56 protein-coding genes and 2 pseudogenes (2 of these 58 only partly in view) are annotated in these 56,263 nt (G+C 66.1%); 29 read left to right on the top strand and 29 right to left on the bottom strand.

What is annotated here, in order from left to right:
• Positions 1–84, top strand: partial view of a LysR family transcriptional regulator gene (locus IU452_RS31285; RefSeq protein ID WP_324192931.1) — the end only. It extends 810 nt beyond the left edge of the window; 84 of the gene's 894 nt are visible here — the last part of the coding sequence; its start codon lies beyond the left edge, outside the window; its stop codon occupies positions 82–84.
• 39 nt (positions 85–123) lie between these two features.
• On the opposite strand, the gene IU452_RS31280 is transcribed toward IU452_RS31285, so the two are convergent.
• Positions 124–564 carry a MarR family winged helix-turn-helix transcriptional regulator gene (locus IU452_RS31280; protein WP_195112795.1) on the bottom strand — a complete coding sequence of 147 codons (441 nt, stop codon included), beginning with the start codon at positions 562–564 and terminating at the stop codon, positions 124–126.
• Between the two features lie 167 nt (positions 565–731).
• On the opposite strand from IU452_RS31280, the gene IU452_RS39690 reads away from it, so the two are divergent.
• Positions 732–1,328 carry a maleylpyruvate isomerase family mycothiol-dependent enzyme gene (locus IU452_RS39690; protein WP_195112794.1) on the top strand — a complete coding sequence of 199 codons (597 nt, stop codon included), beginning with the start codon at positions 732–734 and terminating at the stop codon, positions 1,326–1,328.
• 102 nt (positions 1,329–1,430) lie between these two features.
• On the opposite strand, the pseudogene IU452_RS39685 reads toward IU452_RS39690, so the two are convergent.
• Together IU452_RS39685 and IU452_RS39680 are read right to left on the bottom strand one after the other, a co-directional pair.
• Positions 1,431–1,895 (bottom strand): annotated as a pseudogene (locus IU452_RS39685) (carotenoid oxygenase family protein); the annotation flags it as partial.
• Positions 1,784–2,128: a carotenoid oxygenase family protein gene (locus IU452_RS39680; RefSeq protein WP_416382392.1), complete on the bottom strand. Its 345-nt coding sequence runs from the start codon at positions 2,126–2,128 to the stop codon at positions 1,784–1,786. The gene IU452_RS39680 and the pseudogene IU452_RS39685, both read right to left, overlap by 112 nt.
• Positions 2,129–2,423: 295 nt before the next feature.
• Between IU452_RS39680 and IU452_RS31265 the strand changes: the two genes are divergently transcribed.
• A complete protein-coding gene (locus IU452_RS31265; protein WP_195112793.1) occupies positions 2,424–2,843 on the top strand; it encodes a VOC family protein in 420 nt (139 codons plus the stop codon).
• Between the two features lie 352 nt (positions 2,844–3,195).
• On the top strand, positions 3,196–4,608 hold the full coding sequence (locus IU452_RS31260) for a threonine/serine ThrE exporter family protein (protein ID WP_195112792.1): 1,413 nt from the start codon (positions 3,196–3,198) through the stop codon (positions 4,606–4,608).
• Positions 4,609–4,979: 371 nt separating this feature from the next.
• On the opposite strand, the gene IU452_RS31255 is transcribed toward IU452_RS31260, so the two are convergent.
• Positions 4,980–6,176 carry a glycosyltransferase family 4 protein gene (locus IU452_RS31255; protein ID WP_324192930.1) on the bottom strand — a complete coding sequence of 399 codons (1,197 nt, stop codon included), beginning with the start codon at positions 6,174–6,176 and terminating at the stop codon, positions 4,980–4,982.
• A 23-nt stretch (positions 6,177–6,199) separates the two neighbouring features.
• Between IU452_RS31255 and IU452_RS31250 the strand changes: the two genes are divergently transcribed.
• The 4 genes from IU452_RS31250 to IU452_RS31235 all read left to right on the top strand — a co-directional run bounded on the left by IU452_RS31250 (position 6,200) and on the right by IU452_RS31235 (position 11,434).
• On the top strand, positions 6,200–7,699 hold the full coding sequence (locus tag IU452_RS31250) for a redoxin family protein (RefSeq protein ID WP_324192940.1): 1,500 nt from the start codon (positions 6,200–6,202) through the stop codon (positions 7,697–7,699).
• Between the two features lie 301 nt (positions 7,700–8,000).
• On the top strand, positions 8,001–8,621 hold the full coding sequence (locus IU452_RS31245; RefSeq protein ID WP_195112791.1) for a hypothetical protein: 621 nt from the start codon (positions 8,001–8,003) through the stop codon (positions 8,619–8,621).
• 146 nt (positions 8,622–8,767) lie between these two features.
• Positions 8,768–9,910, top strand: a complete 1,143-nt coding sequence (locus IU452_RS31240; protein ID WP_324192929.1) for a low temperature requirement protein A — start codon at positions 8,768–8,770, stop codon at positions 9,908–9,910.
• A 468-nt stretch (positions 9,911–10,378) separates the two neighbouring features.
• On the top strand, positions 10,379–11,434 hold the full coding sequence (locus tag IU452_RS31235) for an MvdC/MvdD family ATP grasp protein (RefSeq protein WP_195112790.1): 1,056 nt from the start codon (positions 10,379–10,381) through the stop codon (positions 11,432–11,434).
• Positions 11,435–11,455: 21 nt separating this feature from the next.
• Here IU452_RS31235 and IU452_RS31230 read toward each other — a convergent pair whose 3' ends face one another.
• Positions 11,456–14,431: a tetratricopeptide repeat protein gene (locus tag IU452_RS31230; RefSeq protein WP_195112789.1), complete on the bottom strand. Its 2,976-nt coding sequence runs from the start codon at positions 14,429–14,431 to the stop codon at positions 11,456–11,458.
• 169 nt (positions 14,432–14,600) lie between these two features.
• On the opposite strand from IU452_RS31230, the gene IU452_RS31225 reads away from it, so the two are divergent.
• Entirely contained in the window at positions 14,601–17,540 is a 2,940-nt protein-coding gene (locus tag IU452_RS31225; RefSeq protein WP_195112788.1) for an ATP-binding protein, read from the top strand.
• Between the two features lie 9 nt (positions 17,541–17,549).
• On the opposite strand, the gene IU452_RS31220 is transcribed toward IU452_RS31225, so the two are convergent.
• Both IU452_RS31220 and IU452_RS39340 read right to left on the bottom strand, forming a co-directional pair.
• Positions 17,550–17,711: a hypothetical protein gene (locus IU452_RS31220; protein ID WP_195112787.1), complete on the bottom strand. Its 162-nt coding sequence runs from the start codon at positions 17,709–17,711 to the stop codon at positions 17,550–17,552.
• Between the two features lie 274 nt (positions 17,712–17,985).
• Positions 17,986–18,081 (bottom strand): annotated as a pseudogene (locus IU452_RS39340) (oxidoreductase); the annotation flags it as partial.
• Between the two features lie 137 nt (positions 18,082–18,218).
• Between IU452_RS39340 and IU452_RS31215 the strand changes: the two are divergent.
• Positions 18,219–19,124 carry an aminoglycoside phosphotransferase family protein gene (locus tag IU452_RS31215; protein ID WP_195112786.1) on the top strand — a complete coding sequence of 302 codons (906 nt, stop codon included), beginning with the start codon at positions 18,219–18,221 and terminating at the stop codon, positions 19,122–19,124.
• Positions 19,125–19,198: 74 nt separating this feature from the next.
• Here IU452_RS31215 and IU452_RS31210 read toward each other — a convergent pair whose 3' ends face one another.
• The 4 genes from IU452_RS31210 to IU452_RS31195 all read right to left on the bottom strand — a co-directional run bounded on the left by IU452_RS31210 (position 19,199) and on the right by IU452_RS31195 (position 22,379).
• Positions 19,199–19,354: a hypothetical protein gene (locus IU452_RS31210; protein ID WP_195112861.1), complete on the bottom strand. Its 156-nt coding sequence runs from the start codon at positions 19,352–19,354 to the stop codon at positions 19,199–19,201.
• 523 nt (positions 19,355–19,877) lie between these two features.
• The gene (locus IU452_RS31205) at positions 19,878–20,438 is read right to left on the bottom strand and encodes a class I SAM-dependent methyltransferase (RefSeq protein ID WP_195112785.1); all 561 of its coding nucleotides are present in this window, start codon (positions 20,436–20,438) and stop codon (positions 19,878–19,880) included.
• 560 nt (positions 20,439–20,998) lie between these two features.
• On the bottom strand, positions 20,999–21,562 hold the full coding sequence (locus tag IU452_RS31200; protein WP_195112784.1) for a hypothetical protein: 564 nt from the start codon (positions 21,560–21,562) through the stop codon (positions 20,999–21,001).
• Positions 21,563–21,857: 295 nt separating this feature from the next.
• Positions 21,858–22,379, bottom strand: a complete 522-nt coding sequence (locus IU452_RS31195; RefSeq protein ID WP_195112783.1) for a DinB family protein — start codon at positions 22,377–22,379, stop codon at positions 21,858–21,860.
• Positions 22,380–22,539: 160 nt separating this feature from the next.
• On the opposite strand from IU452_RS31195, the gene IU452_RS31190 reads away from it, so the two are divergent.
• On the top strand, positions 22,540–23,112 hold the full coding sequence (locus IU452_RS31190; RefSeq protein WP_324192928.1) for a class I SAM-dependent methyltransferase: 573 nt from the start codon (positions 22,540–22,542) through the stop codon (positions 23,110–23,112).
• A gap of 712 nt (positions 23,113–23,824) precedes the next feature.
• Here the strand turns inward: IU452_RS31190 and IU452_RS31185 are convergent.
• Together IU452_RS31185 and IU452_RS31180 are read right to left on the bottom strand one after the other, a co-directional pair.
• On the bottom strand, positions 23,825–24,172 hold the full coding sequence (locus IU452_RS31185) for a hypothetical protein (protein ID WP_195112781.1): 348 nt from the start codon (positions 24,170–24,172) through the stop codon (positions 23,825–23,827).
• Between the two features lie 122 nt (positions 24,173–24,294).
• Positions 24,295–24,777, bottom strand: coding sequence for a VOC family protein (locus tag IU452_RS31180; RefSeq protein ID WP_195112780.1), 483 nt, complete (start codon positions 24,775–24,777; stop codon positions 24,295–24,297).
• A 91-nt stretch (positions 24,778–24,868) separates the two neighbouring features.
• Here IU452_RS31180 and IU452_RS38640 point away from each other — a divergent pair, with 91 nt between their 5' ends.
• Entirely contained in the window at positions 24,869–25,354 is a 486-nt protein-coding gene (locus IU452_RS38640; protein WP_228819055.1) for a hypothetical protein, read from the top strand.
• A 121-nt stretch (positions 25,355–25,475) separates the two neighbouring features.
• The gene (locus tag IU452_RS31170) at positions 25,476–25,895 is read left to right on the top strand and encodes a DUF3291 domain-containing protein (protein ID WP_195112779.1); all 420 of its coding nucleotides are present in this window, start codon (positions 25,476–25,478) and stop codon (positions 25,893–25,895) included.
• Between the two features lie 5 nt (positions 25,896–25,900).
• Here the strand turns inward: IU452_RS31170 and IU452_RS31165 are convergent, their stop codons facing one another.
• The 3 genes from IU452_RS31165 to IU452_RS31155 all read right to left on the bottom strand — a co-directional run bounded on the left by IU452_RS31165 (position 25,901) and on the right by IU452_RS31155 (position 28,085).
• Positions 25,901–26,470, bottom strand: coding sequence for a hemerythrin domain-containing protein (locus tag IU452_RS31165; protein ID WP_195112778.1), 570 nt, complete (start codon positions 26,468–26,470; stop codon positions 25,901–25,903).
• A gap of 161 nt (positions 26,471–26,631) precedes the next feature.
• Positions 26,632–27,423 (bottom strand): SDR family oxidoreductase, encoded by a 792-nt coding sequence (locus IU452_RS31160; RefSeq protein ID WP_195112777.1) that lies wholly within the window; start codon positions 27,421–27,423, stop codon positions 26,632–26,634.
• A gap of 83 nt (positions 27,424–27,506) precedes the next feature.
• Positions 27,507–28,085, bottom strand: coding sequence for a TetR/AcrR family transcriptional regulator (locus IU452_RS31155; protein WP_195112776.1), 579 nt, complete (start codon positions 28,083–28,085; stop codon positions 27,507–27,509).
• Positions 28,086–28,225: 140 nt separating this feature from the next.
• Here IU452_RS31155 and IU452_RS31150 point away from each other — a divergent pair, with 140 nt between their 5' ends.
• Positions 28,226–28,702 carry a GNAT family N-acetyltransferase gene (locus IU452_RS31150; RefSeq protein WP_195112775.1) on the top strand — a complete coding sequence of 159 codons (477 nt, stop codon included), beginning with the start codon at positions 28,226–28,228 and terminating at the stop codon, positions 28,700–28,702.
• Positions 28,703–28,770: 68 nt separating this feature from the next.
• On the opposite strand, the gene IU452_RS31145 is transcribed toward IU452_RS31150, so the two are convergent.
• The 3 genes from IU452_RS31145 to IU452_RS31135 all read right to left on the bottom strand — a co-directional run bounded on the left by IU452_RS31145 (position 28,771) and on the right by IU452_RS31135 (position 31,204).
• Complete coding sequence (locus IU452_RS31145) at positions 28,771–29,736, bottom strand: lysophospholipid acyltransferase family protein (RefSeq protein WP_228819053.1); 966 nt, start codon at positions 29,734–29,736, stop codon at positions 28,771–28,773.
• A gap of 5 nt (positions 29,737–29,741) precedes the next feature.
• Positions 29,742–30,563, bottom strand: a complete 822-nt coding sequence (locus IU452_RS31140) for a GNAT family N-acetyltransferase (protein ID WP_195112774.1) — start codon at positions 30,561–30,563, stop codon at positions 29,742–29,744.
• A gap of 152 nt (positions 30,564–30,715) precedes the next feature.
• A complete protein-coding gene (locus IU452_RS31135; RefSeq protein WP_195112773.1) occupies positions 30,716–31,204 on the bottom strand; it encodes a MarR family winged helix-turn-helix transcriptional regulator in 489 nt (162 codons plus the stop codon).
• Positions 31,205–31,281: 77 nt separating this feature from the next.
• Between IU452_RS31135 and IU452_RS31130 the strand changes: the two genes are divergently transcribed.
• Complete coding sequence (locus IU452_RS31130; RefSeq protein ID WP_195112772.1) at positions 31,282–32,151, top strand: VC0807 family protein; 870 nt, start codon at positions 31,282–31,284, stop codon at positions 32,149–32,151.
• Positions 32,152–32,168: 17 nt separating this feature from the next.
• Here IU452_RS31130 and IU452_RS31125 read toward each other — a convergent pair whose 3' ends face one another.
• The 6 genes from IU452_RS31125 to IU452_RS31100 all read right to left on the bottom strand — a co-directional run bounded on the left by IU452_RS31125 (position 32,169) and on the right by IU452_RS31100 (position 38,389).
• Entirely contained in the window at positions 32,169–32,930 is a 762-nt protein-coding gene (locus IU452_RS31125; RefSeq protein WP_195112771.1) for an ABC transporter permease, read from the bottom strand.
• Positions 32,927–33,814, bottom strand: coding sequence for an ATP-binding cassette domain-containing protein (locus IU452_RS31120; protein ID WP_324192927.1), 888 nt, complete (start codon positions 33,812–33,814; stop codon positions 32,927–32,929). Before IU452_RS31120 ends, IU452_RS31125 begins: the two co-directional genes overlap by 4 nt.
• Positions 33,815–33,978: 164 nt before the next feature.
• Complete coding sequence (locus IU452_RS31115; RefSeq protein WP_228819052.1) at positions 33,979–34,656, bottom strand: PadR family transcriptional regulator; 678 nt, start codon at positions 34,654–34,656, stop codon at positions 33,979–33,981.
• 51 nt (positions 34,657–34,707) lie between these two features.
• The gene (locus IU452_RS31110; protein ID WP_195112769.1) at positions 34,708–35,970 is read right to left on the bottom strand and encodes a glycosyltransferase family 4 protein; all 1,263 of its coding nucleotides are present in this window, start codon (positions 35,968–35,970) and stop codon (positions 34,708–34,710) included.
• A gap of 9 nt (positions 35,971–35,979) precedes the next feature.
• On the bottom strand, positions 35,980–37,590 hold the full coding sequence (locus IU452_RS31105; RefSeq protein WP_195112768.1) for a glycoside hydrolase family 57 protein: 1,611 nt from the start codon (positions 37,588–37,590) through the stop codon (positions 35,980–35,982).
• 4 nt (positions 37,591–37,594) lie between these two features.
• On the bottom strand, positions 37,595–38,389 hold the full coding sequence (locus IU452_RS31100) for a class I SAM-dependent methyltransferase (RefSeq protein WP_195112767.1): 795 nt from the start codon (positions 38,387–38,389) through the stop codon (positions 37,595–37,597).
• Between the two features lie 187 nt (positions 38,390–38,576).
• Here IU452_RS31100 and IU452_RS31095 point away from each other — a divergent pair, with 187 nt between their 5' ends.
• The 3 genes from IU452_RS31095 to IU452_RS31085 all read left to right on the top strand — a co-directional run bounded on the left by IU452_RS31095 (position 38,577) and on the right by IU452_RS31085 (position 41,976).
• Entirely contained in the window at positions 38,577–39,362 is a 786-nt protein-coding gene (locus IU452_RS31095) for an electron transfer flavoprotein subunit beta/FixA family protein (protein WP_195112766.1), read from the top strand.
• Positions 39,363–39,401: 39 nt separating this feature from the next.
• Positions 39,402–40,361, top strand: coding sequence for an electron transfer flavoprotein subunit alpha/FixB family protein (locus tag IU452_RS31090; RefSeq protein ID WP_195112765.1), 960 nt, complete (start codon positions 39,402–39,404; stop codon positions 40,359–40,361).
• A gap of 172 nt (positions 40,362–40,533) precedes the next feature.
• Positions 40,534–41,976, top strand: a complete 1,443-nt coding sequence (locus IU452_RS31085) for a M1 family metallopeptidase (RefSeq protein WP_195112764.1) — start codon at positions 40,534–40,536, stop codon at positions 41,974–41,976.
• A gap of 1 nt (position 41,977) precedes the next feature.
• Here IU452_RS31085 and IU452_RS31080 read toward each other — a convergent pair whose 3' ends face one another.
• A complete protein-coding gene (locus IU452_RS31080) occupies positions 41,978–42,364 on the bottom strand; it encodes a DUF1707 domain-containing protein (protein WP_195112763.1) in 387 nt (128 codons plus the stop codon).
• 83 nt (positions 42,365–42,447) lie between these two features.
• Between IU452_RS31080 and IU452_RS31075 the strand changes: the two genes are divergently transcribed.
• The 7 genes from IU452_RS31075 to IU452_RS31045 all read left to right on the top strand — a co-directional run bounded on the left by IU452_RS31075 (position 42,448) and on the right by IU452_RS31045 (position 49,243).
• Positions 42,448–43,395 (top strand): aminoglycoside phosphotransferase family protein, encoded by a 948-nt coding sequence (locus tag IU452_RS31075; RefSeq protein WP_195112762.1) that lies wholly within the window; start codon positions 42,448–42,450, stop codon positions 43,393–43,395.
• 350 nt (positions 43,396–43,745) lie between these two features.
• On the top strand, positions 43,746–45,401 hold the full coding sequence (locus tag IU452_RS31070) for a sensor histidine kinase (RefSeq protein ID WP_416382391.1): 1,656 nt from the start codon (positions 43,746–43,748) through the stop codon (positions 45,399–45,401).
• Positions 45,401–45,811 carry a roadblock/LC7 domain-containing protein gene (locus tag IU452_RS31065; RefSeq protein ID WP_195112760.1) on the top strand — a complete coding sequence of 137 codons (411 nt, stop codon included), beginning with the start codon at positions 45,401–45,403 and terminating at the stop codon, positions 45,809–45,811. The genes IU452_RS31070 and IU452_RS31065 overlap by 1 nt, the downstream gene beginning before the upstream one ends.
• Positions 45,812–45,818: 7 nt before the next feature.
• Entirely contained in the window at positions 45,819–46,166 is a 348-nt protein-coding gene (locus tag IU452_RS31060; RefSeq protein WP_195112759.1) for a DUF742 domain-containing protein, read from the top strand.
• Positions 46,141–46,767, top strand: coding sequence for a GTP-binding protein (locus IU452_RS31055; RefSeq protein WP_195112758.1), 627 nt, complete (start codon positions 46,141–46,143; stop codon positions 46,765–46,767). Before IU452_RS31060 ends, IU452_RS31055 begins: the two co-directional genes overlap by 26 nt.
• A gap of 2 nt (positions 46,768–46,769) precedes the next feature.
• Complete coding sequence (locus IU452_RS31050; RefSeq protein ID WP_195112757.1) at positions 46,770–48,011, top strand: cytochrome P450; 1,242 nt, start codon at positions 46,770–46,772, stop codon at positions 48,009–48,011.
• 8 nt (positions 48,012–48,019) lie between these two features.
• Positions 48,020–49,243, top strand: a complete 1,224-nt coding sequence (locus tag IU452_RS31045; protein WP_195112756.1) for a cytochrome P450 family protein — start codon at positions 48,020–48,022, stop codon at positions 49,241–49,243.
• Between the two features lie 71 nt (positions 49,244–49,314).
• Here IU452_RS31045 and IU452_RS31040 read toward each other — a convergent pair whose 3' ends face one another.
• On the bottom strand, positions 49,315–50,172 hold the full coding sequence (locus IU452_RS31040; protein WP_195112849.1) for a LysR family transcriptional regulator: 858 nt from the start codon (positions 50,170–50,172) through the stop codon (positions 49,315–49,317).
• A gap of 112 nt (positions 50,173–50,284) precedes the next feature.
• Between IU452_RS31040 and IU452_RS31035 the strand changes: the two genes are divergently transcribed.
• The 4 genes from IU452_RS31035 (at position 50,285) to IU452_RS31020 (ending at position 55,177) form a co-directional block, all read left to right on the top strand.
• Positions 50,285–51,580, top strand: a complete 1,296-nt coding sequence (locus tag IU452_RS31035; protein WP_195112755.1) for an NAD(P)/FAD-dependent oxidoreductase — start codon at positions 50,285–50,287, stop codon at positions 51,578–51,580.
• A gap of 154 nt (positions 51,581–51,734) precedes the next feature.
• The gene (locus tag IU452_RS31030) at positions 51,735–52,385 is read left to right on the top strand and encodes a TetR/AcrR family transcriptional regulator (RefSeq protein ID WP_195112754.1); all 651 of its coding nucleotides are present in this window, start codon (positions 51,735–51,737) and stop codon (positions 52,383–52,385) included.
• A 280-nt stretch (positions 52,386–52,665) separates the two neighbouring features.
• On the top strand, positions 52,666–53,934 hold the full coding sequence (locus IU452_RS31025; protein WP_195112753.1) for a cytochrome P450: 1,269 nt from the start codon (positions 52,666–52,668) through the stop codon (positions 53,932–53,934).
• Positions 53,935–53,944: 10 nt separating this feature from the next.
• A complete protein-coding gene (locus IU452_RS31020) occupies positions 53,945–55,177 on the top strand; it encodes a cytochrome P450 family protein (RefSeq protein WP_195112752.1) in 1,233 nt (410 codons plus the stop codon).
• A gap of 51 nt (positions 55,178–55,228) precedes the next feature.
• On the opposite strand, the gene IU452_RS31015 is transcribed toward IU452_RS31020, so the two are convergent.
• Both IU452_RS31015 and IU452_RS31010 read right to left on the bottom strand, forming a co-directional pair.
• Positions 55,229–55,660, bottom strand: coding sequence for a pyridoxamine 5'-phosphate oxidase family protein (locus IU452_RS31015; RefSeq protein WP_195112751.1), 432 nt, complete (start codon positions 55,658–55,660; stop codon positions 55,229–55,231).
• Positions 55,661–55,767: 107 nt separating this feature from the next.
• Positions 55,768–56,263 carry the 3' portion of a DUF1697 domain-containing protein gene (locus IU452_RS31010; protein ID WP_195112750.1) on the bottom strand. The gene runs 47 nt beyond the window's last position, so only the last 496 of its 543 coding nucleotides appear in the window; its start codon lies off the right edge, out of view — the gene reads right to left on this strand; its stop codon occupies positions 55,768–55,770.

Genomic DNA, 56,263 nt, shown 5'->3' with positions numbered 1-56,263 from the left:
GCCGCCTGCGACCGTCCGCTCGGTCCGGTCGCGCGCGCCTTCCATGCCTGCGTCCTCGACGCCTACCCGCCCGAGGCCGGATAGACAAAGGCAATACCGGCATCGAGTCGATCAGAAAAATGTTCAGGGCACACCGAGCGCCGCGAGCCGAGCGAGCAGGCGTCTGAGGCTGGCGGCTTCTCCCGTGGACAGGGTCGAGTGGAGGAACTCGTCCTCCACCACCCTGATGCGCTTCTTGACCTTCACGTACAGAACGCGCCCGCTATCGGTCAGACGGACGGTGCGCTGACGTTGATCACTCGCACGTGCACGAGCGACGAGTCCGCGCGCGGTCAGATCGTTCAGATGCTTGCCCAATCGGGTGGGGTCGCGACGCGTGCGGCGCGACAGCTCGACCTGGGAAACACCCTCCGCCGACGCCAACTCGGTCATAATCGCGTACTCCCACATCGACAGCCCCGCCTCCCGCAGGATCGGTTCCTCCAGCGCCGCCAGCTGCGGAAACACGCTGGCCATCAGCGCAGCCAGATCCGGCTCGTCCCCCGCCTCGTCCTTCTCAGACATGGACACCCTTCCCAATATCGTCTACCGTGGTAGAGGATCTAGCGCGCCTGCGTTCGGCGTGTTCAGTGTCCCCGACCCCGGAACGGGCCCCGGAATCTCGAGAGTCTCCCCGACGGGGATGTGGAGACCAGCGACAGCGGAAGCGAGGACACGCAGTGGATGTATCCATGCTGCACACCCTGACCGAAGACCTGGCGTCGTTCCTGTCCGAGGTCACACAGGGCGACCTCAGGTGTCCGGTGCCGTGCTCCACGCGGGACGTGGGTGATCTGTACCTCCACCTCGTCGACCAGAACATCAGCGTCGCCACAGCCATTGCCGGCGAGGCGATCCCACGCGGGCAGGGGGTCGGCCCGATGGACAGGGCCTCGCTCGATGCCTCCATGGACTATTACTACGGCGGTGCCGGACTCGAGGTGGGCTATCGACGGACTGCCCGTCTCATGGAGAACGCGTTCACCTCCGTGACAGACATGAGCCGACTCTGTCGAGTGCAGGGGTTCCGGGGAGAGGTCGACGTCGCGACCCTCTACGAGGAGCAAATCAGGAACGCAGTCATCCACACCTGGGACATAGCCCAGGCGCTGGGCTTGCCCTATCAACCGGCCCCCGACGTCACCCAGCGGGTCCTGCGAACCATTGTCCTGCGGACAACGCAGACACCGCCGACCGCGACCCCAGCCGGCACCGACACGGAGCCTGAAGTAGTCGATGACGCGGGCGCCTTCGCGTGCGTCCTCACGCTGTCGAGACGTGTGCGCTGAATTCAGTCTGGAAATCGCGTCGGCGACCCGCTCGTCCCACCACGACCCGCGGCCGTAGTTCTGCACACTCCGGAATCGTGACGAAGTCGTCCACACGATCGGGCACGGATTGCGGTCGAGCAGGCTCATGTCGTAGGTCGCGGGGGTCTGGAAGACCAGCACGTAATGCTCGGTCAGCGCCATATCGTGCAGAAACGTCGGCGCCTCGATCTCGAAACGGACGTCGGTGGTCAGCTCACCGGCGGCGTCGATCACGTAGTAGTCGATGATCGGGCGGACCATGTCGTAGCCGAAGGAATGCAACGCACCCGTCGCCGGGTCCAGCTTCGGGTGAGCGATGAAATTGCCGCGCAGTTTCCCACCGAACGTGTACGGGCCTATCGTGTCCAGCTCGGGACTCATCTCGTAGGGGATGGTCTGCTCCGACAGCGACAGGATTCGCCCGGCGTGCACCTTCACATCGGTGTTGTTCGCGGCGTACTGCTGGAGCTGGTTGCCGTCGGCGTCGAAGGCGAGTTCGGCCTTGTGTCCGAAGGCGGGGTGCGAACGTACCGGTTGCGATACCACTCCGCGCGCCCCTCGCGAATCCGGAGGCCGTGAATCATTCCCGGGCACAGAAAGGCATGACCCGGATCCATGTCCGGCACGGGGTCGATGCCGTTGCGGAAGTAGCGCCCGGTCAGCTCCGGTGGGATCGCCCCCTCCACCCGGAGCTCGGTCAGGGTGAGTTCCTCACCGATCGGCTCCAACAATCCCCGGTTGTAGGTCACATTCTTCGTCGATGTCAGGCTCAGCGTCATTGGAATCCTCCACAGCGGTCGGGTACGGGCTCCGCATGCGGCGAGCTACCGATAACCGCTATCTTCGAGCCCTGCCCTCGCCCGGCTATATGGCCGCTCGACCTCGAATGCCGGCCCCGCGTTGTGCGCGGGCATAACAGTTCCCACACTCGACCACCCTTCGATGAAGTCTGTGCGACGGCACAGCGGTTCCGACCGAATCGGCGACCGCGGGCCAACGACGGTGAGACCTCTCGCCCCGGAGCCTGGAGAACGACCCTGATTCGAACACCCAACGGCGACCACGGAGGATCGGATGACATTCGCGCCCTGTATCAGCGTCGAGGACACCGCGCGCAGCATCGAGTTCTACACATCCCTCGGCTTCGACGTCGATTCCAGCACCGCACGTCCCGGCGACGACATCCACATGCTGCTCTACCGCGGCCAATTCTGCGCGATGATCTACCGCAATGCGGACCTGAAGAAATGGCTGCCGGTGCTCGCCGACCAGCCGATCGGATTCGCGGGCATGCTCTACCTCGGAGTCGACGATCTCGACGCGACCTACGACACCTTCTCTGCCGGAGCCGAGATCGTCAAGCCGATCACCGAGGACCACAACGGCCAGCGCGAATTCTATTTCCGCGATCCCGACGGCTACGTGATCGGCGTCAACGACAACAACGCCATGCAGGCCAGCGACCTGGGCAAATACGCCGAATCCACGCGCTGACCCTTCGCGCGCAGCGGCTTCTTTCTGCGCGCCGAGTCACAACTCGAGGCCTTCCCATTGCAGAGGGGCAACTCGACAGCAATGCTGGTGTCACGATGCACACGATCGGTACCGCTGTCGACGCGCCGTCGCTGGTTCGCCATTCCGTCCAGCACTGGATTGGAGATCACAGGCCGCTATGGGACGCATCCGTATCGGACGCATTCGCGTATCAACCGACCGGGCCGAAACCGGTGGGGCCGACATCGGCGATCGCGGCCGGTCACGCGCCAGCTCACCGAGACGCCGGCCTCGCAAGTCCACCAGTGCCGCCGACGGTCCCCGGTATGCCGTCCGGGAGCGTCGACCACGGGTGACGACGGCCGAGCAGCGGCGCGATATCGCACTGTTGCTGCGCGGGAGCATCTATTCGGGTGTCTCACCCTCACCGACAGCGACCGGGGAGGAGTATTCGGCCCGTCAGGTCATCGACTTCTGCCTGGACCTGGGGGAGGTGATGCTGTCGTCGGGAGCCGATGCGCGCAGTGTCGAGGTAGCGATCGTCGCGGTGTCGGCGACCTGGAATCTGGCGGCCGTGGAACTCGACTTTCCCGGCTCGTCGATCCATATGGTGTACGCCGCGCCCGACGGACCGACCATCGCCGGATTGCGGACCGTGCGTGACACGGGTGCCGACCTGCACCGGCTCAACAACGTGTACGGCGTTGTCGACGACATCGTCAGCCATGAGACCGACATGACCCAGGCCAGTCAGCGACTCGTCGAGGAGATGCGCTCCGGTCCGCGATGGCCCTATCGGGTTGTCGCGGGCGCCATGGGCGTTCTGGGCGTTGTCGTCGCACTGCAGGCGGGCGGGACGTACTGGTCGGCCGTCGGCGCATTCGCTCTGATGTTCGTGCTGATGTACCTCGGTAAGGTACTCGGGAGACGATATCTTCCGACATTTTTCGTCGCCGTTGCGCAAATGGCGCTGGCGACGATGGTCGGCAGCCTGGCGATGGCGTACAGCCCGATCAATCCGGGCGAGGCAGCCAGTATGGTCGCCGCCTGCGTGGTGCTGCTCCTGCCACACCCGTCGATCGTCGCGGCGGCGCAGGACGCGATATCCGGATTCCGGGGCCTGGCCCTGGTGCGTGGCCTGGCCATCGGCCTGGTGGTGCTCGGAATGGTCACCGGCATTCAGACGGGCCTGGCGGTGACCCGGTGGGTGGATCTCGAAGTCGATCCGTCGGCGATCTATTTGACCGGCCTGACGACGTTCTGGGCGCTATTCGCCTCGGCGATCGCTGCCGCGGCAAATGCCTTCGCTCAGGGGGCCACCGCGCGGGTCGTGCCGATTTCCATGGCGGCAGCGGTATTCACCCAGCTGATTGTGCAGTTATGTGCCCGGGCACATATCGGCCTGCAATTGTCGTTGATGCTCGGCGCGGCAATACTCGGTGCCGTCAGCACGTGGACAGCCGCCCGTCTACGTATATCTCCGGCATCGATAATCGTTCCGGCATTCTGCGGCGCCCTCCTGCCGTCGCTGGCGGTCGCACATTCATTACTGAAGTTCATCGCACATGCGCCGGGATCCGGAGTATCGTTCGCATTCTCTGTGCTCACCACGCTGGCAATCGGCGCGGGCCTGGTACTGGGCAATCTTTTAGCTACCGGCGGGGCGCGTCGAATGGTCAGCATGCGAACCCGGATCCGCTCGGCGAGCCTCGACACCGAGCCGCAACCGACTGCCCCGGAGGCCAACGGGCAACCGGATTCGTAACCGCGTCCTGCCGCAGCTGCTGCCCCTCGCCGCGCCAGGCAGTCAAGGCCTCGCACCTTCGGGGGCACCCTGACTGATACCCAGCCGGCTCGACGGTTGCTCCGAATAACCAGACGGTGCACGACGGTCGCCCAACGGCTGCCGGGCACTATCTCGGGTACACCCGGCACCGGCGGACGGATATGCCTCGAGCCGCTCCGACCCACCGGTGCCGGGCACACATCTCCTGTACCCGTCCAACCAGTACGGTCCGAAATCGGTTGCAGCGCAATGCACGAATCCGGCAGGGCTCCCCGGACAGATCACCGTGCCGCCTGTCCGGGGAGCGAGGCTGTCGTCCTACGCGGTGACGGCCTCTGCCTGCGCCGTGGTCATTGCCCACTCGCCTCGGGGGGTGAGACCAACGCCGACGTACGTGCGAACAGCGGGGTTGTCTGGCGCGGGCGGGCGGCGGGCCGGCTTCGCTGCGGCGCCAGGATCTTTCGATAGGTCGCTTCGTACCCGGCGCCGAGTCGGCCCACCGAGAACCGCTCCTCCACCCGGCGGCGGCACTCGGCGGGCTCGAGGTGGCGCACCGCGTCGAGCGCCTCCGGCAGCTCAGCGGGATCGTCGCAGATGATGCCGGTAACCCCGTCTTCCACTACTTCGGCGACGGCGCCGCCGCGCAAGGCGACAACGGGTGTGCCGCAGGCCATCGCCTCGATCATCACCATGCCGAACGGTTCTTCCCATTGGATCGGAAACAGCAGGCAGCGCGCCGAGGCCAGCAGCAGCCGCTTGGCCACGGCATCGGCCTCGCCGAAGACACTGTCGTCGGCGGTCAGCAGCGGCCGCACCGCGGAGTCGAAGAACTGTATCTCCGAGGGCTCATTGCATTTCGCGGCCAGCACCAGCCGCAGCCGCGCGCGATGGGCCGCCTCGAGCGCGAGATGCGGCCCCTTGTAGGCCGCATAGCGGCCCAAGAACAGTGCGTAGTCCTTCTTCTCCTCCCGGAACGGCCACTGGCTGGGCCGCACCGCGTTGTACACCCGGCCCGCCCAATTCAAATCCGGTGCCAGGCTGCGTTGCCGGTCGCTGATGGCAACCAGATGAGCGCTGGTGCCGAGCGCGCGGTAATAGTCCCCTGAGTCGCCGTCGACCGGACCGTGCACGGTCACCACGGTCGGTATCCCCAGCGCCTGATAGGCCGGTGCGTTGAGGGGTCCGGCAAGGGTGTGGTCGTGCACGATATCCACCCGCTCTCGAGCCGCGATCTGTTCGATGGCACGCCGCACTTTCAACGCGTTGCGCACTTCTGGGTCGGCCTGCCCCAGAACTTCGGGAATCGTTGTGTCCCAGAGAGGAACGAACCGTGCCCTGGTTCCTTTCTTGCCCGCGCCCAGCAGAGTGACCCGATGCCCTCGATCGACCAGCGCGTCAGCCAATTCGGCGACGACGGCCTCGACCCCGCCGTAACCGTCCGGTGGCACATCGAAGTACGGCGGCGCGACCAAAACGATGTGCAGTGGACCGCCCGAGGTGGGCAGTTCATGGACTGTCGAATCGGCATGGGAAACCTTGCTGCTCACGGTACTTCCTCCTCAGCTGTGTGATGCTGCGAGTAAACGTCGAGAGACAGAACACGTTCCTTTCGCACGAGCCATCTGAATTTGTCGAATTACTACTGGCTGAAACAAAAGGAAACACCGAACTACGAGCACCCCAAGATATGATGCTCGTGCACGACAAAACAGAACTCGGCGCCGAGAACCTTCACCGCGCGCCACCGCTACCAGCGCTGAACATACAGCGATCCCGCTCCCCTCATCGAGCAATCGCTGCCCCCTGCTTACCCGTAAGCGAACAACTTCAATCCTGCGTCTTCAAAATTGGCTCGACACCCCGCCGTTCCACGCTCACCCGGCCGAGATACCGGACAGGAAACGCCCAGAGCGCCGGCACCCCGACTCGCCCTGAACCGGTGCGCATGGCAGGCAAAGGAGTTTTGCCCGGTAGTGGACACTTGTTGTTCCCGCCGGGCCGCGATATCGGTGGTGCCCATGCCATGACGGCAACGCGTAACGCGATGAGCACAGTCGGCCTTGACTCGTCCCCTTGGGGTCGGCTTTACCGTAGCGGGCGAGGAGAGGAGTGTTCGAGTGCGGGCGAAGCAAGCCGCCGATGCGGCGGGTGTGACGTGAAAGCGCTGCGGCATTACGAAACACTGGGCCTGATACGGCCGGCGCGACTGCCGAACGGCTACCGCGAATACAGCGAAGCCGACGCGCGATTGGTGACGGAGATCCGCCTACTGACCTCCCTGGGCCTGAACCTGAGCGAGACCGGACCGTTCCTGGACTGCCTGCGGCAGGGGCACGACCTCGCAGACCAGTGCCCGGAATCGCTGTCGGTCTATCGGTCCAAGATCGACCAACTCGATCGGCTCATCGCCCACCTCACCCGCAACCGCGACGAACTCGCCCGCCGGATGCACGCAGCCGCCCGACGCGGCTTCGGGCTCGACGCCGACGAGAAAGGACCCGCCATGCTGCCGCAAGCCGACCCGCTACCGAAGGACCTGCCCGCACCCCACGACGACGGCGCCGCCGACCATCTACCCGGCATGACGATGCCGGGTTTGAGATTCACCTCGACCGACGACACCGAGATCCGACTCGACAACGTCTGCGACGGACGATGGATACTGTTCATCTACCCGCTGACCGGTAAGCCGGGCACCGACATTCCCCAGGGCTGGAACGAGATCCCCGGAGCGCGAGGCTGTAGCCAGGAGGCATGCAGCTTCCGCGACAACCTCGCCGACCTGCACGCCCAGGGCATACAGCACGTTATCGCGCTGTCCAGCGATCGCACCGAATACCAACGGGCACTGGCGGATCGGCTACATCTGCCCTATCCGATGGTCTCCGACACCGAACTCACCCTGGCGCGGTCACTGAATCTGCCCACCTTCGACGCCAACGACGCAACGCTCTACAAGCGCCTCACCATGATCGTGCGGGGCAACACCATAGAACGCGTCTTCTATCCCATTTTCCCGCCGGACACTCACGCCGCCGAAGTCGTCCGGTGGCTCGCAGACAATCCCTAACTGGCGAGGAATTGCCCGGATTCGCTCATAACCTGTGGTCGACCGACCCACACGTGTGGGTCGACCTCGTCACGAGAGCATGTGCGGCACCGAACCCGACTCCGCCGCCGAACCCGCCTCAGCCACCACCGACGACGAGGCCACCCACTCACCTGACCGCCGTACCGAGGACTTTCCGGCATAGAGGGTTGCGGTCGAGTGTCGAGAAGTGTGATCTGTAACACAAACCTAGTGGTCTTTCGATATGCAGTCCCCCGGACGAAACGGCGTCCACGGGCACAGCTAGACAAGGACCACGGTCATGACACGCACACCCGACCCCGACACCATCAGCACTACCGCCACCGTCCCCCTGGCGGGACCGGCCCTGCGCTCCAGGTACCGGGCACGAGCGGTCACCGGCATGCTGGCCCTGGCCGCCGGGGCGCTGATGCCGGTAGGCATCACCACCACAGCACACGCCGACCCGATCGAACTGGCCCCTCTTCTGGCGTGTGTGGGGGACGAGCACACCGAGTACAAACCGCCACTGACCAATCAGCCGCAGGACGTCAAGGTCTCGACCGAGGCCAACTACGGCCCGTGCGGGTCCACCCATCCGCAGATCACCTCCGGGACCGGTGGATTCAAGAATCAGCAGCTGGCGAACCGCAGCTGCAGCGACCTACTGAACCCCACTCCGTCCGAGTTCACGATCAAATGGAACACCGGCGAGGAGTCGAGGTTCGTCGGTCAGCGGATGTCGAACACCGTCGGCGGCGTCTTCGTCGTGACGGTTACCGGCCAGGTCGTCGACGGACCGTTCCAGGACGAACCTTTCGTCAAGACCCTGCAAGCAGCAGCCACCGACATCACCCTCTGCACGGTCGGTCAAGGTGAGGTCAAGCGCATCGACTCGACGATCGACCTCGTCATCGGCTGAGCCGGCGAGGAAGACGAACTGTTCGACCAGGCCCTGCCCGCCAAGTGACCGCACCGTCGGGCAGGCTTCGGTCGACGGTTACGTCGACGGCGCCACGCAAGGCTCAATCCCACGACACGCCGGGTGCCGGGCTCTACTCTCTGCTCGTGACCAGCGATATCCCAGACGCCGAGGGCGGGCAGATGCGCGCCTCGACCCTGGAGCTGTTCTTCGATCTCGTGTTCGTCTTCACGGTGACGCAGCTGACGCACGCGTTCACCGAACATCCCGGATGGCCCGCGCTGGGGCGGGTGGTGCTGGTATTCGCCCTCACGTGGTGGATGTACAGCGGCTATGTGTGGCTGACCAACGAGGTAGCACCGACTTCGACGGCTCGCCGCACCGGTCTGTTGGTGGGCATGTTCGGGTTCCTCGTGATCGCCGTCGCGATTCCGGGCGCCTTCGAGGGCTTCGGACTCGCCTTTGCGCTGGGGTATGCGGTGGTCAATGTCATGCACTCGGTGCTGTTCTGGGCGAATGCCGGAGCTCGGGTGTCCGCGGCGGCGCTGCGGCTCGTGCCGCCCAACACCACCTGCGCCGTGCTCGTGCTGATCGGCGGATGCGTCCATGGCTGGCCGCGCTATCTGCTCTGGGCCGCGGCCCTGATGGTGCAGATCGTGACGCCCTACGTGTTCGATACCGGCGAATTCGTCGTCCGTACAGCGCATTTCTGCGAACGGCACGGCCTGGTGCTGCTCATCGCGATCGGTGAATCGGTGGTAGCCATCGGTGCGGGCCTGGCGGGCGAGGACCTCACGATCCCGCTGCTCGCCATGGTCGCGCTCGCGCTGACCCTCGCCTCGATGCTGTGGTGGGCGTACTTCGGCATGGACGACGAGCGCGGCGAGCACGCGCTCGCGGCGGTGCCGGGGCCGCGGCGCGGCCGAATCGCCGCGTTCGCCTACGGATACGCGCTGTACCCCATGCTGGTGGGCGTCATCCTCATCGCGGCGGGCATCAGATCCGTTCTTGCCCAAGGGCATCGGTCGGTGCCGGTATCGGCCGCGCTGGCCCTGTCGGGTGGCGTCGCGCTGTTCCTGTTCGGGCAGTGTTGTTTCCGGCTCGTCCTGCGCCTGCCGCGGCCCTGGCTGCGGCTGGTCGGCGCGTCGGCCGTGCTGGCGACGGCTCCCGTCGGCGTTGTGTGGGTGGGCTGGGCGCAGCTGCTCCTGCTGGTGATCGTGGGCTTCGTCCCGGTGTTTGCCGACGATATGCTGAGCGTGCGCGCGGGCGAGCACAACACTTATCTGTAAACGTCCGAGCCGCCCACCGGAAGCGTGGCGCCGTAAGCGGCTGACTGCGTGTCTTTCCATCCCTTGTTCTAGGGATCGTCGATAGGTGTGGGTGGGGTCCAGACTCGATGCGAAGGGTGAATACGAACAGGAGGACACCATGCGATCTACTCAATGGAATTCGGTTGCGACGGTAGCGAGTGAGCAGGTGGGGGCGGCCCGAGCAACGGGTGCAACCTTTGGCTCCCTTGTGGCGACTCCGCCGAGGTATCCAGCCATAGACCTGTCCGCACTGGAGCCGCTGCCGTACGCGGAGCTGCTGCAAAAAGTTCGAGAATGGGTCGCGACGCCGAAAGAAGATAGAGGTGAGCCGGACAGGACACTCATGGCCTGCACTACCTATTATCAGACCTACGTTTGGACCGGCACGACCTTGGATCCATGGGGAGCCGACTGCGACTGATACATCATTGCGGCAGGGAGGCTGAGATGATTTTAATCATCAGTGACCGAAGAGACATCCACGCATACTTCGTCGTCGTAGAGCTGGAGAAACTGGGTATCGAATATGGGTTTCTCAACGGCGCGGACTTCCCAACAAATATCACCATGTCGCAGTCGATCGAAGAAGGTGCAGATCTTTGCACCTTCTCCCTCGAAGACGGCTCGGTTGCGAAAAGTTCGGAGGTGCACGCGGTCTGGTACCGCAAGCCGGGCCTGCCCCGCCTTCATCCCGACACCGGACCCCACGAACTAGAGTTTGCTTTCGGTGAATCTCGCGAGGGCCTGCGCGGGCTCTATGACGCACTTCGGCACGCGTATTGGATCAGTCCTCTGGACAATATCAATAAGGCGTCGAACAAGCTGCGTCAGTTGCGCACGGCCTCCCGCCTGGGCTTCAAGGTGCCCAGGACTGTGTACACAAACGATCCGGCGACCGCGCGTGCGTTCATATCGAGTAACGACGGAGGTGTGATATACAAGCCGGTCGGTGACGGGGCGCTGTTCGAGCGTGCGGGCAGGTGGGATCCTGGGACGGTCGTCGGCGAGATCTACACATCGCTTCTCGATCAGCCGACCATCGAAGCAGGCATTTCCCGGCTCTCGGCGTGCCCTGTCCTTTTTCAAGAGTACATCGAGAAAGAAGTCGAGCTTCGCGTAACCGTGGTAGGGCGATCGGTCTTCGCGGCCGAATTGGATTCGCAATCACATCAGGACGCATCCGTCGACTGGAGACGTGGAGATGTGCTCACCATAGAACATCGCGTGCACGAACTTCCATTCGAAGTGCGCCAAAAATGCGTAAGCCTGGTCGAGGAGTTAGATCTGGAGTTCGGCGCCATCGATATGATCAAAAGCAAAGATGGACATTATGTATTTCTGGAAATCAATCCCAATGGTCAATACCTGTGGATCGAAGATATGACCGGTCTCAAAATCAGCAGAGCGATTGCGGAGCAACTTTTGCGCGGCCACGAGGATGCAAGTCGCCGTGGTCTGCCGGGAAGGCCCCACACGCTGGCATCGCTCGGCGGGCCTGCGTGAGTGTTGTCGGTAAAATGGAGGTCAGCTCGACAACTCCGCGAGATATGTTGCAGCGGACTCGGTTTCGGGTGCACCTATGCTCTCGTAGAGCGTGACTGCTTCACGAAGATCGGCCTTCGCTCTGGCGCGGAGACCGAGGTGCACTCGGCATCGGGCCGATCCTTCCAGCGCCCGTGCCTGTTCCAATGGATTCTGTATGTTACGGGCCGTGCTCAACGCCTCGTCGTAAGTTGCCAGGGCTTGCCGGAGATCGCCGGATCCGATCAGAAGCGCACCAATCCGATTGAGGGACTCCGCGACGCCCGATCGATGGTTGACACGGCGAAAGATTGTCAGCGCACGCTGCATCAGATCGGCGGCAGCCGAGTAGTCGCCGGTCGAATACCGCACCCACCCCAGATCGCCCAGTGCTTCGGCTTCACCGATACGGTTGCCGACGCTCTGGTAGAGAGTGAGCGCCTGCGGTAACAGAGCGGCAGCGGCTGCGTACTCCCCCGCCAGGCAGTGCACCCTACCGAGGTTCTTCAGGGCAGACGCCTCACCGGATCGATTGCCGACTTCACGGTAGATCGCCAATGCCTGTTGGACGAAATCGGCCGCAACCCGGTAATTTCCGGCCATTTGCTTCATCCATGCCAGATTGTTGAGAGCAAAGGCCTCGCCGGAGCGGTGCTCCAGTTGCCGGTAGATTGTCAGCACGAGTTGCAGTAACTCGGTACCCGTCTCGTAGTCACGCCTGAAGCAGTGCACCCAGGCCAGCAGGAAATTGGCGAAAGCTTCTTCGGCGCGGTGGCCGGTATCTCGATAAATTTCGGCTGCGCGCTGGAGCATATCGGCCGCAGCTGGATCGTCAGTGGTCAAGTAGTGCAACCAGCCCAGTTGGCAGAGGGCGATCGCTTCACCGAATCGGTTGCCCAGGTCCTGATCGATTGTCAAAGCCTGCTGCAGTAGTCCGATTGCGGTGCAGTAGTCACCCGTAACGTGCTTCAGCCAAGCCAACATGTTCAGGGTGACGAACTCACCCGATCGGTCAGCGACCTCTCTATCGATCGCAAGCGCCTCCTCGAATAGGGTCGCCGCGATGGTGTAGTCAGCAGCCAAGAAACGTGTCCAGGCCAATGTGCGGAGGGCCAATGCCCGGACAGCGGGATCATCAATGCCGCCTCGGTTTTCCAGCACCCTTTGCAACAGATCGGCGGCGACCGAGTAGTCATCGGCGAGATAGTCTGCTGTGCCCAGATCCGCCAAAGCAATTCCCCTCGCGCCGAGGTCGCTGATGGTCTGTCCGGCAGCGCCGGTACGTTGCTTGGAGACGACGGCGGTCTGCCAAGGACACTGCAGGCGCAGCTCTCCGGTGAGAGCGTTGGTCAGGTCGATCACATCAGACAGCCGATTGTTCGAGGCAGCGAATTCCAGACAAGCCATCAGGTTCGCACGCTCGACACCCATCCACGCCGAAGCAGAAGCGTAGGTGGACACTTCGGGCACCGGTGCGAGGGCGGAGTCGGAAGGAGACGCCGGGTGCATTGCCGTCGTCGGACTGATAGCGGTGATAGCCGTGTGCCTGTAGTAGTTCAGGAGTCGGTCGACGGCTCGATGACTGTCTTCGACAGGATCGGCAGCCGCGAGGCTCTGAGCGTATTCGCGGAGCAGGTCGTGGAGACGGTAGCGGCCCGGCGTGATTTCGTCGATGAGGTGATCGGTGTAGAGGGCCTCGAGGCCGCGACACGCCGCCGTCAGTGTGATGCCCTCGAGGGCGGCAACGGCATAGGCATCGAGGGCAGGGCCCGGGTGCATCCCCAACCGCCGGAACAGTCGCTGCTGGTCCGGCGGTAGATTCTGGTAAGACATGGCGAAGGCGGCTCGAACAGCTCGATCGCCGGCATCGAGCTCGCTCAGCCGATCACGGTTGGCGGCGAATTCCTCGGCCACGCCGGTAAGGGTCCAGGTTGGATGGTGGGCCAATCGCCCGGCAAGCAGCACGATCGCCAAGGGTAAGTACCCACACGACCGGACGATCTCTGCTGCCGCGGTGAGGTCGACGTCGCTCGGACGGCGTTGTGCGAGAAGGTAGAACAGCTCGACAGAGCTTTCGGGGTCGAGAGTGTCCAGCGTCAACGGTAGCGCGCCGTCGAGGGCAACGAGCCTGCGGCGGCTGGTGATCAGGGTCAAACAATCGGTTCCGGCAGGGAGCAGTGGTTCGATCTGGGCGTGGTCACGGGCATCATCGAGAACCAGCAGCACCCGCTTACCCGCCAGACGATCCAGCCACAGATCGCGACGCGTGTCGAGCGAATCAGGTATGTGGCCTGGCGCAATTCCGAGATCGGTGAGCAACCTGCCGAGAACATCGAACGGATCGGCGGGAGTTTGTCCCCGGGTGTGAGCATTCAGTTCGACGAAGAAACGGCCATCGGGATAACGGCTGGAGAGCATGTGCGCCGCTCGCGTGACAAGTGCGGTCTTCCCGACGCCGGCCATTCCATCGACGCTCTGGACCGACACCACCTTACTCTGCCCCGCCGCATCGAGAATGCGGCGTAATTCGATATCGCGACCGACGAACGTGCCGATATCGCGCAGTAACGCGGTCATCGCTATCCGCGGCTGTGGAAAGGCCGTCGGTGCACCGGCAGGATCGGGCTCCTCACTCGCAGCTTTCCATAGATGCCGCCAAGCAAGCCTGTTCAACAGGACCGGCGGGGCCGGGCTCGGCGCTGATTCCGCAAGCCGAATCAGGATCAACAGCACCGGCTCGAACGATTCGAATCGCGACGGCACATTACGACCGGCCCGCCAATCGCTGATCCGCTGTGCCGAGGCACTACCACCGCGTCCGGGGGCCTGCGCCGCCCGCATCCGAGCCTCGGCGGCGGACGCGACCCCCCGCAGTGTCGGATTCCCTGCGGCCTTCCACAACTCTGCCAGCCTGACGGCGAAAAGCGCTCGTGCCGAACGTTTTCCGATGTGATCGCGAGACGAAGCAACGTCACCCACGACGCCACACATTACTGATGAACGCACCTCACTGCGGCGAACTCGGAATACAGACCGAGTAGTTCTGCCGTTGTCATCCCAGCTCACAGGGCGCTTTCCCATACGGACTTCTCGGTCTCTGGTTGGACTGCAGGACAGAGCGTCGCGGTTGTCTGTATTCTGTGTCAACGTGGGTGGGGTTGATCGATCTGGCGGTCATGGCGAGACCGGTTCGCCTAGAGCGGTTTTCGCGGCCAGGCTGGCGGAGCTGTGGGAGGCCGCCGGCAATCCCACATTGCAGCGGGTAGCCGACGCGACCGAGGAGCGGATGCGCGCCGCGCGGGCGCCCGGTCAGGTCCGCGGTTTCTCGGTGCAGCGGATCAGCGATTGGCGGACCGGTCGCAATGTGCCGTCTCGGTTCGAATCGTTCGAGCCGGTGCTGTTGACGTTGATTCGGCTGGCCCAAGCGACATCCGGCCCGATTCCTTCCGTCCTGTCGAACCGATCGGCCTGGCAGCGGTTGTGGCAGGCCGCGAACGCGGAACCCTCGTCGCACCCGGTGGTGACGACCGCGCTGCGACGCGACATCGACACGTTCGTCGGCCGCTCTGCCGAGTTGCACCGGATTCTCGACGCGGCCGGCCCGGGCCGGGTGGTCTCCATCCACACCATCGACGGCATGCCCGGCGTCGGCAAAACCGCGCTGGTCACCCACGCCGCGCACCTGCTGTATGACCGGTTCCCCGACGGACGCTTCTTCGTCGAATTGAACGCCCACACACCGGGACAAACTCCCGCCGATCCCTTCGATGTTCTCGCCAGACTGCTCACCGACCTCGGTATCGCTCCGGGTCACATCCCCGGCACACTCGAGGCACGTAGTGATCTGTGGCGGGATCGGTTGTCCCACAGGCGGGTCCTGGTGGTGCTCGACGATGCTCGTGACCATGCCCAGATCGAACCGCTGCTTCCCACCGGCCCCGAATGTCTGGTCTTGATCACCAGCCGTCGTCGACTGGTCGCCCTCGACGGCGCCGTTCCCCTGGTGCTGAACACTCTCGACCCGGCCAACGCTGCTGACTTGTTCTGCCGTGTGGCACAGCGCATTCCAAGCGGCAGCGATACCTCGGCGGTCGCCGACATCGTCCGGTCGTGCGGATATCTGCCCTTGGCGATCGTGCTACTGGCCGGGCGCCTGGCCCACCACCCCACCTGGACGATCCCCGGCCTGGCCGCGGAATTCGCCACCACCCACGATCGGCTCGGCAAACTCGATACCGGCCACCGCGCGGTCCACGCCGCCTTCACCACCTCCTATGCCGATCTGCCCCCGGACCGGCAGCACCTGTTCCGCCGGCTGGCACTGCATCCCGGACCCGACCTCGACGCCTACGCCGTCGCCGCCCTGAACAACATCCCGCTGTCCGCGGCTCGGCGCGCCCTCGACGACCTCTACACCGACCACCTGATCGACGAAACCGCACCCGGCCGTTACCGCCTGCACGACCTGCTTCGCGAATACGCTCGCACCCTGTCCGCCGACGACCCGATCGACGACCGCACCCGCGCCACCGACCGACTCCTCGACTACTACCGGCACACGGGCCTGACCGCCGTACATCCGGCGGGCGCGACCCCCGCCGACTCGGCACCCGCGACGATGCCGGACCTGTCCACGCACGCCTCCGCCCTGACGTGGATGCAGGCGGAGCGGGCTAACCTGCTGGCCTGTCTGAAATACGCCGCGTCAACCGGCAAGGTCTCTCTCGTAGTCGACCTGACCAACGCGCTCACCGGCGAACTGCGCCTGCACGGGGCGTGGCAAACTGCCATCCTGTTCAATAAACGTGCACCCACGGCTGGGCATGTCAACGACCTCAGCGCCGGACTGGTGGCTCTGGGTGCAGCGGAATATCTCGCCGACGACTACGCGGTCGCAGCCGATCTGCTGCAGCACGTACTGGAAACCCGGGTCGGTATCGGGAGTCCCGCCGCCCGCGCGTTTGCCCTACGCACTCTGGCGTGGACACGCTTGCTGGCCGGTGACTATGCGATGGCAGCCGACGTACTGCAGCAGGTACTGGCAATCTACCGCGAGATCGGCAACCGTTCCGGTGAGGCCTCCGCCCGCAATCTCCTGGGTTGTCTGGCGTTCCTGACCGGCGGCTACGCCGCCGCGATCGATCTATTTCAGCAGGCGTTGACCACCTACCGAGAGCTCGGCCACCAGTCCGGCGAAGCCGCCGTCCTCAACTACCTCGGTGGCGTGCAATCGATGACCGGCGACTACCCGGCAGCGGCCGATACGCTACAACAGGCAGCGACCATCTACCGGGGTATCGGCCGTCGAGCCGAAGAAGCCTTTGCCCTCATGCTCGTGGCCTGGGTGCGGTATCTGACCGGCGAGCACCAGGTTGCCGCCGATCTGATCCAGCAGGTGTTGACACTCTACCGGGAGATCGACAATCGCTCCGGTGAAGCATATGCCCTCAATGCTCTGGGTTGGATGCGACATTGGACCGGTGGCTACCCGGAGGCGGCCGAGCTGATACAGCAGGCGTTGGCAATCCACCAGGAAATCGACAACCGGTCCGGTGAAGCGTCCGCTCTCAACAATCTCGGTCGAGTGCGGTACCTGACCGGCGACTATGCGGTCGCGGCCGATCTGATCGGGCAGGCGCGCGCGATCTACGACAGTATCGGCAACCGGGTCGGTGAAGCCGAAGCCCTTGCCAACCTGGGCTCGGTGCGGTATCTGACCGGCGACTACCAGACCGCCGCTGGTCTGATGCAGCAGGCGTTGACGATCTATAGAGATGCCGGGCACCGATCCGGTGAAACCGATGCGCTCAACCGGATGGGGGCGCTGGTGGCCGGGTCCGGAGACCTGCGTCGAGCGTTGGCGATCTACGACGACGCCTTGTGCCTGGCGCGCCGCATGCAGAGTCCATTCGAGCAGGCCCGAGCACTGCACGGATCTGCCCGGTGCCGGATAGGTCTGGACGACCGCATCGCTGCCGAGGTCGACCTGCAAGAAGCGGTCGCACTGTACGAACGCACCGGAGCCGTCGAGACCGGCTCCGCCGCACGCGATCTCGCCGCACTGCAACAAGAACTCAACCGCTGCTGATCAGCACCCTTACGAGTCCAGTGTGGTTGGCACGTCGGCGAATTCGACCGGACCGAACTCGAACACGGCCCGTTCCATGGCTGCGGCGAGATCGCCGTGCCAGGTGTCGGTGACACACGTCCACTGTGAATCGCAGTAGAACAGATACACGGGAATCGAAGTCGTTCCCATCGATGAGCGGCGAAGGCTCCATCATGACCGAAATTATCAACCACTGTGGATCTTCGGTTCCCGGTGTGCCCACCTGACGCAGTCGATTGTCGCGCTGGCTGCCGCCGTCACCGGCGTGCCCGACCTGTTCGATGCGTTCTACCGAATAGACAATCGTCGCCAAATCGTCTGTGGCAGCATCCCCGCGACGAAGTACCCCGGGCGCATCAACGCCGGAACCCACACGCGAATGCGGTTCTTGTACAACCCCTTTACTACGGGCACGATCTGACACCCGGCCGGGTGCGAGCCGACGAGCTACCTCGAGTCCGATCTCACTACGTCCCCCGAGTATCAGTACCGAACCGTCAGCAATAGACCGTGTGCCCACAGCGGCTGAGTCTGTCACCTGCTGCCCTCGTTCACCAACATTGCACCCACGAACTGTCCTGTCCGGCAACGCGGAACGAGCGCGCAGCGGCATTACAGTGCGTTGGGTATCGGGCCGAAAGCTGGAGGGGAACACATATGTCAGGGATCGAGGGGCAGCGGGCCGTCGAGATACTGTCGCTGCTGGAGCAGGAACGTGGACTGCGACTGCACCTGATCCGGCGATTCGAGCGCGGTGACGAGGGCGCGTACGAGGTCGAGGATTCGGGCGGGAACAGGCTGGTCCTCAAATGGCGGCCTTGGTGCCGGAAGGCCGCCGAGGCGGCCCAGGTGACGGCGTGTCGGTTGGCGCGGATGCGCGACCGTGGTTGTCCCGTCCCTGCCGAGATCGCCTCGGGGCGAGCGGGTGACGTCCTTTTCGAACTACAGGAATTGGCCGGCGGCCAGCCCGCGAGCGAGGTCACCACGGATCTGGTGGAGCAGCTGATCGGTGTGGTGCAGGCGCAGCGGGGCGCGGGTCTGGGCCAAGGTGCGGACTGGTGGGATTTCCTGACCGATGGCTTGTTCCGGGACCGTACCTCGTTGTGCCGCCCCTCCATTCTCGACGGCTGCACCGGCCCGGTCGCGCAACTGCTGCAGCGGCTGCGCCGGACTGCACTTGCTGCCCAGCCGCGGCAACCGGTCCCGAATGATGTGGTGCATTTCGATTTCGGTCCCGCCAACGTCTTGGCGCAGTGCGGGCGGCTCACTGCCGTCCTGGACTGGCAATCCTGCCGAGACGGCGATGCCGGCTACGACCTGATCAGCATGGATTGGGACCTGTCGGCTTGGCCCAAGGCCACATCCGAGGTGAGTGAGCGGCTGGCACGAGAGATCACGCGGACCACCGAGCCCGCTGCGGCCGCTGTGTACGCGGCGCACACCGTGCTGCGCAATCTCACCTGGTCCCACCGCACCGAGTGGGAGGACCACATCGTCCGCACCGGACATGCCTTCCTGGACCGCTGGCCTGCCGTGAAAGGCACGCCAGCGACCTCGCGATGACCGGGGACTGCCGTGTCATCAGCAGAAGCGGATGTTCGCGAGATTGAGGAGCTAATTAGCAATTCCAGGCCCTATTACCTGGCGTTTTGTGTTGTAGTAACCTTCCCCAAGGTGGTCACGACGCTACCGGCACCGACGACCGTGTTGGCGCCGATCGTGATACCGGCGCAGACGATGACACCGCCGCCGTGCACCGATGGCAATGCCGTCGGATATTTCGAGGTACTCATCGAAACCAACTCCTGGGCAGTAGTCCCCTACCCGGCTGTGCCGGTACCGCAATAACGTCGATGTGCTCGATCGGCCGGTGGTGGGACGGCGTCGACCGTCGAAGGAAAAGACGGATTAGCGCACGCCCCTGCTCTGGGATTTCGCTCCGAGAAAGGCGGCGGCGGTCTGTGTTCGAACTGGCTAGTGATAGAACGCCACTCGGGAAGACTGGAAATTCCGTGCTCTTGCTCGCGCCGACACCTTGCCTGTCGCGCCCGGTGTGCCTACTCTGCCTCGTTACCGCGCCGAAAGCCTTTGCGGTGCGGCGCGATTCCGATACACCCCCCTCCAAGCGGGCCCGTGTGACGTGGGCAATGTCTCTAGGTCACCTAGATTTTTGGTAGTCGGTGCCGGTACCCCGCCGTCAGAGGCTCTGGCGGCGGGGGACTGGTCGAACCGGATCGTTACCGGCGCGCTTGCCAGAACGCCATGCCGAGCCTCGCGGGTTCACACGGAATCTCCTCGACGTCGACGAAACCGGCGTCACGCAGCAATGTGGGGGATGCGTCCGTCGAGATTCGCATCGAGGACACCACGACCATGAGACAAGCGATGGCCGTAGGATGAGAGCTTTGCGACCATGCCCCGGGGCTTGCCGAGGTCGAGAATGTGTAGCCGCCCCTCGGGATGCAACAGTCCGTACATGACCTTCAGGGCCGACAGTTTCTGGTCGGTGGTCAGGTGGTGCAATACGAAGCCGGTCAGGATTCGATCGATGCTGCCCGGCGCGAGAGCGAGTTCTTCAAGTGTCTCCAGCCGGAACTCGATATCCGCGCTTCGCAGCCGCGAGCGCGCAATCCGCTCCATCTTGGGATCGACATCCGTTGCGATGATCCGGGCATCCGGGTATGCCTGCTTCGCCAATAACGCCAGTTGCCCTGGCCCGCAACCGAAATCGAGCACGGTCATTCCGGGCTGGATGTCGGCCTGGTCAATGAGCTGTCGCCGAACCGGTTGGTAGATGCGCATCAACGGTTCGTACGCCGATGTCAGCCAATCGAATCCGAGCGCGGGCACGAACGACCGTTTGCCTGTGGTACTCATGCGGTTTCCTCTACTGTCAGCCAAGCATGTAGGCAGGCTACCCATATCTACACCTAGGTGGGGGCAGTGCTTCTAATGCGCCGAAGGCGAGGAGTTATCGATGGGCTCGATCACGGGAAGCCCTGCCAGGGACCGGAGTTTCGGGCTCGCCCCACCCAATGAAGTAGGCCGCCGACGTTGCCGGTGTGAATGGCCCCAGCAACATGAGCGCCAGTTCCTTCGAGACCGGCTGCGATGGGGCAGGTAATGACCGCTGAGAGCCAAGAGGTGGATGTACTCGTCTGGCGTTGGTGTGAGCGCATCCACCAACCTGGCCAACATCGCTTCGCTCAGCCTGTCGACATTATCCCGCTCGATGTTCCGCACTGAATTGACGCCGAAGTTTTGTATTGCCTCGCAAGTTCCCCCTGTGTCAACCCTTGTCGAATACGCAGGTGGGTCCGGTGTGTCGGCACCGGTGGCTTCGGCCAGTGGTTGGACAGGTGAATTCCGGGACCGGCTCCAGGTGAATTTGAGCGTCACCTGGCGGCTGCTGTGCTGTCTCGTTGATCACCCTCGACTCACGACTCTTCCGGGACTATCCATCCGGCTTTCTGATAGGCAGCAACAGCATCGGCCTCCGCCTCATCCGCAGTGACGAGAACAGCGGAAGTTACCGAGTCTTGAATGTATTTAGAACCTATATGGGAGGCCTCCGCGTAGGCGTTCTCTGCCGCGTCATATGCTTCGCCGTGTACACCGCCGATACATGTCAGGAGGAGGGCCCCTTCCGGCTGCTGGCATGCTCCGAGCGCCACGGCAAGCTCGTTCGCGCTGAGAAATGCGCTGAACGACGCCTCACTCGCTGCAGCCTCTGCGTCTAATACGTCTTTTGCGTCGTTGCGCTCAGCAGCATCAGCAGCACGTTTCATGGCTTCGTCGGCCTGGGCAGCCTTGGCCTGCATATATTTCACGTTCGCCGGTTTATCCAGACTGGCTTCCTGCCGTTGCGCGTAGTCGAGAGTTTCACGGGCGCGGAAGGCGGCACTGGCGGCGCGCTGGGCATGACAGCGCGCTTCATTCGCGGCCCTATCTTGCTCCTCCTGGCTGGAACACAGTGATGGAGGAGGCTCGGCCGCCCCCACCGGAGCGGCCTCCCCACCTATAAACCCGATAGCGCCAACCATCCCGGCAACCAGGACGCCCTCCCACCATCTTCGGCCACACCGAGCCGTGCACGCGACTGACCTCGACCGACACACGAACATCCACTCAGCTCCTTTACATGAAGTGAATACGGATGGCGACGGCTCCAGGCCATCACTGACTTCTTCGTCACGACTGCCCGCACGGATGGGCCCCGTGTTGGGATACACCGCGGACCCGGCCGCGGCCAGGTAGGTGGCGAGGGTGTAGTTCGGTTTCGAGCATGATCGCTCGCTAGGGCTGTTCTGGAACGTCGGCGCTCAGCAGGGCGGGTTGTTCGATCTGCTCGCGCAGGATGTCGCCGTGGCCGGCGTGACGCGCGAAGTCCTCGATCAGGAACAGGTAGATGAATCGCAGGCTGACCTCGCCGAGGCGGGGGTGTGTCCTGATGTCGTCGAGGTCGAATTCGGCGGCGATCGCGCGGGAACGTTCGCTGGTGCGCTCGAATTCGGCGATCACGTCGGCCAGGGTCTCGGTGTCGTCGACGACGAAACTGGCGTCGCCCGACGTCGTGCCGCCGTCGCATTCACTCTTGGGCAGGCCCGCCAGGACGTGCTGGAACCAGATCCGTTCGGCGACTGCGGCATGTTTGAGCAATCCGATCGGGGTGGTCATCGACGCAACGAGACGGCGGCGGGCGTCTGCTTCGGACAGACCCCGCGCCGTGTTGACCAATTCGGCCCGGTTGCGGTCGAGCACGCTCTCGAGCAACCGGCGTTCAGCACCGGTGGTGATTCGGGGAATCGACCATGTCATCGTCGGCTCGATTCTGGTGGGTCGGGTCGGATCTGCTTGCCGTAGTTACGGTTTCGGTCTCTCGGCACCTCCGTCAGCAGGGGCCGATGACCTTCTGCCGGAGATGGGTCCGGTCGGACTCGAGAATACTGCGGCGCGGAACCGCTGGACCGTCTGGCGTGTGGGGTGCTCTTTCGCCGCAACCGATTACCCCGGTGGAGGTGCAAGCGGTCGGCCGCGCCGGCTGTTCTTCGCCGCCCGTGCCCGCTTCGCCGAGGACTGTGTGGCCGCTGCCGGCGTGCGGCAGGTCGTGATCCTCGGGGCGGGACTGGACACCTTCACCTACCGCCATCCGCACCCGGACCTGCGGGTGTTCGAGGTCGACCACCCCGCCACCCAAGCGTGGAAACGCGAACGCCTCGCCGCGACCGGTACCTATCGGCCCGAAAAGGTGATTTTTGTGCCGGTCGACTTCGAAACCCAGACGCTGGCAACGCGATTGGAATCCGCCGGATTCAGCCGGGCCGATCCGGCCGTATTCGTGTGGCTCGGTGTCGTGTTCTATCTGACCCCGGATGCCGCTCACGCCACCCTCGAATACATCGCCGGACAATTGCACGCCCTCGGCTTCACGGACATCGAAGACCACTCAGCCGCGGCCCTCGTCGCCGGTTACCTCGACGAACCCGCGGAATTCGAGCGCCAACCGCCCCCTGCGCTGCGCGCGAGCCGCATACTGCGCGCGAGCCGCTGAATCGCCTGGACGTTCCCCGGCACTGGCCGAGGCATCCCGCTTTCACTGGAGGCTCTCCAACATGACAGTGCATTCCGGAGGCCGACCGCGAGCCAGGTGAGCCTCGGCGGTGGAGTACGTCTACCTGCGCTTCTTGTCCCTGTTCTCCAGGGCTTCGACACCGGATTGAGCGGCGGCCGCCTTGGCCTTCTTCTCCGCTCGCTTCTCCTTGATGGATTTCCCCTGCTTTTTGGACATCGTGCTACGCGGAGATTTATCGGACAACTGGGCATCCTTTGTTTGCAAGACCTCGGCGGTCTCGGTGCCTCGACACTACGCCACCCAGGGCGATTCCGCCCGGATAAGAGCGAGGCGCGGTGGCGCCGAGTGCATCGTCGACGAGCGCGGCCGTCTTCAGTGCTGCGGTATCGAGGGGATGAGCAATACAGTGTCGACGCGCTCGCGCCAGGCGGGAACAGGCTGGGCAACAGCGCATTTCGTCGGCAGGGCAAGCTGCTACCAACCGGTACGGTTGGTTCGACAGTTACCTGCCGAGCAAATCTATTGTGTTCGTTGGCGGTTCGACCGGCGGGCAAAGGATTAGGCCGATTCGAACGCCCGGAACGCAGCTGCTCACCGGACATCACCATGGTCGGGAAAGCATTCGGAGAAGTCGTGATACAGCGGGCGGCCCATAGAAGTTGTGGACCGCCCTGCCGTTCGTGCCTGCGGGCTAGCCGGGGATCTGTGCGCCGATCGCGCTGCCGACGCCCGCGCCGACGACGCCTCCGATGGCACCGCCGGCCACCGCGCCGACTCCGACACCGACGATCGCCCCCGCAGGGCATACGGGCAGCGTGACCATGCACGCGAAGGCACCACCCGCTACCGCGCCCACTCCGGCGCCGGCCACTGTGCCGACGACGGCGCCGACCTGTCCGCCGGGGATCGCCTGGGTTTGGCCGGCAGCGACGGGCTGAACGGGTTCGGGGGCGCTGGGCGTGGCAGCCGAGGCGATCCCGCCGCCCGCTCCGGTGAGGGCTGCAGCGATGGCGGCGGTGGCGGCAATCTTGCGGACCATGTGTTCTCCTGGGTTCTCTCGAGGTGAGGAGCGTACCGCCGGACGTGGGTGAAATGTGTGGAAACGATTGCGCCCCACACGGTTATCGGGTGCGATCCATCGATCGCCCTGAATGCTCACCCTTATCGCAGAGCCGGGCCGGTGCCCCCGGACAGCGGGCCGCCGAGATCGAGTGCGGGCATCGGGGCCCCGTCGGGACTCCAGGACTGGAGGAACCCCTCTTGGACCGCGAGATCGACCAACTCGACCCGTGCACCGATGCTGTCGATGCGGTGATAGGTGAACGAACGGCCGTAGGGACAGGAGTCGAATTCGATCGGAGCACCCCGTTCTTCCAGACGACGTTTGTCCGTCGTGACGTCGCTGGACCAGTAGCCGATGTGGTCGAAGCGAGACCCGCCCGTCGCATCCCACGGACTGCCGGGGTCGCCCTGGATCACCTCGAAAAACGGTGGCCCCTCGACCGAGAAGACGATGCGGTACTCCCACTCCCCGAGCCTTCCGGCGCGAACCGGGCTCCACCTCACACCCAACACGCGCGTGAGATCTTCGGTCGCGTGCTCGATGTCCTGGACGACGAAGCACAGGTGATAGAAGTTGTTCACCCTATGGGTTCTACCAACTCATGCCTTGTAGATCGCTTCCGCCAACAGTTGCGGCCGAGTGCTGTAAACCCCATCTGCGAGAGGAGTATCGATGATCGCAGGTCCGGAGCTCTGGGAGTTGCGGCTAGGTGTGTACGCCACCGATGACGAGCTGCGCCACCTACTGGAAAAGGCCCGAGACTTGCTCGGGCGCCGATTGTCGAACTGGATGATCGACGGGTTCGACGCCGACGCGGAGACCGAACCGGGCATCGAGCACGACGAGCCCGTCGAACCGATGTCGGTCGCCCAGCTCTACGACGAGCTACCGTCACAATGGCGCACCGAACATCCCGGCATGGACCCCGACGGTCGATCGGTGTTCGAACTGCGGGCTGGTGTTCTTGCGGAGAAGGACCGGGCCGAGCAGGTGCTCGACGAACTCACGCGCTTGTTGTGTCCCGACCCTGTGCATTCGGGCCCGTGCCCGATTCCATGGTCGTCCAGCGCGATCGGCACGGATGCCGATGACGACACCTACCGAAACTATCTCGAACGCCACTACGGGCGACTGCGCCGAACTGGCTCCGGGTCGTAGACGAACCGGAGGGCCAAATCTTCTGACGCGGGCGATCTTGCCGTTGACAAGTTATATCCCACTGTGGAATATGGTGGGGCATCGGCGTCCGCCGTCGCCCTCCTGATCGAAAGAACCGCCCATGCCCACGCTTCCATGGATCACAGTCGGCACGCCCACCACGCCCGAGGTTCACTGCATGGCCTCCCGGCTCGAGGTCCGGTCGCTGCTCAGCGCGCCCGGCTTTCTCATCGCTTCACTGGCGCTGTGGCGGCAGGCCCGCCGCTCGCCGGGAGTGCTGGGGGTGGCCTTGAAGGCGGAGATGCTGAAGGGCACGTTCTGGACCTATTCGGCGTGGACCGACAAGGCGGCCATCTACGCCTATGCGGGGGCAGAGCCGCACAGGTCGACCGTCGAGCGCAAGCGAAAGGTCATGCGGGAAGCCACCTTCGTGTTCTTCGACGCACCGGTGGACGAGTTGCCGCTGTCGTGGGACGAGATCGGTCGCCGGATCGCCGCGCAACGCGACTCGGCGCAATCAGGACACAAGCCGACGCCGTGACCTGGTCAGTTCTTCTTCAAACTGCCGACGCTCAGCGATCCACTGGGGGCAGGCCGCAGGCCCTCTTCCGCCTCGCGGACATAGCCGACCGGATCCTTGTCGACGGGCTCGACGCCTGCGTAGTTTCTCGCCTCGTAGGCGGCGAAGGCGACGGCCAGCTGATGGCGGCGCGGCAGCCCGGCCAGGCGGCGGAAGTCGGTAAGGCCCTCGCGCTCTTCCTCGGCCATGTGATCGCTGTTGGCCGCGTTCGCCGCCGCGACGGCCGCGTACCACTCGTCGGAGCCGACCCGATGACGCGCCACCTCGGCGATCGCGTCCCTGATCTCGTTGTGGTCGTGGATGGCGTCGAGCGTCTCGTCCTCCACCCCGGCCGCGCGCCGGGCCGCGATCCCCACCTGCAGCAGCGCGGGATAGAAGATCTCCTCCTCCGCCTGCGCGTGTAGCTCGAGGAAGGCCGCCAGCCTGTCCCAGACCGCGGAAAGCGCCCCGGTCTCCGTGCGATCGACCTGCTCCAGGATCGCGAACAGCCGGCGCTGCTCATGGTGGTCATCGAGGATCAGCTCGGTAATGTCCACAATTCCTCCCTGATACCGCACTTCAGGTGAGCACTCGGCTGGCATACCCCTAGAGAGCCGACCATAACGCACCGCCGGGCCACCGGCCCGCAATGACCTGCGTCGAGCTCTGGCAGCGGCCGCCGGTCCCTGTGCCTACAGCATCCCGGCGGCGCGGAGGGCTAGACCGTCTTGATCGCTCCGCCGTCGGCCAAATAATCTGCGCCGGTGAGGTTTCCGGACACGGGTGAGGCCAGGAAGGTGACCAATGCCGCGGTCTCGTGCGGTTCGGTGAATCGGCCGGTGGTGATGCCCATCTGGGCAGGGGCCTGGGCGAGGAACTCGTCGAGTGTGAGGCCGTTTTGGGCGGCGACGTCGGCGGCGTAGCCGTCGGGGGCAGACCAGTTGCGGGTGCGGGTGGGGCCGGGAGAGACCGTGAGTGCGCGCAGGCCCTGTGCGCCGAACTCTTCGGCAAGCGCCTTGGTGAGATTGTTCAGCGCGGCTTTCGCAGTGCCGTAGTCGACGGGATGGTAGGCGGCGCGGGCGCCGATGGACGAGATGTTGATGATCACGCCGCGCCGCCGGAGCAGGCTGGGCAGGGCGCGGCGAGTGACCCGGACGGTGCCGAACAGGTTGAGTTCGTAGGTGCGCTGCCAGGCGTCGTCGGCGATCTCGAGGAAGCCGCCCGCGTCCGCGCTGCCGGGGACGACGCCGCCGACATTGTTGATCAGGATGTCGAGTTCGCCGAGGATCTCGGTGGCGCGTTCGACCAGGAATGCGGCGCCGTCCGGGGTGGCCAGATCGACGGTCACCGCGGTGGAAAGGCCGTCCAGTTCGCGGAGTTCGGGGGTGATGGTGCGTGCCGCGGCGACGACGCGCACGCCTTCGGCGGTGAGTGCCCGGACGATCTCCAGGCCGATACCTTTGCTCGCTCCGGTGACGACGGCGGTCTTGCCGGTGAGGTGCAGATCCACGCTACTCCCTTTATTGAACTACAGTTACAAATTCACGACAGCATTGCCTGCCCTCTGCCGACTGTTCGCTGACCTGAGCCGGATTACAGTGCGCGCATTGCTGTTTCGACCAGTCCGGCGAGCCGGGCCGGGCGGGGGTCGGCCTTGGCGAGCACCCGCATTCCGTTGATGGTCGCGAGCAGGAAGGTGGCCGCGGCCTGCGGATCGAGGTCCCTGCCGAACTCCCCGGCGCGCTGCCCCTCCTCGATGGCACCCCGGAAGGCGTCGTGCTGCCGATCGAAGATGCGCCGCACGAGCAGATCGACCGTTTCATCGTCGCCGCCCAGTTCGACCGCGGTATTCGTGGCCAGGCATCCGCGGCGTTCGGTATCCGCGCAGGCCGCATCGAGCACCATGGTCAGCGCCGCACGCACCCGCTCCCGCGGCGAACCGGGCCCGTCGAGCAGATCGATCAACCGCACCGTTTCCTGCGCCTGATACCGGCGCAGCGCACGCTCGAACAAGTCACGCTTACCCGCGAACGCGTTGTACAGACTGCCCCGGCCGATACCGATCGCATCCACCAGATTCTGCGGGGTCGTCCGACCGTATCCCTTGCGCCAGAACACCTCCATCGCCTTGGCGACCGCGTCATCGGGGTCGAAGCTCTTCGTCCGCGCCATGCGGTCGACGGTAGATATTCTGTAATCACAAGTCAAATAATGATCGGGTCTTCGGGCCGGATCCACACCCTGGACAGCACGATGTCGAACCCGCCGAAAAGCCGTCGCGGGCGGGATCTGCCGTCGCTAAGGTCGCGATCATGGTGCGGGCACGGCAGGCGGTGGCGGCGGATGCGGCGGAGTTGGTGCGGCTGCGGGCGGTGATGATCGAAGCGCTGGACGGACGGATCGGCAATGAGCACGGCTGGCGCGAACACGCCGCGCAGACTCTGCGTAAGCGGCTGGCCGATCCGGACGGGTCGATGGCGGCATTCGTCGTCGATCGGCCGGGCGAGCCCGGTGCGCTGGCCGCGTGCGCGGTCGGTGTGGTCGAACACCTGCTGAGTTCGCCGAGCAATCCGTCGGGCACGCTCGGGTATCTGTTCAATGTGGCCACCGAGCAAGCGCATCGGCGGCGCGGTTACTCCCGCGCCTGCGTGGTCGCGCTGCTGGACTGGTTCCGCCGCCGCGAGGTCGGCGTGGTGGACCTGCACGCCTCGCAGCACGGCGCGCCGCTCTACACGGCGCTCGGCTTCAGGCCGACCGCCGACCCGTCGATGCGCCTGCGCCTGAGATAGGCCCGGCCGCACTGTTTCCGGCTCCTCGCACGCTGCGAAGTGACGGAAAGGGTACGGGCGGAAGCGATTCAGATGGCTGTGGCGGGGGCGCTGTTGCGGTGGGTGCTGTCCGGCACGATCTCGCGCGTGGGGCCGGTGCCGAACGCCGTGGCGTGGGCGTCGATGTCGACGATCTCTTCGCCGCGCATGGCTTGTTCGCAGCGGTGGGCCAGGTCGTGACGGTCGGGGCCGGGGCGTTCGAGGGGTAGCAGCGTCACCTCGGCCACGACGCCCTTCGAGCGCAGCACGCGCCGGGCCGAGTCGAGAAAGGTGTCCACGCCGACGAAGCCGGGGACCGTCGACAGTTCGCCGTCGCGATCCAGATAGCGCACCCGGATCGGCTGGACGGGCGCGCCGGTGTCGACGGCGGCCTGGAACAGTGCCGGGCGCAGGCGGCCGTGGGCGCGACCACACCAGGTGGTGCCCTCGGGGAACACGCCGACCCGCTCCCCCGCCGCCAGGCGCTCTGCCATGGTGGCGATCACCTCGGGCAGCTGCCGCAGGCGTTCGCGCTCGATCGGGATCACGCGCATGAGCCGAGCCAGCCCACCCAGCACGGGCCAGTCGATCAGATCGGCGCGGGCCACGAAACCCATGGGGTGCACCGCCGCCAGTGCCAGCACGTCGGTCCAGCCGACGTGCCCGGCCACCACGAGTAGACCGGAACCCGCTCCCGGAGTCGGCTCGTCGGACGATGCTACCTCGGCGGCACGATGATCGACGACCCGCAACCGCACGCCGCAACAGCGCAGCGCGGCGCGGGCGTAACGACGGTGCAACTGCTCCCGGCGACCCCGCGGCGTCACGAGATTCACCACCGGGAAGGCCGCCAGCAGACCGACAACTCCGGCAACCCGGGCCGTCACGCGCAATGTCCCTGCCGCATCAGCGATTTCGACGCAGCTGGGCCCGCACGGACTCGACGGCATCCAGGCGTGCACGGCCGCAGCCGGCGGGCACGCCAGCGACTCGGTGGGTGACAACAGCGCCGGCATCGTGGTCACCTTCCGTCGAATGTGGCTGCGGCGCTTTGCAACCGCTCCAGGTAGCGGGTGTTGATGGTCTCCAGACCCAGCAGCGCAACGAAATCCGCCACCCCGAAGTCGGGATCATGGGCGGGTTCACCGCAGATCTCCGCGTTCAGCCGCAGGTATCCACGCAGCAGCGGCGGAAGCTTCGGCCGCGCAGGCGGTTCCAGTTCGTCCAGGGTGCGACCGTCCACGACGACCGGGTTGTGCGGTATCACCCGCTGCGCCGGATCGCTGCCGTGCTTGGTCAACAACAGATCGCGCACACCGCGTACGTTCACTCCGACCGGGTCGTCGGCTGCCTCCTGCATCGGCACCGATACGCACCCCATCACCCAGTCGTAGCCGGTGAGCTGGATGTAGTGCAGGATGCCCGCCCACATCAGCGTCAGAACCGAACCGTTGCGATGATCGGGCACGACGCAGGCGCGGCCCATCTCCACGATCCGGCGACCCGCGGGATCCATGGCGGTGAGGTCGAATTCGGTGGCGGTGTAGTAGCCGCCCGCCGCGGCGACCTTGTCCGGCGGCAGCATCCGGTAGCAGCCGACGAACTGCTCGGTCAGCTCGTCGCGGACCAGCAGGTGATCGCAGTGCTCGTCGAACCGGTCGGCGTCGAGACCGTCGTCGCTCGAGGGGATGCGGAAGCCGGGCTCGGCGGCGAATACCTGGTAGCGCAGCCGCTGGGCTGCCGTGCGGTGTTCGCGATCCGACGACACCACCAGGGAGTACTGCGGCCGACCCACCCCGGCGTCGGCCCTACCGGCCGCTGTCAGCACTGACGTAGTAGTCATGTCCTGATGAAGCCAGTCGCAATCGGCCCCGGGGCGACCATCGAGTGTCGAGCCGATGCCAGTCGGGTGAACGAGACGCCCGTCACACGCAACGTTCACCGAGCCGATGCGCCAGGTTCGCCCAGTTTCCGTGCCGCACACTTTTGCGCAGCTCATTGGCCGCGCAGCACCGCCTCCCTGAAATCCGGATCGCTGATGCGCCGGGTGTGGGCCACGAGGATGTCGGTGGTGCGTCGCACCCAGTCGTGGATCGCCTTCAGCTCCTCGGAGCTGTAGCGCTCGTTGAGCGCGGCCATATCCTGCCCGAAGGGGATGAACACCGCACCGAGCAGCGCGTCGACCTCGGCATGCGGAACGAGTTCCACGAGTACCTTGCGGCGGTCGCGCGGATCGCGGACGCGGCGGGCGTACCCGGCCCTCTCCAGCCGATCGACCAGACCGGTGACCGCCCCGGTGGTCAGGCCGGTGTGTTCGGCGATGGCACCGGCCGTGACCGGGCCCAGGCGGCGCAGCGTATCCATGCACTTGCGGTCGGAAGCGCTGAGCCCCAACAGTTTTCCCGTCGCGGCGTGAAAGTTCACCATTGCCGTCGCGAACTCGGCACCGAGCGCGGTCCCCTCGGCCGGACCCTCTTGCGTCATAACCCCAACCTACCTTAGCCTCTAACTATCTTAGTCACTAAGATACTCATCTACTAAGCGTTTGTGAATGGGGAACCATGCCGGACATCGACAAGCGGACCAAGATCATCTGGGTTGGGGCCGCCGTGGCCAATTTCGCGGTCGACCTGCTGCTACCGACCGCCGTGTACGCCCTGCTCGCACCCACCGGACTCCCCGCCGCACTGCGCCTGGCCATCGGCGGGACGCTGCTCGCGGCGAAGGCGATCGGCGGCCGGATCGACACGGGCGACTTCCGGTGGCGCATTGCCCTGACCGCCGCACTGGTGCCCACCGCGGCCCTGCTGGCCTGCCACGCCGCCGGGTGCGGTGACACCGTGAGCATGGTCGCCGGTGCGGTCGCCGCCGGGGTGATCGTGGTCGCGGATCTGTTCCGGCGACACGGCGGCACCGCACAGGCCATCGACGGTTTCGCCGTCCTGGTCCTGCTGGAGGTGGTGGTGAGCATCGTGGTGACCTCGATCAGCGGGGATGCCCGGTTCGTGCTCGCGCGCAGTTCGCTGTATGTGGCCGTGGCCGGGGCCTTCATGCTGGCCACCACCGGGACCGAGCGGCCGTTCCTGCGGGTCGCCCTCAAACCCGTTGCGGCGAACGGTGACCCGCTGCGCGGCGAGGCCTTCGATCGGCTGTGGGACAAATCCGCGCGGTTCCGCGCCATCTATCGAGGGCTGACTGCTTCGCTCGGCGCGGTGCTACTGGCCGATGCGATCCTGCGGACCGTCGTGATCTACAGCTACCCGGCCGATCGGGTGGGGGAATCCTCGCTCGCGTCCCAGCTGCCCTTCATCGTTCTGGTCGGTGGGTGGTTTCTGATCGGCCGGGGTCTGGTCGTCCCCCGAGCGCGCCGTCTACTGGACGTCGAAATGGCGGAATCGGCCACCGCGGCAGCACATGCCGCTGCACGATGACCGAATCCAGCAGCCGCTCAGGCATTCTCGCGCGCGAAGCTGCGCGCGCCGATCACGATCAGCAGAACCGCGACGGCAAGGGTGAGGCCGGTGCCGAGATACACCTCCGAGGCTCCGAAATCGCCGCGGAACAGGGCCCGCGCGGCATCGACGGTGTGTTTGAACGGGTTGATATCGGACACGATCCGCAGCCACTGCGGGCCCAGGCTCATCGGCAGCAGAATGCCCGACAGCAGCATGATCGGCAACGACAGGCTGTTCATCACCGAGGCGAGGGTGTTCTCCGACCGCGCCCACAGCGCCAGCGCGTAGGAACCCGACGCCAGGCCGGCGGCCATGACCGAGATCAGTAGCACCGACGACACCAGCCCGATCAGATTGGGGCGCAAGGAGAATGCGAGCACCGCGACAGCGACCAGCAGCAGCGCCTGCACGATCAGCACGACCATATCCTTGAGCACCCGACCCACCAGCAGTGCGGTGCGGCTGGCGGGGGTCACGCGCTGGCGTTCGAGCACGCCGGACCGTAACTCGGCGACCATGCCGAAGCCCGCGTACCCGGCCCCGAACAGCCCGATCGAGATGACCAGGGCCGGGGTGAGCACCTTCCACGGGTCGGTGCCCGCACCCATTGACGGCGCGATCGCCTCCACCAGCGGACCGAACAGCACCAGGTAGAGAACCGGCTGGCTCAGGCCGATGACGACCCAGACCGGATTGCGCAGTTGGGCGCGCAGCTGTGACCAGAACACCAGCCCGGTCTCGCGCAGGACCGTCATTTCTCCTCCCGCAGGGATCGCCCGGTGACGGTGAGGAACACGTCGTCGAGGCTGGGTCGTTTGACGGTCAGAGAACCTGGGCTGACGCCGTTTTCGTGCAAGGCGTGCAGCAGCGGCACCACCGCCGCATCGCCGCGGTCGACAGTGAGATGTACCAGCCCGTCGGCGTGCAGTTTCGAGCGCAGCTCCAGCACCGAGTCGGCCACCCGAATCGCCAGATCGGCCTGTTCATCGGCGATTTCGAGACTGATGACATCACCCGCGATGCGCTGCTTGAGCTCGTCGGGCGTGCCCGAGGCGACGATGACGCCGTGATCCATCACCAGGATCCGGTCGCACAGCGCGTCGGCCTCCTCGAGGTAGTGGGTGGTGAGCACGATTGTCGTCCCCTCGGCGCGCAGTCGGCGGATGTGCTCCCAAAGATGTGCCCGGCTCTGCGGATCGAGGCCGGTGGTGGGTTCGTCGAGATAGATCAGGCCGGGCCGGTGCACCAGGCCGAGGGCGATGTCGACGCGCCGCCGTTGCCCACCGGACAATTCCCGGCAGCGCCGGCGGCCCAGGCCGTCGAGTTCCAAGGTGGTCAGCAGCGCTTCGGCGTTGCGAACAGCTTCGGCCTTGCCCAACCCGAAAAGCCTTGCCTGTAGCACCAATTGGTCGATGACAGGTTCTTCGTCATTGGTCGCGCCGCCCTGGGCGACATAGCCGATGCGCGAGCGCACGGTGCGCGGATCGGTCCGCAGATCGGCGTCGGCAACCGCCGCCTCGCCCGCGGTCGGTGCGAGCAGGGTCGCGATCATGCGCAGCGTGGTCGTCTTTCCGGCACCGTTGGGGCCCAGCAGGCCGACGATCTCCCCCTGTTCCACGTCGAAGTCGATACCTCTCACGGCCTCGACGGGACCTGTCTTCGTATGAAAAGTCCGTGCCAATCCTCGAACTCGGATCACCGAGGTTCGGGTGTGGCTACGAACCGTAGCCATCGTTTCCATGCCGACAACGGTAGGAACGATGGCTCGAATAATCAAGCTTTACTATTCAGGCTTGAATATGGTTAGCGCGGCTTACGAGCTCGGATGCGTTGACGCTGCCGCGACCAACCCTCGTTCGGATCGGGCTCACGACGCCTCGGGCCCATCGACGGGTACGGTTCGGCATCCCACACATCCAGCTCACCACTTTCTATGCGCCGCAAGGTATTTCGCGACCACTCCAAATCTGCGCGGGTGTGGTCGGCGGCCAGCTGGATGTTGTCGGCGACGTGATGGGGCCGATCCTCGAGCGGGTTGCCGGAGCCTTCGAGTACTTGCTGCACCTCCCGCTCCAGAAAGATCAGATCGGCCTCGAACTTCAGGATGCGGCTGCGCAGCGCGGCGATGACATCGTCGCGCGACGCATACGGCAGCAACGAAACCGTCGCGTAGTACGGGTGTTTGGGCTGTTCGGTCGACCACAGCGCCTCGCGCAGCAGATCGCCGAACACCTTCTCCCCCTCGGCCGTCATCCGGTACGTCGTCCGCTCCGGCCGCGCCCCGTCCTGCCCCACCCCCTCGACCGCGACCAGCCCGTCTCGCTGCAGTGTCTTCAAGGCCCCGTAGATCGACCCTGGTTTGACGTTGGCCCAATCGTCCGCGCGCCACGACAACAGTTCCCGCCGCACGTCGTACCCGTGCACCGGCTGCAGCAACCGCACCACCGCCAACACCAACATCCGCGTCGTAGGCACACCCATACCCGCAGGTTATCCCAGCCGCCGCGGCGGGTATGCCGCCGATGCACCGGTCTACAGCGGGTTGTTCGGATCCCGTTCGGGCAGGGGACGATCCACGATGGAGGGGCGGCCGAGGGGATTGCGGACACGGCGCTTGGCGGCCTGGTAGACCTGGATGGTCTCGGCGGCGACGACGTCCCAGGAGAAGTCGGCGGTGAGGCGTTCGCGGGCGGCGTAGGCGCGGGCCTGCGCGGCGACGGGGTCGGCGAGGACCGCGTCGACCGCGTCGACCAGACCGTTCACGTCGGCGGGCGCGAAGGAGGCGCCGGTGACACCGTCGATCACCAGTTCGCCGAGGCCGCCTGCGGTGGAGGTCACCAAAGGCGTTCCGGCGGCGGCGGCTTCGAGGGCCACGATGCCGAACGGTTCGTAGCGGCTGGGCAGCACGATCGCATCGGCGCCGTGCAGCCAGCCCAGCAGTTCGGCATGGTCGAGGCGGCCGACGAAATTCACCGCCCGCGCCACCCGGTGGACGCGGGCACGCTCACGCAGCCACTCGAACTGGGTGCCGACACCGGCGACGGTGAGCGTCGTGCCCGGATACGCCCGCCGGATTCGCGGCAGCGCGGCAATGGCGTCCTGCACGCCCTTCTCGTATTCCAATCGGCCCACATACAACAGCCGCGGCGGACCCGAACGCCGGACCCGTTCCCGAAAAGCCCACGCCCCCACGTCGATTCCGTTGCGGATCACCGTCACCGGCACCAGCTCGGGACCGTAGAGCCGCTCGACCTCGTCCTGCATGGACGTCGAACACGTGATGAGCGCATCGGATTCGCGCGCCAACCACCATTCGACCGAATGCACCTGCCGGTTCACCCGCCCGGACACCCAGCCGCTGTGCCGCCCGGCCTCGGTGGCGTGAATCGTCGACACCAGCGGAACGTCGTAATGCTCGGCCAGGGCGATCGCCGGATGCGCGACCAGCCAGTCGTGGGCGTGCACCACATCCGGCGTCCAACCGTCGGCGATACCCGGCTTGCTCAGTGCGATACCCGCCCGCACCATCGCGTGCCCCATGGCCAGCGTCCACGCCAGCATGTCCTCGCCGAAGTCGAAGCACGGCGGATCCTCGGCGACGGCGACCACCAGCACCCGGTCCTCGATGAAAGTGTGCGTGGGATGGGTCGTGGCATCGGTACCCATGGGGCGGCGCGCCAGCACGACCACCTCGTGCCCCGCGTGGGCCAGTTCGGTGGCCAGGTGATGCACATGCCGACCCAGCCCGCCGACCACGACCGGTGGGTACTCCCACGACACCATCAATATCTTCATGCGGGTCCTTCAGTGTTGGATGCGGCGTCCGCGGTCCCCTACGTGGTTACGCAAGCTGCCTCCTCCGGGTCCGTCGCTCCCGCCGGTGGCAGGGCTATCGCCGCTCTCCCGCCCGAGCCGTCGTGCGTCAAGGGCCGGAAACAGTCCGTCGGCCGCGTACCATCCTGCCGCCAACTGCCCGGCTTTGGCGAGTTGGCCCGCAGCGACGGCACCGGCGATCTCCCGGACGGCATGGGCGTGCTCATGGGCGCGGTCGCGAGCGTAACCGGCGGCCGAGTCCTTGCTGACCATGAAGGCCCAATCACTGGACACGGTGAGGATCGCCTCGCGCAGCAATTGGTCGGCGACCCGGTCGCGCACCCCGCCGCCCCCGGTCTGGGCGCGCATCTTGTCCAGGGTGTCCAGCGTCAGGCGCACGATGTCGGCATTGAGCTCCACGAGATCGGACACCTGCTCTCCGGCCCAGACCCGCCAGTCCTTGCCCGAACCCCAGGAGGAGTCCGCGAGCTGCACCGATTCCCCCACGTAGCCCCGCTCGCGGGCGTCGGCGAGGGTGCCGACGGTGACCCCGGCCTCGGGCAGCGCCCGCAGCACCTGCTCGAGCCACTGCGGGCCCTCGTGCCACCAGTGCCCGAACAGTTCGGTGTCGAACGCGGCCACCACCAGCGCGGGCCGCCCGATGCGCTCGGATTCGCCGATCAGTCGCTCCCGCACGGTCCGGACGAAGTCGTCGACATCGCGGCGGACCGCCGCGGCGGCCAAATCCGGGTCGTAAGGGGCCTTGTCGGGTCCCGCGACCTGCTTGCCGGTGACCCGTGCCGGTTTGAGGCCGGTGTCGTGGTCGTAGTGATGGAAGTCGCGGTAGTGAGCGTGGCCCGGATAGCCGGATTTCGGCGACCACACCCTGTAGCTGACCTGCAGATCTCGCCCGAAGGCGACCACATCGGAGTCCCACACCGGCCGCCCCAGCGTGGTGTCGCCGCGCAGGGCGGGACCGTCGACCATGAAATGCGTCACACCCGCTGCCGCATAACCGGTTTCCATGCCCGGGGTGAATCCGCATTCGGGCGCCCAGATACCGGAGGGGGTGTGGCCCCATCGGTGCCGGGCATCGGCCAGCCCCTCGGTGAGTTCGAACGATCGCAGCCGCGCATCCAGCAAAGGCTGGAACGGATGCGCCAGCGGCCCGCCCAGCAGCTCGAGGGCCCCGGCGTCGATCAGCTCCCGCCACACCGGCGATCCGCCGTGCCGCCAGTGCCGCTCGAAATCGGCCAGCGCCGCGGTGGCCAGCCGATGTTCGTAGCGGCCCAGCGCGAGGTTGCCCGACACCGCCGCCTCGTCGGCGCGCAGCTGCCAGTTGCCCAGCCAGTGATGCATCCCGGCCAGGCAGTGCGGATCGTCGAGCTGCGCGGCCAGCACCGGGGTGATACCGAAGCTCAGCAGATGTGAACGGCCCTCGGCGGCCAGGGTTTTCAGCACCTGCGCGACCGGAAGATAAGAGGCCGCCCAGGATTGATAGAGCCATTCCTCACCGACCGGCCAGCGGCCGTGATGGGCCAGCCACGGCAGATGGGAATGCAGCACCAGGGTGAACTGACCGGGAACAGCGTTGGCGCTCAAGACTTCACCGTTCTCGCGGCTTCACCGCGACCGCGACCAGATCGAGGCTCGCGTCGATATCCTCGGCCCGCAGCGCGAAATCGTCGGTGCGCACGGCGGCGACGTCGGCGGCCAGCTCCGCGGGCCACGGCTCACCGGCCAGCGCGCGCTGGATCTGCGCGTCGATGATCGACCCACCCCACTTGGCGTCCAGCGCAACCAGTTCCGGGCCGTGATGCACGCCGGTCATCACCTCGACCTCGAATCCGGCCGCCACCAACAGTTCCGACAGCTCCGCGGCGTTCAGTTCCCGGGTGTGGAAGGGATTCAACGGCGTATCCCGCCCCGGCGAGAAGGTGATCCGATTCGGGGTGCTGATGAGCAGCTCACCGCCCGGCCGCAGCACGCGCAGGCACTCCCGCAGGAACTGCGCCTGGTCCCAGAGATGTTCGATGACCTGGAAATTGACCACGACATCGACCGAGCCGTCGTCGACGGGCAGATCCGCAAGGTTCCCCATAACCATCTCCACCCGCGGATAGGCCGCGCGCACATGCTCGACCGCGCTCGCGTCGTAATCCAGCCCGATCACCCGCTCGGCCACACCGGCGATCATGTTGGCGCCGTAGCCTTCCCCCGAGCCGGCCTCCAGCACCACCCGGCCCGCGCAGCGCTCGAGCAGCCGCGCGTAGACGATCTCGTGACGGCGGAACCAGTAGTTCTCCTCCGCAATGCCCGGCACCGTCCGCTCGCCGGTCAGCGGCAGCGGTTCCACGGGAGCGGACTCCCCCGCGGGAAGGGAGTAAACGGCCTCACTCATTCACCCGACGTTAGCGGTTGGCACTATCACACCAGGACTCGGAGTGGTGATGCAGAACATCACACCGTAAGTTACCCATGAGTAACTTAACGTAGGGTAATGTCCGTGCCGAGCTATTCGTGGACGTACGGCCCGATCGTGCGACCCCACCTCACGTGCCATCAGAACAGGAGGTCGACGAAGACCAATGCCGAACATCGTCGTACTGATCAAGCAGGTTCCCGACACCTGGTCCGAGCGCAAGCTGACCGACGGTGACTACACCCTGGACCGGGAAGCCGCCGATGCGATTCTGGACGAGATCAACGAGCGTGCCGTCGAAGAGGCCCTGCTGATCAAGGAGGCCCAGGGCGGCGAGGTCACCGTGCTCGCGATGGGTCCGGATCGGGCCACCGAGGCCATCCGCAAGGCCCTGTCCATGGGTGCCGACAAGGCCATCCATGTGAACGACGCCGCGATCCACGGCTCCGACGCCGTGCAGACCGCGTGGGTCCTGGCCGGCGCGCTGGGCCAGATCGAGGGTGTGGAGCTGGTCATCGCCGGCAACGAGTCCACCGACGGCCGGGCCGGTGCCGTGCCCGCCATCATCGCCGAGTACCTGGGCATCCCGCAGCTGACGCACCTGCGCAAGCTGACCGTGGACGGCGACAAGGTGACCGGCGAGCGCGAGACCGACGAGGGCGTGTTCAAGCTCGAGGCCACCCTGCCGGCCATCGTCTCGGTGAACGAGAAGATCAACGAGCCGCGCTTCCCGTCCTTCAAGGGCATCATGGCCGCCAAGAAGAAGGAAGTGCAGACCTTCACCCTGGCCGATCTGGGCATCGACCCGTCGACCGTCGGTGTGGGCAACGCGGGCTCCGCGGTCACCGGTGTCACCCCGAAGCCGCCGCGCACGGCGGGCGAGAAGATCGTCGACGAGGGCGAGGGCGGCCAGCAGATCGCCCAGTACCTCATCGGCCAGAAGATCATCTGATTTCCGCCCCCGAGCCAACACACTTCAGGAGATAGAAAAATGGCAGAAGTACTTGTGCTCGTGGAGCACGCCGAAGGTGCGCCCAAGAAGGTCACCACCGAACTGCTGACCGCCGCCCGCACCCTGGGCACCCCGGCCGCCGTCGTGCTCGGCGCGCCCGGCACCGCCGACAAGCTGGCCGACGCGCTGACCGCGGCCGGCGCCGAGAAGATCTACGTCGCCGAATCCGAGGACACCGAGGCGTTCCTGGTGACGCCGAAGGTCGACGTGCTCGCCGGTCTCGTCGAATCCGTTTCGCCCGCAGCAGTTCTGGTGGCCGCCTCGGCCGAGGGCAAGGAGGTGTCGGGCCGCCTCGCCGCGCGCATCGGCTCCGGTCTGCTGGTCGACGTCATCGCGATCAACGGCGACGGCTCGGTCGTGCACTCCATCTTCGGTGGCGCGTTCACCGTCGACGCCAAGGCCACCGGCGACGTGCCGGTGATCTCGGTGCGCCCGGGCGCCATCGAGGCCCAGCCGCAGCAGGGCGCCGGCGAGAAGGTGACCGTCGAGGTTCCGGCTCAGGAAGAGGGCGTCACCAAGGTGACCTCCCGCGAGCCCGTCGTCGGCGGCGACCGCCCGGAGCTCACCGAGGCCACCATCGTGGTCTCCGGTGGCCGCGGTGTCGGCAGCGAGGACAACTTCCACAAGGTCGTCGAGCCGCTGGCCGACGCGCTGGGTGCCGCGGTCGGCGCCTCGCGTGCCGCCGTCGACTCGGGCTACTACCCGGGCCAGTTCCAGGTCGGCCAGACCGGTAAGACGGTCTCCCCGCAGCTGTACATCGCGCTGGGCATCTCCGGCGCCATCCAGCACCGCGCGGGCATGCAGACCTCGAAGACCATCGTCGCCGTCAACAAGGACGAAGAGGCGCCGATCTTCGAGATCAGCGACTACGGCATCGTGGGCGACCTGTTCAACGTCGCCCCGCAGCTGACCGAGGCCGTGAAGTCCCACAAGGGCTGAGGCTCCCCGACGTTCGGCCCGTCGGACCCGATATCGCTTGTGCGACAAAGGGTTCGGCGGGCCGTTCGTGTTTTCCCCGGTCCGGCAACGCAATTCGAGATGCCGAAGTAGTTGAGGCGAGTTAAGCTTTCGATCGGAAATATTCCGTATGCCGCGGGGGAGGATCCACAGGATGGTCATCACTCGGAAGTCCGGCCGAAACCTGCGTCGGCAAACGTGTCTGGTGATCGCCGCCGCGCTGGTGTGCGGTCCGATCGCGACGGCCGGCGCCGAACCACCCACCGGCTCCGCGGGCATCGCCAACCCCACCGTGGGCTCCCCCGGCCTCGGCGACCCGTATTACCCGATGGACGGCAACGGCGGCTACGACGTCGACAACTACGATCTCGCCATCGATTACGACCCGCCGACGCACACGCTGACCGGCAAGGCGACCATCACGGCCAAGGCCACTCAGCTGCTGACGGCCTTCAATCTGGACTACAAGGGGCCCGACGTGACCGGCGTCAGCGTCAACGGCATGCCCGCGAGGTTCGATCGCAACGACGACCACGAGCTGACCATCACCCCCGCGGTACCCCTGCTGCCCCTGCTGCCGTTCACGGTCGTCGTGGACTACTCCGGTGCGCGCACGGAATCCGACGAAGGCTTCTACTACACCCCGGACGGCGGCGCATTCGTCTCCGGTCAGCCGCACGGGGCACCGCTGTGGTACCCGGTCAACGACACACCGACCGACAAGGCCACCTACACCATTCACACCACTGTTCCCCAGGAATGGGACGTGGTGTCCAACGGCGTCCGCACGCAGGACGAGGTGACCGGCGACCGGCGCACCGTGACGTGGCGGATGAACACGCCGATGATCAGCTACCTGTCCACTGTCGCCATCGATAAGTTCACCTATCTCGACCAGCAGCGCGCCAACGGCACCCCCTTGATCAGTGCGTTCGCGCCGGGGATGGAGGATCGGCGGCATCTGGAGCAGCGCCTGCCCGAGATCCTGGACTTCCTCGAAGATCTGTACGGCCCTTACCCGTTCGAGGCCGGTGGCGGCACGTACATGTCCAACGACATCAAGTTCTCCCTGGAGACGCAGTCGCGGCCGGTGTATGCGGGGTGGGCGAAGAAGCTCGACGTCGTGGTGCACGAGAACGCACACCAGTGGTGGGGCGATTCGATGTCGATCACCCGCTGGTCCGACATCTGCATGAACGAATGCTTCGCCAGCTACACCGAGGACTTCCTGTGGCCCGAGCGCAAGGAGGGCGCGAACCCCGACGACCTCTACCGGACGGCCCTCGACAAGATCGACACCAGACGTCCCGAGCACTGGCAGATCCCGCCCGGCAACCCCGGCCCCGGCAACGAATTCACCTCCGTCTACGACCGCGGCCCGCTGTTCCTGCACGCGCTGCGCCGCACCATCGGCGACGAGGTGTTCTTCCCGGCCATCAAGGATTGGGTGCAGAGCCACCGCAACGGCAACAACACGCTGCCCGATTTCGAGAAGTTCGTCGAGCAGCGCTCCGGCCGCAACCTCGCGGATTTCTTCGACGCCTGGCTGATGCAACCCACCAGGCCCGCCGACCGGTACCTCTACCCCGCCTCCTGAATCACCGTCGATTCGTAAGGATGCCGATGGCGGTCGGGATGCACAGCGCCAGCCCCCAGGGCACCTCGACCCAGAACGGCCAGAAGTAGCCCATGCCGGTGGCCAGCCAGATCACGATGCACAGGATGTTCACGAACACCCACGGCGTCCACATGATGTACACCCACTGCGGCACCCGGCCCGAGGGCGATTTCGGTCGCGAATCCCGATGTGCCGGAAGGTCGGACAGCAGCGGTGTCAGTTCGCCGTAGGTGCGCGCGGCGTAGACCTGCTTGATGCGGTCGTCGAATTCGTGCAGGGTCAGCCGACCCTCGTCCATGGCCAGCCGCAGGCGTGCGACGATCTTCTCGCGATCGGCGTCCGACGCCCGCAGATTCTCGTTCCCCACAGGGTCAGCGTAGGACCACCCGACGGTTGTCGCGCAGGAAATTCGGTTGCCCCCGGCAGGCACCCGACGCCAGGCTCGGGCGCATGCCGATCACCCTGCCACCCGATGTGGTGAACAATATCCGCGGCGTCTTCGACGAGCGCGGCGAGCGCTGGCTCGCCGACCTGCCCACTCTGGTGGAAAAACTGTGCGGCACCTGGGATCTCGAGCTGATCGGCGAGGCCTTCGGCGGCGGCACCCACTCCTTCGCGGCGCCGGTGCGGCGCGGCGACGGTTCGGTGGCGGTGCTCAAGGTTCCGGTGGTCGACGAGGAGAACATCGGCGAGGCCACCGGCCTGTTCTGCTACCACGGGGACGGCGCGGTGCGGCTGTACGACTACGACACCGCCAGCGGGGCGCTGCTGCTGGAGTGGGCGCGTCCGGGCACCCCGCTGCTGCACCAGCCCGGCTTCCCGAGCCTCGAGGGATACCCGGACAACGTCGACAAGATCGAGCTGGCGTGCCGGTTGTATCGGCGGCTGCGCCGGACACCGGACGGCATTCCGGACGGATTTCCGCCGCTGCCCGAGGCGGCCGCGATGGTGGCGGGCTGGACGAGGTGCTTCGGCTCTCCCGAACCCGAACTGGCCCGGTTCGTTCCGGCATCGCTGCTGGACACCGCGGTCGGCCTGTGCCCGGCGCTCGCCGCCCCCGACGGCCCGCCGCTGATCGTCAACCGCGACACCCACCTGGGCAATATCGTTGCCGCCGAACGGGAGCCGTGGCTGCTGATCGATCCGAAACCCTATCTGGGCGAGGCCGCCTTCGACGCCGGTTTCCTGATCATGATCCAGGTCCAGTCCGATCCGACGCGAGACCATGCCGCGCGTGTCGTCGCCCGGACCGCCGCCGGGCTCGATGTCGATCCGGACCGCGCACGCGCCTGGGCCTTTCTGCGCGCCATGGAGGAGATCGACTGGACACTCCACGACGAGGATCCGGCACTGCGACATCTGAACCTGGCGGTTGCGCAGGCGCTGGCCCCCGCGTGAGCCCTCGACCTCGGGATCTAGTTCCCGGCAACGCATTTGCTCGCCTCCGGCCGGACACGCCCCGGCCACGTCTGTGTAACGAAAAGGTCGCTGCCAGCCGGAATTGCTGCTAATGTTTTGCCGTCGTCGCGTGCCGGGGTGTTCGGTCCTCGGTCCGGCCGGTGCGGCCGCCAAATGGCCTGTACGGTAAGCGCTTCGAGGACTCCTGGGCGGCGGATCCCGCCTGCGGGAACTCCGGCCCTGCGACGCTGCTGTCATCCGGCCGTGGTGACGTGTGGTCGGCGAACTGAGGAAGGACGAGGCGGCCGGGCTGCCGGCGACGAGGGAACCTGATGAATCAATCTACCGCCGTGACCATTTCCTGGATCCTCGCCGGTGTTGCCTTACTCGCCGTTGCCGCGGCGCTGTATGCGCTCTACTACGTGCAGCAACAGCGCGCCCGTGCGGCCCGCACCGAGCGCGATCTGCGCGCCCGGCTCGCCGATATCGAGCAGGCGATGCATGCCCGCGAGGACGAATTCGCCCACGCGCTGCGCACCCGTGAGGACGAATACGAGCACGCGCTGCGCACCCACGAGGACGAGCTCGAGCATTTCACCTCCACCACCGCGCCGTATGTGGCCGATGCCGTGCGCCGGTCGGACGAGCGGGTGGAACTGCAACTCGGTGGCGGCGACCGGTTCGCCCAACTGCTGCAGGCGCTGGCCGACCGCTACGCCGAGGATCTGCGGACCATCGCGGCAGAGACCGCCGAGCAGGTCCGGCAGGAGGCCGAATACGAGGCGCAGCAGGCGATTTCCCACGCCGAGGCGGCCGTGCGCGGCGAGGTCGAGACCGCCTCGCGGGAGGCGACCAGCGCCGCGGTGCGCGCCTTCGGCACCTCCGTGGTCAGCCTGGGTGCCGACGTCAGCCAGGTGGTGAGCGCCGCGCTGCGCACGCACCGCGGCGACGAGGTGTACGAGACGCTGACCCGCATCGACCACAGCGTGCAGCAGATGATCCGCCAGGCACAGTCGTATGTGATCGTCTGTGGCGGTCTGCCCGGTCGGCGCTGGCCGCAGCAGACCCTCACCGATGTCGTCGGCGGTGCCATCGGCCGTGTCCGCGACTTCACCCGGGTGCGCCCGCATCAGCTGGACCGGGTGGTCATCAGCCGTGCGGTCGAGCCGCTGGTCCACACCCTGGCCACCCTGCTGGACAACGCACTGCGCTACTCGCCGCCGACCTCCTTCGTGGACGTCGGCTTCCAGGAGGGCCACCACGGCGTCACCGTCATCATCGACGACGCGGGCGTGCGGATGAACGCCGAGCAGATGGAGGAGGCGCGCCAGGTCCTGGCCGGGGAGAAGGTCGTGGACATCCACGCCCTCGGCCCTGCTCCCCGCGTCGGCTTCCCGGGTATCGCCGCGCTGGCCCGCCGGTACGGATTCACCGTCTACATCGACGGCCCCAACGCTTACGGCGGTATGCGCGCCATGGTGTACATCCCCGAGGGCCTGCTCGCCCAGCCCGTCACCCAGCAGGCGCCCGCCGCCGCTCCCGCACCGGCCGAGATCTCCGCTCCCGCAGCGGTTCCCTCGCTGGCCGAGGCCTCCGCTCCGGCGGCCGCCTCCGCGTCCACCGAACTCACCACCCCGGTAGCGGTTTCCGCGCCCACGGAGCTCACGAGGCCCGTCGCGGTTTCCACCCCCGCGGAACTCACCCGGCCCACAGCCGTTCCCGAGCCCGCGGGCGATCCGACCCCGACGACCGTCTCCGCTCCCGTCGTACCGGTGAAGCCCGTGCCGGAACCGGCCGACAACGCGGAGGAGCAGTCGACTGTGCACGAGATCACCCCCGGCGGGCTGCCGCGGCGACGCCGCCGGACGGTCGCGGTCTCCACGCTCTCGCGTGGTCCGCGCACCGAGACCGCACTTCCCCGATCCGATATCGCCGCCGCGTGGCACAGCGGCTCTCAGAGTGGCCGCGCCGCCGCATACGAACACACCGAAGGGATGACATCCTGATGGGCACACCCGTGTCGGCCGTTGCCGACGGCACCAACAAGCTGGCCTGGATGCTCGAGGACCTGGCTGTTCCCGGCGTCCGGTTCGCTGTCCTGCTGTCGGAGGACGGCCTGCGCATCGCGCATTTCGGCGAGATCTCCGTCGACGACGCCGAACGATTCGCCGCCGCCGCCTCGGGACTGCGGTCCCTCGGCAAGGCGCTGGGCGAATTCGCGGGTCCGGCGAATTCGGTGCGGCAGAACATGACCGAATACGACAACGGGATGATCTTCATCACCGCGGCCGGTGACGGCGCGCTGATCGGGGTCTCCACCACCGCCGACGTGGACGTCAGTCTGGTCGCGCACCGCATGAACGAACTCGCCGCACGGGTCGGCCGCGAACTCGGCGCCCTGCCCCGCCAACGGTAGTCGCGCCATGCGGCACCGACGTGATCCCGACCTGGTCCGGGCCTATGTGCGCACCGGTGGGCGCTCGCGTGCCACCCGGGAACTGGACCTGGTGACTCTGGTTCTGGCAGCGCGGGATCCGGCGCCGGGCATCGGTCCGGATGCCCGCCGGGTCGTCGGTGTCTGCAGCCGGCGCGGCGCCCTGTCGATCGCCGAGATCGCCGCCTATCTCGACCAGCCGCCGTCGGTGGTGAAGATCATCGCATCCGACCTCCTCGACAGCGGCCACCTCGTCGTCCCCGCCCCCGCAGAACCGATGCCGGAACTGGCCCTGCTCGAGGAGGTATTGAATGGGCTCCGCGCTCTCGCCGTCTGAGCGCCTGACCGCCCCTACCGACCGCACCGTCGACTACGTCCCCGAGACCGTCACCCGATCGGTGAAACTGTTGGTGGCGGGCAACTTCGGGGTCGGTAAGACCACCTTCGTGTCCAGCGTGTCGGAGATCCGGCCGCTGCGCACCGAGGAGACCATCACCGAGGCCAGCGTCGGCGTCGACGATATGGCCGGGCTGCCCGGCAAGGTGACCACCACCGTCGCCATGGATTTCGGCCGCATCACGTTGAATCCGACGCTGGCGCTGTACCTTTTCGGCACTCCCGGGCAGCAACGGTTCGTCCCGCTGTGGGAGGAACTGGCCCGCGGTGCGCTCGGTGCGCTGGTCCTGGTCGACACGCGGCGCATCGAGAAGGCCGACGAGGTGCTGGCCACGCTCGAGGAGCGCGGCGTGCCGTATTCGGTGGCGGTCAACGAATTCGAGGGCGGACCCCGCTATCCGCTCGACGAGATCCGCGACGCCCTCGATCTCACGCCCGACACCCCACTGACCGCACTCGACGCCCGCGAACGCGCGGGGTGTGTGAACTCGCTGATCACTCTCGTCGAATTCCTGTTCCACCGTTCGGAGTCTCGACTTTGACCATGCCGTTCGACCCGGCCCAGTTTCGAACCACTCACGGCTCGCCGATCGATACCGACGGGCCGCGCGTGCCGATGTACACCGAGGAGTTCGCCGCCGACCCGCATGCGATCTATCGCGAGATGCGCCGCAGATACGGTTCGCTGGCTCCGGTGGAGCTGGCCCCGGGCGTGCCCGCCACGCTGGTGATCGGCTACCGCACGGCGGTGCGAATCCTCAACGACCCCGAGCACTTTCCCGCCGATCCGCGCATCTGGCAGCGGAGCGCCCCGCCCGACAGCCCGGTCATGCCGATGCTGGAGTGGCGGCCCAATGCGTTGCGCAGCGCGGGGCTGGAACATCTGCGCTACCGGCAGGCCAATGTCGCCGCGATCAACAAGGTCGACCTGCATGCGCTGCACAGCGTGGTCGAACGGATCGCAATCCCGCTCGTCAACAGCTTCTGCGAGGACGGGACCGCGGAACTGGTGAGCCAGTTCGCCTTTCCGCTCGCCTTCGAGGCCATCAACGTGATGCTCGGCTGTCCGCCCGAGATCGGGCAGCGCATCGCGGAGGGGCAGGCCGCCATCTGGGACGGCATCAATGCCGACAAGGGCAACCAGATGATCAGCGAGGCGATCCTGGAGCTGGTGGAGCTCAAGCGATCCGAGCCCGGCGACGATATCGTCTCGCGCTTGATCGCCCATCCGGTCGCGCTGTCGGACGAGGAGATGCTGCATCAGATCGTCACCCTCTACGGCGCGGGAATCGAACCGGCGCAGAACCTCATCACCAATGCGCTGCGGCTGGTGCTCACCGACGAGCGTTTCGCGGGCGGCGTGCTCGGCGGGGCGCTGTCGACCCGCGACGCCCTCGACGAGGTGCTGTTCACCGACCCGCCCGGCGCGAACTACTGCGTCAGCTATCCCCGCCAGCCGATCCTCATCGACGATGTCTGGTTGCCCGCCCACCAGCCGGTCGTCATCAGCATGGCCGCCTGCAACAACGATCCGGCGGTCGGTGCCCGCGAATATATCGATAACCGGTCCCATCTGGCGTGGAGCGTCGGCCCGCATGCCTGCCCCGCCAAGGCGCCCGCCTATCTGATCGCCCAGGACGCGATCGATCAGCTGCTCGACGCGCTGCCGGAAATGCGGCTGGCCGTTCCCGTGGAGCAGTTGCAGTGGCGGCCCGGACCGTTTCACCGTGCGCTCTCGGCGCTGCCGGTCGTCTTCCCCGCGAGTCCTCCGTTGACTGTCTGGTAAGGAGAAACGTGTCCAGCAAGCCGATCGTCCTGGATCCCACCGGTTCGGATATCCAGGGCGAAATTCGACGACTACGCGAGCGCGGGCCGGCCACCCTGGTGGAGCTGCCGGGCGGGATTGCGGCATGGTCGATCACCGACACCGCACTGCTCGAACGCCTGCTGACCGACCCGCGCGTCTCGAAGGATCCCCGCCGGCACTGGCCGGCGTTCATCAACGGAGAGATTCCGCCCGACTGGCCGCTGTTTCTGTGGGTGGCGGTGAACAACATGTTCACCGCCTACGGCCCGGAACACCGCCGGCTGCGCAAACTGGTCGCGCCCGCGTTCACCAACCGGCGCACCGCGGCGCTGCAGCCGCAGATCGAGGCGATCGTCACGGATCTGCTGGAGGCCCTCGCGGCCGTTCCCGCCGGGGAGGCGGTCGATCTGCGGGAGGCGTTCTGCTTCCCGCTGCCGATCCGGGTCATCGCCGAACTGATGGGCGTGCCCGACTCGCTGCTGCCTGGGCTGCGTCAATGCTCCGACGGGGTCTTCGACACCACGCTCAGCCCGGAGGAGTCGCAGGCCAATTACCTGGAGCTGTACCGGATTCTGGGTGAGCTGGTGGCGCTCAAGCGGGCCGAGCCCGGCGACGATATGACCAGCCTGTTGATCGCGACCCGCGACGACGACGACGGGACGCAGCTGAGCGAGCAGGAACTGATCGACACCCTGCTGCTGGTGATCAGCGCGGGCCACGAGACCACGATCAACCTGCTGGATCAGGCGATCTTCGCGGCGCTGACCCATCCGGAGCAGCTGGCCGCGCTACGGGCCGGTGACGTGCCGTGGCCGAATCTGATCGAGGAATCGCTGCGGCACGAGACCGCCGTCGTGCACGCGCCGCTGCGCTACGCGGTCGACGATATCGAGGTCGACGGCCTGCGCATCGCCAAGGGCGACCCGATCATCGTCTGCTGGGCCGGGCCCGGGCGGGACCCGAAGGTGCACGGCGACACCGCCGAGGCCTTCGACATCACCCGGGAGAACAAGAACCACATGGGCTTCGGCTACGGCGCCCACCACTGCCTCGGCGCACCCCTGGCCCGCCTGGAAGCGAATGTGGCGCTGCCGAGGCTGTTCGAACGATTCCCGGAGATGCGGCTCGCCGAGCCTGCGGAAGAGTTGGGTGCGCTGCCGAGCTTCATTTCGAACGGGCATGCGCGGCTGCCGGTGTACCTGACCGAGTGAGGTGGGGTCCCGGCCAAAAGCGGCCGGGAAAAGGAGGGCGGGACCGCCGGGAAGAGGGGCGGCTCCGCCCCTCACGCGCTGTGCAGCGCCGCCAGGAGGGTCTCCAGGATCGGGGAGCGTCTGGCGTCGCTGCGCAGGACGGCCGAGACCGGGATACGCAGGGGGCGGCCCGCGAGCCGGAGGGTGGCGATGCCCTCGGTCTGGCTGTCGGCATAGAGGATGGTCCAGGCGTCGGGGCGGTTGATCAATTCCATGGTGGCGGTGTGGTCCGGCGGGATCGGCGGGCCGAACGTGGGCCGGGTGGGCAGATCCGCGAATGCCTTGCGGACCACGTTGTGCAGCAGCACCTGTTCCTGTTCCGGCGGCAGTAGCAGCGGGTAGTCCCCCAACTCGGCCAGCGTCACATCATCTCGTCCCGCCAATGGATGCGCGGTCGAGGTGGCGATGACAAGGTCCTCCACCCACAGTTTTTCGACACTCAGACCGGGCTGATCGACGCTGCCCCTGATGAGAGCAAGATCACAATCGCCATCCGCGACCGCCGCGATGCGCTGCCGGAACGGCTTGATGACGAACTCGATCTCGGCCCCCGGATGCGCCTCCCGGGCCCCCGCGATGGCAGAGAGTGATCTTGTTGCGAAAGACATGTTCGCCGCCAGGCGAATCCGTGGCCCGGATGCCCGGACAGCTGCGCGGATAGCGGATTCCAGACTCAACATCTGTTTCGCAAGGGGAAGTAGCCGAGTAGTAGCGTCGGTCGGCACAACCGATCTTGTGGAGCGCTCGAAGAGCTGCACACCAAGATCATGTTCGAGCCGGGCGATCTGATGACTGATAGCCGATTGCGATATGAAGCAGCGCGTGGCGGCACGACTGAAGCTCAGCTCCTCGCACACCGCCACGAAGTAGGTCAGCTGCCGCAGTTCCATCAAGATCTCCAATTCATGAGCGATCCAGATAAGAGTCATCTGAATTATGCGCCCTGATCCCTGGAACATCCGCATTCCGAATCGCGGTTACTAATGACAGAAGGAGGCTGTCATGGACTACGTGGACGCGGGAATCGAAACCGCTGATGTCGTCATCGTCGGATCGGGCTTCGGCGGACTCGCCGCCGCGAAGCAGCTGAACAAGTCGGGGGTCAACTACGTCCTTATTTCGAGCACGCCGGAGCACCTCTTCCAGCCGCTGCTGTATCAGGTAGCGACGGGTGTGCTCCCCGCCACAGACATCGCCCCGCCGATCGCGCAGGTGCTGCGTCGGCACAAGAATGCACAGGTGCGGGTCGGCACGGTCGTCGACATCGACGCCGACGCCGCGGTGCTCACCTACGAGACCGCGCAGGGGCCCCGCAAGATCCGCTACGGCTCGCTGATCGCCGCGACCGGCGCCAGCCAGTCCTACTTCGGCCGGGACGATTTCGCCGAGAAGACCTATTCGCTCAAGACCATCGACGACGCCAAGCGGCTGCGCGCGCAGATCGAGCGCGTCTTCACCGAGGCGGCCACGGCCGATCCGAAGACCCGCGAGCGCCTGCTCAGCTTCGTGGTCGTCGGCGCGGGCCCCACCGGCGTCGAGGTCGCCGGGCAGCTGAAGGAGCTCGCCAAACGGCACTACCACCAGGAGATCTCGGTCACGCTGGTGGAGGGCGCGGGCGCGGTGCTGCCGCCGTTCGGCGGAAACCTGTCGCAGTACGCGCGGGAGTCGTTGACCCGCAACGGTGTCGAGGTTCTGCTGGACACGTTCGTCACCGATATCGAGGCGGGCAAGGTCACGGTGAAGAGCAAGGACGGCGTGGAGCACGGCATCGGCGCCGAGACCGTGGTGTGGTCGGCGGGCGTGCAGGCGGGCGGCTTCGCGAAGCTGCTGGCCGAGGCCACCGGCTGCGAGACCGACCGCGCCGGGCGGCTGCTGATCAACCAGGACTGCACCGTGGGCGGTCACGCCGACATCTTCGCCATCGGCGATATGACCTCCCTCAACGGCTACCCGGGCCAGTCGCCGACCGCGATGCAGGAGGGCCGCCACGTCGCCGACATCATCCGCGGCAAGAAGCCGGCCGGCACCCCGTTCGTCTACTGGGACAAGGGTTCGATGGCGGTGATCAGCCGGTTCAGCGCGGTCACCAAGCTCAACGACAAGATCAAGTTCACCGGCACCATCGCCTGGTTCGCGTGGCTGGCGGTGCACCTGTTCTACCTGGTCGGCTTCCGTAACCGGTTCGCCGCGGTGTTCTCGTGGCTGGTGGCGTTCATCGGGACCGGACGGCCGGGCTTCACCGAGGTCGAGAAGAAGACCGCGGCCACGCCGCGGCCGGAGCATCGACAGGCCGCCTGACGAACAAATGACAGCCGAGGTCCTCCGGTGCTCGCGGGCATCGGAGGGCCTGTTCGTATCACGCCGCGCTGTCCACCTCCGGGTCCGTGTGCGGCCCTGTGAGCCGAATCGATCGATCTGCAGACTACCCACGCGGACGCGTTAGGGTGAGGGCATGGTCGTTGCCGAGGGTTCCACGCGGCGGCCGCGTCGCAAGGATGCCCGGGACAATCGGGACCGGATCGTCGCGGCCGCGCGGCGCCGGTTCAGCGTGGACGGGATAGACGCCTCACTCAATGCCATCGCCCGCGAGGCCGGTGTCAGCATCGGCACGCTCTACAACCACTTTCCCACCCGCGAGGCCCTGATCGACGAGTCGCTGCTGGAGTACGTCCAGGACTCCGTGCGCAGCGCCGAGGAGGCCCTCCGGTCCGCAGACCCCTGGGAAGGAATGGTCGGCCACCTCACCTACATGGCCGAACTGCAGGCCACCCATCGCGGATTCACCGATCTGTGCGTGCGCACGCTGCCCGCGGACGTCCCGATCGAGGCGGTGAAGGCCCGGGGCAACCAGCTGTTCCACGAGTTGATCCTGCGCGTGCAGGAATCGGGCGCGCTGCGCTCGGACGTCGACGTCACCGACGTCGGCCTGCTGCTGTGGGCCGTGGTGCGGGCCACCGACGGCGTGCGCGAACTCGCCCCCGATGCCTGGCGCCGCCACCTGGCCGTCCTGCTCGACGGCCTGCGCGCCGAGGCCGCGCACCCGCTGCCGGGTGAGCCGCTCGACGGCGAAATTCTTCGCACGGCAATCACCTTGGCCCGCTGAACCCGCTCTCCCACAGTGTGGGCACACCGCTGCAAGATCGAGAGAGAACTCGTAGCAATGCTGCTAATCTGAAACAATCGTCGATCACGAGCGGTACTCGTGCGTGCTTCGTGCTGTCGGCGAAATCGCCTGTCGCGCAGGAAGTGTGAGGTGAACAGTGGTGGTACCGGCGTCGTGTCGAAGTTCCGGATTACCTTGTGACCTCGCTCGATTCACGTGATCGGGACGCCTGCGCGCATCGCATCGTCGAATCTTCTTCCACCGTCTGGAGTTTCGTTCGTTGACCACGCCTTATTCGTCCGCGCCCCACACCGGCACGCTCAGCGCCTGCCCGGTCAACCACGGGTCACCCTTCGATGCCGACGGCCCGCGCACCCTCATCGATACGCCTGAATTCGCGGCCGATCCGCACGGCGCGTATGCCGCGATGCGCCGCCGCCACGGGTCGATGGCGCCGATCGAGCTGGCGCCCGGTGTACCCGCGACCCTGGTGATCGGCTATCACACGGCATTGCGAATCCTCAACGATCCCGACCACTTTCCCGCCGATCCGCGCTCCTGGCAGCAGACCGTTCCGGACGACTGCCCCGTGCGGCCGATGATGCAGTGGTATCCGAACGCCCTGCGCAACGCCGGTCCGACCCACGCCCGCTACCGGCAGGCGTATGTGGCGGCCATCGACGGGATCGACCTGCACTCGCTGCATTCCACCGTCGAGCGGGTGGCGATCCCGCTGATCAACACCTTCTGCGAGACCGGGTCGGCGGATCTGGTGACGCAGTACGCGTTTCCGCTCGTCTTCGAGGTGCTCAACCAATTGGTCGGCTGCGACGCGGATCTCGGGCATCGGGTCGCCACGGGCATGGCGGCGCTGTTCGACACGGTCAATGCGGCCTGGGGTATGCAGACGCTCAGTGAGGCGCTGCTGGAACTGATCTCGATGCGCCGCGCCGAACCGGGCGACGACGTCACCTCCCGGCTGGCCCATCACCCGGCCAACCTCAACGACGAGGAAATGCTCTACCAGCTCGTCAGCTTCTACGGCGCCGGTGTGGAACCGCAGCAGAACCTGATCACCAATACGCTGCTGCTGATGCTCACCGACGATCGGTTCGGCGGCGAAATGCTCGGCGGCAGCCTGTCCACCCGCGACGCGCTGGACGAGGTGTTGTTCAACGACCCGCCGATGGCGAACTTCTCCATCACCTATCCGCGGCAGCCGATCCTGATCGACAACACCTGGCTGCCGGCGCATCAGCCGGTGGTGATCAGCCTGTCGGCCTGCAACAACGATCCCGCCATCGCGGGCGGCGACCGCACCGGCAACCGCTCGCACCTGGCGTGGGGCGGCGGCCCGCACGCCTGCCCCGCGCGTTCGGTGGCGTATCTGGTGGTGCAGGACGCGATCGACCAGCTGCTCGATGCCATCCCCGAGATGAAACTGGAAGTCCCCCCGCACGAATTGACCTGGCGCCCAGGTCCTTTCCACCGTGCGCTGGCGGCCCTGCCGGTCGTCTTCCCCGAGGCCCCGCCGTTGAACATGGTGTAAGGAGGCTGCGATGCAGCACGAACCGATAGTCCTGGATCTCACCGGGGCCGATATCCAAGGGGAATCCGCACGCATCCGCGACCGCGGCCCGGTGGCGCTGGTGGAGCTACCCGGCGGCGTGCCCGCCTGGTCGGTGACCGATTTCGCCGCTCTCAAGAGCCTGCTGGCCGATCCGCGGGTGTCCAAGGACCCCCGGCAGCACTGGGCGGCCTTCATCAACGGGGAGATCACCGAGGCGTGGCCGCTGCTGCCCTGGGTGGCCGCGGACAACATGTTCACCGCCTACGGGCCCGAGCATCGGCGACTGCGCAAGCTGGTGTCGCCCGCGTTCACCCACCGCCGCACCACCGCGCTGCGGCCGCGGATCGAGGAGATCACCCGGGAGCTGCTCGACGATCTCGCCACCACCCCGCGCGGCGAGGCGGCGGATCTGCGGGCGCGCTACGCCTACCCGGTGCCGATCCGCGTCATCAGCGAATTGATGGGCGTGCCGGAGCATTTGGGGCCGGATATCCACAGGTGCGTCGACGGATTCTTCGACGGCTCGTTCACCGCCGAGCAGGCGCAGGCCAACTACCTCGAAATGTACGGGTTGGTCAGCCAATTGGTGGCGTTCCGGCGCGAACATCCGGGCGACGACATCACCAGCGTGCTGATCGCCACCCGCGCCGAGGACGACGGTTCGCAGCTGACCGAGAAGGAGCTTGTCGACACGTTGATGCTGGTCATCAACGCCGGTCACGAGACCACCGTGAATTTGCTCGACCAGGCCATCACCGCGCTGCTGACCCATCCGCAGCAGCGCGCCGAGGTGCTGTCGGGCAAGGTCGGGTGGGCGGATGTGGTGGAGGAGGCGCTGCGATATCAGGCGCCGGTGGCCCACCTACCGCTGCGTTATGCGGTGGACGACATCGAGATCGAGGGCTTCCACATCCCCAAGGGCGAGGCGATTCTGGCGTCCTATGCCGGGGCCAGCCGCGACCCGAAGGTGCACGGCCCGACGACCGACGAGTTCGATGTGCACCGGCCCACCAGGGACCAGCATGTCGCCTTCGGCTACGGCGCCCACCACTGTCTGGGCGCTCCACTGGCGCGACTGGAGGCATCGATCGCGCTCCCGGCGCTGTTCGAACGCTTCCCCGACCTGCAATTCGCCGTCGAGCCAGGCGAATTGGTGCACATGGGCAGCTTCATCTCGAACGGGCACGTGGAACTGCCTGTGTACCTGGAGAAGCCGGAGTAGCCGCCGGCCGCGGTGCGGGCGCGTGTACAGCACGCCCGCACCGCGTGCCGGTCACTTGTCGTCGGAGTAGTCCGCGGTCAGCCAGCGGTCGGGGCGGATGGTGAACAGGACCGATTGCCGCTCGTCGGTCCAGCGGAGGTGTTCGCGTGCGCCGTCCTCCCCGACGTAGCGGGTGGCTATGGCGCGCCGGACATCCCGCGGGGCGGGATCGGTGGTGTCGACGACCGTGCCCTCGACGATCACATACTGATACGGCTGTTCTTCGCGGTGAACGACCAGGGTCACCGCACCGGCCTGCCGGATCAGCTTCGCCTTGCGCCGAGTGGGATCGGTGCTGATGCGGATATCGCCACCGGGTGTGTAGTCGTACCACACCGGCACGCTGGCGGGCGGGCGACCGTCGGTCGTCGCGACCGAGAGGACGGCCACATGTTTGTCCGCGAGGAATCGTTGACGCTCGGCATCGGTGAACGCTCTGGGCATGCCTTGACCGAACATCCTGGCCGACAACGCTATTCCCGCGCTGTTGCGGCGCCGACGACCCCCGCATCACCGCACCTTCCTCACGGCGCTGACGCCTCGGGCCGGATCTACAGTTTGGCGAGCACTTTCCGCACCGTCAGCCAGGTGCGGGTGGTGATGTCCTTGCCGTAGACCGTTTCCAGCCAGCCCATGTGGTTGGCCGTGGACGGGTCGGTGTTGTCGAGGACCGCCAGGACCGCCCGTGCCTGCTCGTCGTAGCCGACGATGCGCACGGCCTTCTCCAGCCTCTCGGGAAGCGGGCCGGGGCCGCCCGTTTTGCCGCCGTCCTTGACGAAAGTGACGGTGAGGTAGGTAGTTCGGTCGTGCGTGAGGCCCGCGAAAGGGTCGCGGTCGACCAGGGCCTGCAGTTCGGCGCGGCTGCGAATTATCGTGCCGCCACCGATGCCGAGCTCTTCGGTCAATGCTTGCCGGATCGTCGATTCCAAGTCGCTCACATCGGTCTCGGCACTGGAGAACACGATATTGCCGCTCGACAGCACCGAACCCACGGACTCGAAGCCGAGACCTTCGAAGACCGCGCGCAACTTCTCGTTGCGCATATTC

Origin of the sequence: Nocardia transvalensis, from assembly GCF_015477765.1 — a bacterium.
Classification (GTDB): Bacteria; Actinomycetota; Actinomycetes; order Mycobacteriales; family Mycobacteriaceae; genus Nocardia; species Nocardia transvalensis_A.
Note: the sequence above shows the minus strand (reverse complement) of the source record. Positions and strands in the feature narration are given on the sequence as shown.

What these genes read in the sequence shown, in the direction of transcription:
- IU452_RS31280 (WP_195112795.1), bottom strand. Translation starts at nt 564, where the DNA reads ATGTCTGAGAAGGACGAGGCGGGGGACGAGCCGGATCTGGCTGCGCTG.
- IU452_RS39690 (WP_195112794.1), top strand. Translation starts at nt 732, where the DNA reads ATGCTGCACACCCTGACCGAAGACCTGGCGTCGTTCCTGTCCGAGGTC.
- IU452_RS39680 (WP_416382392.1), bottom strand. Translation starts at nt 2,128, where the DNA reads ATGACGCTGAGCCTGACATCGACGAAGAATGTGACCTACAACCGGGGA.
- IU452_RS31265 (WP_195112793.1), top strand. Translation starts at nt 2,424, where the DNA reads ATGACATTCGCGCCCTGTATCAGCGTCGAGGACACCGCGCGCAGCATC.
- IU452_RS31250 (WP_324192940.1), top strand. Translation starts at nt 6,200, where the DNA reads ATGCTGCGAGTAAACGTCGAGAGACAGAACACGTTCCTTTCGCACGAG.
- IU452_RS31245 (WP_195112791.1), top strand. Translation starts at nt 8,001, where the DNA reads ATGACACGCACACCCGACCCCGACACCATCAGCACTACCGCCACCGTC.
- IU452_RS31235 (WP_195112790.1), top strand. Translation starts at nt 10,379, where the DNA reads ATGATTTTAATCATCAGTGACCGAAGAGACATCCACGCATACTTCGTC.
- IU452_RS31220 (WP_195112787.1), bottom strand. Translation starts at nt 17,711, where the DNA reads ATGGGAACGACTTCGATTCCCGTGTATCTGTTCTACTGCGATTCACAG.
- IU452_RS31215 (WP_195112786.1), top strand. Translation starts at nt 18,219, where the DNA reads ATGTCAGGGATCGAGGGGCAGCGGGCCGTCGAGATACTGTCGCTGCTG.
- IU452_RS31210 (WP_195112861.1), bottom strand. Translation starts at nt 19,354, where the DNA reads ATGAGTACCTCGAAATATCCGACGGCATTGCCATCGGTGCACGGCGGC.
- IU452_RS31205 (WP_195112785.1), bottom strand. Translation starts at nt 20,438, where the DNA reads ATGAGTACCACAGGCAAACGGTCGTTCGTGCCCGCGCTCGGATTCGAT.
- IU452_RS31195 (WP_195112783.1), bottom strand. Translation starts at nt 22,379, where the DNA reads ATGACATGGTCGATTCCCCGAATCACCACCGGTGCTGAACGCCGGTTG.
- IU452_RS31185 (WP_195112781.1), bottom strand. Translation starts at nt 24,172, where the DNA reads ATGGTCCGCAAGATTGCCGCCACCGCCGCCATCGCTGCAGCCCTCACC.
- IU452_RS38640 (WP_228819055.1), top strand. Translation starts at nt 24,869, where the DNA reads ATGATCGCAGGTCCGGAGCTCTGGGAGTTGCGGCTAGGTGTGTACGCC.
- IU452_RS31170 (WP_195112779.1), top strand. Translation starts at nt 25,476, where the DNA reads ATGCCCACGCTTCCATGGATCACAGTCGGCACGCCCACCACGCCCGAG.
- IU452_RS31155 (WP_195112776.1), bottom strand. Translation starts at nt 28,085, where the DNA reads ATGGCGCGGACGAAGAGCTTCGACCCCGATGACGCGGTCGCCAAGGCG.
- IU452_RS31150 (WP_195112775.1), top strand. Translation starts at nt 28,226, where the DNA reads ATGGTGCGGGCACGGCAGGCGGTGGCGGCGGATGCGGCGGAGTTGGTG.
- IU452_RS31145 (WP_228819053.1), bottom strand. Translation starts at nt 29,736, where the DNA reads ATGCCGGCGCTGTTGTCACCCACCGAGTCGCTGGCGTGCCCGCCGGCT.
- IU452_RS31140 (WP_195112774.1), bottom strand. Translation starts at nt 30,563, where the DNA reads ATGACTACTACGTCAGTGCTGACAGCGGCCGGTAGGGCCGACGCCGGG.
- IU452_RS31135 (WP_195112773.1), bottom strand. Translation starts at nt 31,204, where the DNA reads ATGACGCAAGAGGGTCCGGCCGAGGGGACCGCGCTCGGTGCCGAGTTC.
- IU452_RS31130 (WP_195112772.1), top strand. Translation starts at nt 31,282, where the DNA reads ATGCCGGACATCGACAAGCGGACCAAGATCATCTGGGTTGGGGCCGCC.
- IU452_RS31125 (WP_195112771.1), bottom strand. Translation starts at nt 32,930, where the DNA reads ATGACGGTCCTGCGCGAGACCGGGCTGGTGTTCTGGTCACAGCTGCGC.
- IU452_RS31115 (WP_228819052.1), bottom strand. Translation starts at nt 34,656, where the DNA reads ATGGGTGTGCCTACGACGCGGATGTTGGTGTTGGCGGTGGTGCGGTTG.
- IU452_RS31110 (WP_195112769.1), bottom strand. Translation starts at nt 35,970, where the DNA reads ATGAAGATATTGATGGTGTCGTGGGAGTACCCACCGGTCGTGGTCGGC.
- IU452_RS31100 (WP_195112767.1), bottom strand. Translation starts at nt 38,389, where the DNA reads ATGAGTGAGGCCGTTTACTCCCTTCCCGCGGGGGAGTCCGCTCCCGTG.
- IU452_RS31095 (WP_195112766.1), top strand. Translation starts at nt 38,577, where the DNA reads ATGCCGAACATCGTCGTACTGATCAAGCAGGTTCCCGACACCTGGTCC.
- IU452_RS31090 (WP_195112765.1), top strand. Translation starts at nt 39,402, where the DNA reads ATGGCAGAAGTACTTGTGCTCGTGGAGCACGCCGAAGGTGCGCCCAAG.
- IU452_RS31085 (WP_195112764.1), top strand. Translation starts at nt 40,534, where the DNA reads ATGGTCATCACTCGGAAGTCCGGCCGAAACCTGCGTCGGCAAACGTGT.
- IU452_RS31075 (WP_195112762.1), top strand. Translation starts at nt 42,448, where the DNA reads ATGCCGATCACCCTGCCACCCGATGTGGTGAACAATATCCGCGGCGTC.
- IU452_RS31065 (WP_195112760.1), top strand. Translation starts at nt 45,401, where the DNA reads ATGGGCACACCCGTGTCGGCCGTTGCCGACGGCACCAACAAGCTGGCC.
- IU452_RS31060 (WP_195112759.1), top strand. Translation starts at nt 45,819, where the DNA reads ATGCGGCACCGACGTGATCCCGACCTGGTCCGGGCCTATGTGCGCACC.
- IU452_RS31055 (WP_195112758.1), top strand. Translation starts at nt 46,141, where the DNA reads ATGGGCTCCGCGCTCTCGCCGTCTGAGCGCCTGACCGCCCCTACCGAC.
- IU452_RS31050 (WP_195112757.1), top strand. Translation starts at nt 46,770, where the DNA reads ATGCCGTTCGACCCGGCCCAGTTTCGAACCACTCACGGCTCGCCGATC.
- IU452_RS31040 (WP_195112849.1), bottom strand. Translation starts at nt 50,172, where the DNA reads ATGGAACTGCGGCAGCTGACCTACTTCGTGGCGGTGTGCGAGGAGCTG.
- IU452_RS31035 (WP_195112755.1), top strand. Translation starts at nt 50,285, where the DNA reads ATGGACTACGTGGACGCGGGAATCGAAACCGCTGATGTCGTCATCGTC.
- IU452_RS31030 (WP_195112754.1), top strand. Translation starts at nt 51,735, where the DNA reads ATGGTCGTTGCCGAGGGTTCCACGCGGCGGCCGCGTCGCAAGGATGCC.
- IU452_RS31020 (WP_195112752.1), top strand. Translation starts at nt 53,945, where the DNA reads ATGCAGCACGAACCGATAGTCCTGGATCTCACCGGGGCCGATATCCAA.
- IU452_RS31015 (WP_195112751.1), bottom strand. Translation starts at nt 55,660, where the DNA reads ATGCCCAGAGCGTTCACCGATGCCGAGCGTCAACGATTCCTCGCGGAC.